This is a genomic window from Nocardioides islandensis, from assembly GCF_015352455.1.
Classification (GTDB): Bacteria; Actinomycetota; Actinomycetes; order Propionibacteriales; family Nocardioidaceae; genus Nocardioides; species Nocardioides islandensis.
Window position 1 is genome coordinate 1 of the sequence record NZ_JADKPN010000002.1, and the last position, 55,089, is coordinate 55,089.

Annotated in this window: 62 protein-coding genes; 40 read left to right on the forward strand and 22 right to left on the reverse strand. The window is 71.8% G+C overall.

Translation table 11 applies throughout. The features are described from left to right. Nucleotides 1–68 precede the first annotated feature (68 nt). The 3 genes from ISU07_RS05430 to ISU07_RS05440 all read right to left on the reverse strand — a co-directional run bounded on the left by ISU07_RS05430 (nt 69) and on the right by ISU07_RS05440 (nt 2,101). Entirely contained in the window at nt 69–410 is a 342-nt protein-coding gene (locus ISU07_RS05430; RefSeq protein WP_194705777.1) for a GIY-YIG nuclease family protein, read from the reverse strand. 177 nt (nt 411–587) lie between these two features. Then, nucleotides 588–1,490 (reverse strand): LCP family protein, encoded by a 903-nt coding sequence (locus tag ISU07_RS05435; RefSeq protein WP_194705778.1) that lies wholly within the window; start codon nt 1,488–1,490, stop codon nt 588–590. Then, on the reverse strand, nt 1,487–2,101 hold the full coding sequence (locus ISU07_RS05440; protein ID WP_194705779.1) for a hypothetical protein: 615 nt from the start codon (nt 2,099–2,101) through the stop codon (nt 1,487–1,489). Before ISU07_RS05440 ends, ISU07_RS05435 begins: the two co-directional genes overlap by 4 nt. A 146-nt stretch (nt 2,102–2,247) precedes the next feature. On the opposite strand from ISU07_RS05440, the gene ISU07_RS05445 reads away from it, so the two are divergent. Both ISU07_RS05445 and ISU07_RS05450 read left to right on the forward strand, forming a co-directional pair. Beyond that, nucleotides 2,248–6,105 carry a multifunctional oxoglutarate decarboxylase/oxoglutarate dehydrogenase thiamine pyrophosphate-binding subunit/dihydrolipoyllysine-residue succinyltransferase subunit gene (locus tag ISU07_RS05445; protein ID WP_194705780.1) on the forward strand — a complete coding sequence of 1,286 codons (3,858 nt, stop codon included), beginning with the start codon at nt 2,248–2,250 and terminating at the stop codon, nt 6,103–6,105. 5 nt (nt 6,106–6,110) lie between these two features. After that, nucleotides 6,111–6,290 carry a DUF6104 family protein gene (locus ISU07_RS05450; protein ID WP_194705781.1) on the forward strand — a complete coding sequence of 60 codons (180 nt, stop codon included), beginning with the start codon at nt 6,111–6,113 and terminating at the stop codon, nt 6,288–6,290. A 110-nt stretch (nt 6,291–6,400) separates the two neighbouring features. Here the strand turns inward: ISU07_RS05450 and ISU07_RS05455 are convergent, their stop codons facing one another. The 4 genes from ISU07_RS05455 to ISU07_RS05470 all read right to left on the reverse strand — a co-directional run bounded on the left by ISU07_RS05455 (nt 6,401) and on the right by ISU07_RS05470 (nt 9,724). Beyond that, nucleotides 6,401–7,087, reverse strand: a complete 687-nt coding sequence (locus tag ISU07_RS05455; protein ID WP_194705782.1) for an SDR family oxidoreductase — start codon at nt 7,085–7,087, stop codon at nt 6,401–6,403. After that, nucleotides 7,084–8,055 (reverse strand): zinc-binding dehydrogenase, encoded by a 972-nt coding sequence (locus ISU07_RS05460; RefSeq protein WP_194705783.1) that lies wholly within the window; start codon nt 8,053–8,055, stop codon nt 7,084–7,086. Before ISU07_RS05460 ends, ISU07_RS05455 begins: the two co-directional genes overlap by 4 nt. 148 nt (nt 8,056–8,203) lie before the next feature. Further along, nucleotides 8,204–9,373: an NAD(P)-dependent malic enzyme gene (locus tag ISU07_RS05465; RefSeq protein WP_194705784.1), complete on the reverse strand. Its 1,170-nt coding sequence runs from the start codon at nt 9,371–9,373 to the stop codon at nt 8,204–8,206. Nucleotides 9,374–9,385: 12 nt separating this feature from the next. Further along, entirely contained in the window at nt 9,386–9,724 is a 339-nt protein-coding gene (locus ISU07_RS05470) for a S24/S26 family peptidase (RefSeq protein WP_194705785.1), read from the reverse strand. Between the two features lie 88 nt (nt 9,725–9,812). Between ISU07_RS05470 and sodN the strand changes: the two genes are divergently transcribed. Further along, on the forward strand, nt 9,813–10,214 hold the full coding sequence (gene sodN / locus ISU07_RS05475; protein ID WP_194705786.1) for a superoxide dismutase, Ni: 402 nt from the start codon (nt 9,813–9,815) through the stop codon (nt 10,212–10,214). 111 nt (nt 10,215–10,325) lie between these two features. Then, nucleotides 10,326–11,228, forward strand: coding sequence for a LysR family transcriptional regulator (locus ISU07_RS05480; RefSeq protein WP_194705787.1), 903 nt, complete (start codon nt 10,326–10,328; stop codon nt 11,226–11,228). Here ISU07_RS05480 and ISU07_RS05485 read toward each other — a convergent pair. Then, nucleotides 11,191–11,811: a LysE family translocator gene (locus ISU07_RS05485; protein ID WP_194705788.1), complete on the reverse strand. Its 621-nt coding sequence runs from the start codon at nt 11,809–11,811 to the stop codon at nt 11,191–11,193. The two genes, ISU07_RS05480 and ISU07_RS05485, sit on opposite strands and share 38 nt — an antisense overlap. Nucleotides 11,812–11,931: 120 nt before the next feature. On the opposite strand from ISU07_RS05485, the gene ISU07_RS05490 reads away from it, so the two are divergent. From ISU07_RS05490 to ISU07_RS05500, 3 genes are read left to right on the forward strand one after another with little or no spacing between them, the layout of a single operon-like run. Next, a complete protein-coding gene (locus ISU07_RS05490; protein ID WP_194705789.1) occupies nt 11,932–12,336 on the forward strand; it encodes an ATP-binding protein in 405 nt (134 codons plus the stop codon). 3 nt (nt 12,337–12,339) lie between these two features. Further along, nucleotides 12,340–13,170: an RNA polymerase sigma factor SigF gene (locus ISU07_RS05495; protein WP_194705790.1), complete on the forward strand. Its 831-nt coding sequence runs from the start codon at nt 12,340–12,342 to the stop codon at nt 13,168–13,170. After that, nucleotides 13,167–13,922 carry an SDR family NAD(P)-dependent oxidoreductase gene (locus ISU07_RS05500; RefSeq protein WP_194705791.1) on the forward strand — a complete coding sequence of 252 codons (756 nt, stop codon included), beginning with the start codon at nt 13,167–13,169 and terminating at the stop codon, nt 13,920–13,922. Before ISU07_RS05495 ends, ISU07_RS05500 begins: the two co-directional genes overlap by 4 nt. A gap of 54 nt (nt 13,923–13,976) precedes the next feature. Here ISU07_RS05500 and ISU07_RS05505 read toward each other — a convergent pair whose 3' ends face one another. Continuing rightward, the gene (locus ISU07_RS05505) at nt 13,977–14,345 is read right to left on the reverse strand and encodes a hypothetical protein (RefSeq protein WP_194705792.1); all 369 of its coding nucleotides are present in this window, start codon (nt 14,343–14,345) and stop codon (nt 13,977–13,979) included. Between the two features lie 233 nt (nt 14,346–14,578). On the opposite strand from ISU07_RS05505, the gene ISU07_RS05510 reads away from it, so the two are divergent. Next, on the forward strand, nt 14,579–14,830 hold the full coding sequence (locus tag ISU07_RS05510; RefSeq protein WP_194705793.1) for a WhiB family transcriptional regulator: 252 nt from the start codon (nt 14,579–14,581) through the stop codon (nt 14,828–14,830). A 10-nt stretch (nt 14,831–14,840) separates the two neighbouring features. On the opposite strand, the gene ISU07_RS05515 is transcribed toward ISU07_RS05510, so the two are convergent. Further along, nucleotides 14,841–16,313, reverse strand: coding sequence for a sensor histidine kinase (locus ISU07_RS05515; RefSeq protein ID WP_194705794.1), 1,473 nt, complete (start codon nt 16,311–16,313; stop codon nt 14,841–14,843). A gap of 79 nt (nt 16,314–16,392) precedes the next feature. Between ISU07_RS05515 and ISU07_RS05520 the strand changes: the two genes are divergently transcribed. The 5 genes from ISU07_RS05520 (at nt 16,393) to ISU07_RS25020 (ending at nt 20,013) form a co-directional block, all read left to right on the forward strand. Beyond that, nucleotides 16,393–17,226 carry a DUF2785 domain-containing protein gene (locus ISU07_RS05520; protein ID WP_194705795.1) on the forward strand — a complete coding sequence of 278 codons (834 nt, stop codon included), beginning with the start codon at nt 16,393–16,395 and terminating at the stop codon, nt 17,224–17,226. A 25-nt stretch (nt 17,227–17,251) separates the two neighbouring features. Then, entirely contained in the window at nt 17,252–18,949 is a 1,698-nt protein-coding gene (locus tag ISU07_RS05525) for an acetolactate synthase (RefSeq protein WP_194705796.1), read from the forward strand. A 3-nt stretch (nt 18,950–18,952) separates the two neighbouring features. Then, the gene (locus ISU07_RS05530; RefSeq protein ID WP_194705797.1) at nt 18,953–19,432 is read left to right on the forward strand and encodes a GNAT family N-acetyltransferase; all 480 of its coding nucleotides are present in this window, start codon (nt 18,953–18,955) and stop codon (nt 19,430–19,432) included. A 2-nt stretch (nt 19,433–19,434) separates the two neighbouring features. Beyond that, a complete protein-coding gene (locus tag ISU07_RS05535; RefSeq protein WP_323742445.1) occupies nt 19,435–19,794 on the forward strand; it encodes a thioesterase family protein in 360 nt (119 codons plus the stop codon). 144 nt (nt 19,795–19,938) lie between these two features. After that, entirely contained in the window at nt 19,939–20,013 is a 75-nt protein-coding gene (locus ISU07_RS25020; protein ID WP_370865623.1) for a 50S ribosomal protein bL37, read from the forward strand. A gap of 72 nt (nt 20,014–20,085) precedes the next feature. Here the strand turns inward: ISU07_RS25020 and rsrA are convergent, their stop codons facing one another. From rsrA to ISU07_RS05555, 4 genes are all read right to left on the reverse strand, one after another. Next, nucleotides 20,086–20,337, reverse strand: a complete 252-nt coding sequence (gene rsrA / locus ISU07_RS05540) for a mycothiol system anti-sigma-R factor (RefSeq protein WP_194705799.1) — start codon at nt 20,335–20,337, stop codon at nt 20,086–20,088. Next, nucleotides 20,334–20,966 carry a sigma-70 family RNA polymerase sigma factor gene (locus ISU07_RS05545; RefSeq protein ID WP_194705800.1) on the reverse strand — a complete coding sequence of 211 codons (633 nt, stop codon included), beginning with the start codon at nt 20,964–20,966 and terminating at the stop codon, nt 20,334–20,336. The genes rsrA and ISU07_RS05545 overlap by 4 nt, the downstream gene beginning before the upstream one ends. A gap of 72 nt (nt 20,967–21,038) precedes the next feature. Next, nucleotides 21,039–21,680, reverse strand: a complete 642-nt coding sequence (locus ISU07_RS05550) for an alpha/beta hydrolase family protein (RefSeq protein WP_194705801.1) — start codon at nt 21,678–21,680, stop codon at nt 21,039–21,041. Further along, complete coding sequence (locus tag ISU07_RS05555; RefSeq protein WP_194705802.1) at nt 21,677–22,462, reverse strand: SOS response-associated peptidase; 786 nt, start codon at nt 22,460–22,462, stop codon at nt 21,677–21,679. Before ISU07_RS05555 ends, ISU07_RS05550 begins: the two co-directional genes overlap by 4 nt. Before the next feature lie 79 nt (nt 22,463–22,541). On the opposite strand from ISU07_RS05555, the gene ISU07_RS05560 reads away from it, so the two are divergent. The 5 genes from ISU07_RS05560 to ISU07_RS05580 all read left to right on the forward strand — a co-directional run bounded on the left by ISU07_RS05560 (nt 22,542) and on the right by ISU07_RS05580 (nt 28,576). Then, the gene (locus ISU07_RS05560; RefSeq protein ID WP_194705803.1) at nt 22,542–23,066 is read left to right on the forward strand and encodes a DoxX family protein; all 525 of its coding nucleotides are present in this window, start codon (nt 22,542–22,544) and stop codon (nt 23,064–23,066) included. 46 nt (nt 23,067–23,112) lie between these two features. Beyond that, complete coding sequence (locus ISU07_RS05565) at nt 23,113–24,219, forward strand: aminomethyltransferase family protein (RefSeq protein ID WP_194705804.1); 1,107 nt, start codon at nt 23,113–23,115, stop codon at nt 24,217–24,219. A 21-nt stretch (nt 24,220–24,240) separates the two neighbouring features. Then, nucleotides 24,241–25,509 (forward strand): 3-phosphoshikimate 1-carboxyvinyltransferase, encoded by a 1,269-nt coding sequence (gene aroA / locus ISU07_RS05570; protein WP_194706114.1) that lies wholly within the window; start codon nt 24,241–24,243, stop codon nt 25,507–25,509. Then, nucleotides 25,491–26,513 carry a ribosome small subunit-dependent GTPase A gene (gene rsgA / locus ISU07_RS05575; protein ID WP_407671370.1) on the forward strand — a complete coding sequence of 341 codons (1,023 nt, stop codon included), beginning with the start codon at nt 25,491–25,493 and terminating at the stop codon, nt 26,511–26,513. Before aroA ends, rsgA begins: the two co-directional genes overlap by 19 nt. Before the next feature lie 173 nt (nt 26,514–26,686). After that, the gene (locus tag ISU07_RS05580; RefSeq protein WP_194705805.1) at nt 26,687–28,576 is read left to right on the forward strand and encodes a GTP-binding protein; all 1,890 of its coding nucleotides are present in this window, start codon (nt 26,687–26,689) and stop codon (nt 28,574–28,576) included. On the opposite strand, the gene ISU07_RS05585 is transcribed toward ISU07_RS05580, so the two are convergent. Further along, nucleotides 28,573–29,061 (reverse strand): DUF2231 domain-containing protein, encoded by a 489-nt coding sequence (locus ISU07_RS05585; protein WP_194705806.1) that lies wholly within the window; start codon nt 29,059–29,061, stop codon nt 28,573–28,575. The genes ISU07_RS05580 and ISU07_RS05585 overlap by 4 nt on opposite strands. A 56-nt stretch (nt 29,062–29,117) precedes the next feature. On the opposite strand from ISU07_RS05585, the gene hisN reads away from it, so the two are divergent. The 4 genes from hisN (at nt 29,118) to ISU07_RS05605 (ending at nt 31,403) form a co-directional block, all read left to right on the forward strand. Then, nucleotides 29,118–30,011 (forward strand): histidinol-phosphatase, encoded by an 894-nt coding sequence (hisN, locus tag ISU07_RS05590; RefSeq protein WP_194705807.1) that lies wholly within the window; start codon nt 29,118–29,120, stop codon nt 30,009–30,011. Nucleotides 30,012–30,239: 228 nt separating this feature from the next. Continuing rightward, a complete protein-coding gene (locus ISU07_RS05595; protein WP_194705808.1) occupies nt 30,240–30,671 on the forward strand; it encodes a CBS domain-containing protein in 432 nt (143 codons plus the stop codon). Between the two features lie 108 nt (nt 30,672–30,779). Further along, the gene (locus ISU07_RS05600; RefSeq protein ID WP_194705809.1) at nt 30,780–31,148 is read left to right on the forward strand and encodes an FKBP-type peptidyl-prolyl cis-trans isomerase; all 369 of its coding nucleotides are present in this window, start codon (nt 30,780–30,782) and stop codon (nt 31,146–31,148) included. A 27-nt stretch (nt 31,149–31,175) separates the two neighbouring features. Beyond that, nucleotides 31,176–31,403: an RNA-binding S4 domain-containing protein gene (locus ISU07_RS05605; protein WP_194705810.1), complete on the forward strand. Its 228-nt coding sequence runs from the start codon at nt 31,176–31,178 to the stop codon at nt 31,401–31,403. Here the strand turns inward: ISU07_RS05605 and ISU07_RS05610 are convergent. Next, the gene (locus tag ISU07_RS05610) at nt 31,400–32,683 is read right to left on the reverse strand and encodes a DUF445 domain-containing protein (RefSeq protein ID WP_323742446.1); all 1,284 of its coding nucleotides are present in this window, start codon (nt 32,681–32,683) and stop codon (nt 31,400–31,402) included. The genes ISU07_RS05605 and ISU07_RS05610 overlap by 4 nt on opposite strands. 33 nt (nt 32,684–32,716) lie before the next feature. On the opposite strand from ISU07_RS05610, the gene ISU07_RS05615 reads away from it, so the two are divergent. The 8 genes from ISU07_RS05615 to ISU07_RS05650 all read left to right on the forward strand — a co-directional run bounded on the left by ISU07_RS05615 (nt 32,717) and on the right by ISU07_RS05650 (nt 39,851). Then, nucleotides 32,717–33,115 (forward strand): adenylyltransferase/cytidyltransferase family protein, encoded by a 399-nt coding sequence (locus ISU07_RS05615; RefSeq protein WP_194705811.1) that lies wholly within the window; start codon nt 32,717–32,719, stop codon nt 33,113–33,115. A 98-nt stretch (nt 33,116–33,213) separates the two neighbouring features. After that, on the forward strand, nt 33,214–34,824 hold the full coding sequence (locus ISU07_RS05620) for an MXAN_6640 family putative metalloprotease (protein WP_194705812.1): 1,611 nt from the start codon (nt 33,214–33,216) through the stop codon (nt 34,822–34,824). Between the two features lie 91 nt (nt 34,825–34,915). After that, nucleotides 34,916–35,629, forward strand: coding sequence for a ceramidase domain-containing protein (locus ISU07_RS05625; RefSeq protein WP_267238901.1), 714 nt, complete (start codon nt 34,916–34,918; stop codon nt 35,627–35,629). Nucleotides 35,630–35,664: 35 nt separating this feature from the next. Further along, nucleotides 35,665–36,078: a hypothetical protein gene (locus ISU07_RS05630; RefSeq protein ID WP_194705813.1), complete on the forward strand. Its 414-nt coding sequence runs from the start codon at nt 35,665–35,667 to the stop codon at nt 36,076–36,078. Between the two features lie 39 nt (nt 36,079–36,117). Beyond that, nucleotides 36,118–36,975 (forward strand): polyphosphate kinase 2, encoded by an 858-nt coding sequence (ppk2, locus tag ISU07_RS05635; RefSeq protein WP_194705814.1) that lies wholly within the window; start codon nt 36,118–36,120, stop codon nt 36,973–36,975. Nucleotides 36,976–37,106: 131 nt separating this feature from the next. Further along, nucleotides 37,107–38,597, forward strand: a complete 1,491-nt coding sequence (locus tag ISU07_RS05640; protein WP_194705815.1) for a cryptochrome/photolyase family protein — start codon at nt 37,107–37,109, stop codon at nt 38,595–38,597. 89 nt (nt 38,598–38,686) lie between these two features. Further along, nucleotides 38,687–39,226, forward strand: coding sequence for a YbhB/YbcL family Raf kinase inhibitor-like protein (locus ISU07_RS05645; RefSeq protein WP_323742447.1), 540 nt, complete (start codon nt 38,687–38,689; stop codon nt 39,224–39,226). A 55-nt stretch (nt 39,227–39,281) separates the two neighbouring features. After that, entirely contained in the window at nt 39,282–39,851 is a 570-nt protein-coding gene (locus ISU07_RS05650; RefSeq protein WP_194705816.1) for a maleylpyruvate isomerase family mycothiol-dependent enzyme, read from the forward strand. Here ISU07_RS05650 and ISU07_RS05655 read toward each other — a convergent pair. After that, entirely contained in the window at nt 39,848–41,371 is a 1,524-nt protein-coding gene (locus tag ISU07_RS05655) for an MFS transporter (RefSeq protein ID WP_194705817.1), read from the reverse strand. The two genes, ISU07_RS05650 and ISU07_RS05655, sit on opposite strands and share 4 nt — an antisense overlap. Before the next feature lie 57 nt (nt 41,372–41,428). On the opposite strand from ISU07_RS05655, the gene ISU07_RS05660 reads away from it, so the two are divergent. Beyond that, nucleotides 41,429–42,046, forward strand: coding sequence for a TetR/AcrR family transcriptional regulator (locus ISU07_RS05660; RefSeq protein ID WP_194705818.1), 618 nt, complete (start codon nt 41,429–41,431; stop codon nt 42,044–42,046). Here ISU07_RS05660 and ISU07_RS05665 read toward each other — a convergent pair. Continuing rightward, nucleotides 42,027–42,365 (reverse strand): hypothetical protein, encoded by a 339-nt coding sequence (locus ISU07_RS05665; protein WP_194705819.1) that lies wholly within the window; start codon nt 42,363–42,365, stop codon nt 42,027–42,029. The two genes, ISU07_RS05660 and ISU07_RS05665, sit on opposite strands and share 20 nt — an antisense overlap. Before the next feature lie 114 nt (nt 42,366–42,479). Here ISU07_RS05665 and ISU07_RS05670 point away from each other — a divergent pair, with 114 nt between their 5' ends. Beyond that, nucleotides 42,480–43,310, forward strand: coding sequence for a hypothetical protein (locus ISU07_RS05670; RefSeq protein ID WP_194705820.1), 831 nt, complete (start codon nt 42,480–42,482; stop codon nt 43,308–43,310). 249 nt (nt 43,311–43,559) lie between these two features. Here ISU07_RS05670 and ISU07_RS05675 read toward each other — a convergent pair whose 3' ends face one another. Together ISU07_RS05675 and ISU07_RS05680 are read right to left on the reverse strand one after the other, a co-directional pair. Further along, a complete protein-coding gene (locus ISU07_RS05675) occupies nt 43,560–45,698 on the reverse strand; it encodes a DEAD/DEAH box helicase (protein WP_228521375.1) in 2,139 nt (712 codons plus the stop codon). A gap of 229 nt (nt 45,699–45,927) precedes the next feature. Beyond that, complete coding sequence (locus ISU07_RS05680) at nt 45,928–47,178, reverse strand: MFS transporter (protein ID WP_323742448.1); 1,251 nt, start codon at nt 47,176–47,178, stop codon at nt 45,928–45,930. A 70-nt stretch (nt 47,179–47,248) separates the two neighbouring features. Here ISU07_RS05680 and ISU07_RS24685 point away from each other — a divergent pair, with 70 nt between their 5' ends. Genes ISU07_RS24685 through ISU07_RS05710 form a run of 6 tightly spaced genes read left to right on the forward strand, consistent with a single transcriptional unit; the run spans nt 47,249 to nt 51,556 of the window. Next, nucleotides 47,249–47,752 (forward strand): MarR family winged helix-turn-helix transcriptional regulator, encoded by a 504-nt coding sequence (locus ISU07_RS24685; RefSeq protein ID WP_194705822.1) that lies wholly within the window; start codon nt 47,249–47,251, stop codon nt 47,750–47,752. Continuing rightward, a complete protein-coding gene (locus ISU07_RS05690; RefSeq protein WP_194705823.1) occupies nt 47,749–48,225 on the forward strand; it encodes an SRPBCC family protein in 477 nt (158 codons plus the stop codon). Before ISU07_RS24685 ends, ISU07_RS05690 begins: the two co-directional genes overlap by 4 nt. After that, a complete protein-coding gene (locus ISU07_RS05695; protein WP_194705824.1) occupies nt 48,225–49,289 on the forward strand; it encodes an NAD(P)H-binding protein in 1,065 nt (354 codons plus the stop codon). Before ISU07_RS05690 ends, ISU07_RS05695 begins: the two co-directional genes overlap by 1 nt. Nucleotides 49,290–49,304: 15 nt before the next feature. Further along, entirely contained in the window at nt 49,305–49,484 is a 180-nt protein-coding gene (locus ISU07_RS05700) for a hypothetical protein (protein ID WP_194705825.1), read from the forward strand. A 2-nt stretch (nt 49,485–49,486) separates the two neighbouring features. Further along, on the forward strand, nt 49,487–49,933 hold the full coding sequence (locus tag ISU07_RS05705) for an MOSC domain-containing protein (RefSeq protein WP_323742449.1): 447 nt from the start codon (nt 49,487–49,489) through the stop codon (nt 49,931–49,933). Nucleotides 49,934–49,957: 24 nt separating this feature from the next. After that, nucleotides 49,958–51,556: a hypothetical protein gene (locus ISU07_RS05710; RefSeq protein WP_194705826.1), complete on the forward strand. Its 1,599-nt coding sequence runs from the start codon at nt 49,958–49,960 to the stop codon at nt 51,554–51,556. Nucleotides 51,557–51,569: 13 nt separating this feature from the next. Here ISU07_RS05710 and ISU07_RS05715 read toward each other — a convergent pair whose 3' ends face one another. Beyond that, nucleotides 51,570–52,571 (reverse strand): TerC/Alx family metal homeostasis membrane protein, encoded by a 1,002-nt coding sequence (locus ISU07_RS05715; protein ID WP_194705827.1) that lies wholly within the window; start codon nt 52,569–52,571, stop codon nt 51,570–51,572. Further along, on the reverse strand, nt 52,568–53,392 hold the full coding sequence (locus ISU07_RS05720; protein ID WP_194705828.1) for an alpha/beta fold hydrolase: 825 nt from the start codon (nt 53,390–53,392) through the stop codon (nt 52,568–52,570). The genes ISU07_RS05715 and ISU07_RS05720 overlap by 4 nt, the downstream gene beginning before the upstream one ends. A 94-nt stretch (nt 53,393–53,486) precedes the next feature. Between ISU07_RS05720 and ISU07_RS05725 the strand changes: the two genes are divergently transcribed. Both ISU07_RS05725 and ISU07_RS05730 read left to right on the forward strand, forming a co-directional pair. Continuing rightward, complete coding sequence (locus ISU07_RS05725) at nt 53,487–53,945, forward strand: HNH endonuclease (RefSeq protein ID WP_194705829.1); 459 nt, start codon at nt 53,487–53,489, stop codon at nt 53,943–53,945. Between the two features lie 7 nt (nt 53,946–53,952). Then, a complete protein-coding gene (locus ISU07_RS05730; RefSeq protein WP_194705830.1) occupies nt 53,953–54,969 on the forward strand; it encodes a serine hydrolase domain-containing protein in 1,017 nt (338 codons plus the stop codon). Nucleotides 54,970–55,089: the final 120 nt, after the last annotated feature.

Genomic DNA, 55,089 nt, shown 5'->3' on the forward strand with positions numbered 1-55,089 from the left:
CACCCACCGCAGGTCGAGGAGGGCCGAAGGCCCGTCACGAGACCCCGCCACCCGACCGCACACCCCTCTCACCAGGTCTCGTGACGGGGGCCAGGGCGCCCTCCTCGACCAGCGGCGCGCGCCTGCGTCGCCGCCCAGCTCCGGGACGCCAGGCCACGCAGCAGTGACTCGTCGCCATCGATCAGGGCCTGGCGCTTCGCCCTCCCCCATTTCTGGAGGCGCTTCTCCATCTCATAGGCCTCGTCCATCCGGTCGTACTGCACAGACCATCGCAGGACGACAGGTCTGCGCCTCCTCGTGTACGCCGCACCGAGGCCCTCGTTGTGCTCACTGACACGGCGTTCGAGGTCGTAGGTGCTGCCGACGTAGAACGAGCCGTCCCGGCACTCGACGATGTAGACCCAGGGCATGGCAACACGGTGACTCAGCCGGGCGTCGCCCGCTGCCTCCACGTCCGACCCTGTGGACGCGAGCGCGGAACAGGCGCTGCCATCGGTTGCGGGGTCTCGTGACGCGACTTCGTCGCTCCTCGACCAGCGGAGCTCACCGGGTCTCGTGACGCGACGTCGTCGCTCCTCGACCAGCGGTCAGGAGCAGGACTCCAGCGTCGCGTCGTCCCTCGCGCGGTCGCCGAGGCGGCGGGCCTGGTCGGTGTAGGGCAGCACCACGCTGGCGCCGCCGATGCTGCCGATGCCGCCTTGGACGACGCAGGTGGTGATCTTCGACGGGTCGACCTGGGCGACCGCCTGGGCGAGCTTGAAGAGCTCGGCGGGCGAGAGGTCGGTGTGCAGGTACTGCATCACGTTGAGCACGCCCTGCTCGAGGAACCCGGCCTCGTGGGCGCGCGCCCGTACCTTGGCCTGGATGCCGCGGATGACGCGCTGCTGGTTGGCCGAGCGGTCGAAGTCGCCGCGGATCAGGTTGTGGCGGATCCGCGAGAACACCATGGCGTCGTACGGGCCGAGGTGGATGCGTCCCTTCCTGAACCCCTCGGGCTTCAGCGCGCTGTCGCTGAACGCGACCGGGTTCTTGACGTCGACGCCGCCGATCGAGCCGATCAGCGCCTGGAAGTACTTGAACCGGGTCACGAACACGTAGTCGGGCTGGATCCCGACCAGGTTGCCGACCGTCTGGCCGAGCAGCTGGGGACCGCCGAAGTACAGCGAGGCGTTGATCTTGTTCGAGCCGTACCCCGGGATCGGCACCCACGAGTCACGGGGTACGCCGATCGCGGACGCCGCGCCCGTCTTCAGGTTCATGCCGATCAGCTGGAGGGCGTCACCGCGGGTGTGGGTCATGTCCTCGCCGGGCCGGGCGTCGGAGCCGACGGCCAGGATCCACACGATGTCCTTGTTGTCGGCGTCCACGCCGCTGGCCCGCTGGAGCTTGACCAGCTCCATCTCGGTCGGCTTCACCGCCGAGTCGGGGATGACGAGCGCCGCGATGCCGAGCACGACGGCGAGGGTCACGATGCGCTTGAAGAGCCTCATGCGAACCGCCCCTTGGTCACGTCGTACCCGAAGATCCGCCAGCCCTCCGCCGAGGGCGTCAGGAAGAGCCGCCCGCTCACCTCCACCTTGCGCTGGACGTCGCCGTCGGTCTTGAACTTGAGCACGAACCGCGCCGTCGCACCCTCGGCCTTGCCGCGCACGGCCAGCACGTCGACGTACACCCGACGCGCCGTCGCCTTCACCGACGAGACCTCGGCGCCGATGTCCTGGTTGCTCATGAGCTCCTTGTCGTCGGAGGCGTCGGCCTTCGCTCCGGTCGTGAAGCCGGGCCACGAGGTCGAGAAGTCGTTGCGGGGGTAGTCGCCACCGACGTACGCCGCGTCGAACCACTCGTCGACCGCGTGCGCGACCTGCTGGCGGACCTTGCTGCGCTTGCCCTTCGGCAGCTGGCCCCGGACCTTGCCCAAGGACGAGTGGGTCTCGATGGGGGCCGGTGCGTCGGTGCCGCCGTCGGCCGGTTGGCCGGCGCCGTCGGCCGACGGACTGCTCGACGAGTCGTCGCCGCCGCTGCAGGCGGCGAGCACGACAGCCAGCACCAGGAGCAGCACGACGCCCAGCTCGGCGGCGACGTGGGTACGGGGGTGTTTCACGTCAGGGAGCTCCTTAGATCAAGGTCACAGCCAACCGTGCCGGACGAGAGGGGCGTGGGTCGGCATTTGCTCGTGTCGGGGACTAACCTTCGTCGAGGAACTTTCCTTTCATTCGCACGCATTCTGAGGAAGAGGCGAACCCAGCCGTGCCGCAGCCTTCCGGCAGCCCGTCCGACCACTCATCCGTCCGGCCCTCGACCGATCTCGGGGCCAACGAGTGGCTCGTCGAGGAGATGTACGACCAGTACCAACGCGACCCTCAGAGCGTGGACCCGATCTGGGTGGAGTACTTCAAGACGTCGCCTCCTGGTGGTTCGCAAAACGGCAACGGTACGTCGTCCGCGCCGGCGGCGGCACCGGCCCCCGCCCCGGCCCCCGCCCCGGCACCGGCGGCGGCACCGGCGGCGGCCCCCGCCCCCACGGCGCCTCCGGCCCCGAAGCCCGAGGTCAAGCAGGCGCCGAGGCCGCAGGCGAAGGAGGAGCCGAAGCCGCCGACACCGGCGCCGGTCGCCACGCCGCGTCCGGAGACCAAGGCCGCCGAGCCGGCCAAGGGCACGAGCAACCCGATGCCCAAGGAGTCCAAGCCGGTGGAGAAGGCCCAGGCCAGCGACCAGGCGACGTACACGATCCTGCGCGGCGCCCCGGCCCGCACCGTGCAGAACATGGACGCCTCGCTGAGCGTGCCGACCGCCACGAGCGTCCGCTCGGTCCCGGTCAAGCTCCTCTGGGACAACCGCACCGTCATCAACAACCACCTGGCCCGGGCGCGCGGCGGCAAGGTGTCGTTCACGCACCTGATCGGCTACGCCCTCGTCAAGGCGCTGCGCACGATGCCGGAGATGAACGTCGGCTTCGACGAGATCGACGGCAAGCCGAACCTCATCACCCCGGCGCACATCAACCTCGGCCTGGCCATCGACGTGCAGAAGGCCGACGGCACCCGCCAGCTGCTGGTGCCGTCGATCAAGGCCGCCGAGAGCATGGACTTCGCGGCGTTCTGGACGGCCTACGAGGACGTCGTACGCCGCACCCGTGACGGCAAGCTGACCGTCGAGGACTTCCAGGGCACCACGATCTCGCTGACCAACCCCGGCACCATCGGCACCAACCACTCGGTGCCGCGCCTGATGAAGGGCCAGGGCGCGATCATCGGCGTGGGCGCGATGGAGTACCCGCCGGAGTACCAGGGCGCCTCCGAGGAGACGATCGCGCGCAACGCGATCTCCAAGGTGATGACGCTGACGTCGACCTACGACCACCGCGTCATCCAGGGCGCGCAGTCGGGCGACTTCCTGCGCCGCATCCACGGGCTGCTGCTCGGCGAGCAGGACTTCTACGACGAGATCTTCGCGGCGCTGCGGATCCCCTACGAGCCGATCCGCTGGGCCGTGGACTTCGCGTTCTCCCACGACGACGAGATCGGCAAGCAGGCACGCACCCTCGAGCTGATCCACGCCTACCGCGTGCGCGGCCACCTGATGGCCGACACCGACCCGCTGGAGTACCGCCAGCGCAGCCACCCCGACCTCGAGGTGACCTCGCACGGCCTGACCCTGTGGGACCTCGACCGCGAGTTCCCGACCGGCTCCTTCGGCGGCGAGGGCCGGCGGTTCATGAAGCTGCGCACGATCCTCGGCATCCTGCGCGACTCGTACTGCCGCACGACCGGCATCGAGTACATGCACATCATGGATCCCGAGCAGCGCCGCTGGATCCAGGAGCGGGTCGAGCAGCCGCACAGCAAGCCGCCCCGCGAGGAGCAGCTGCGGATCCTGCTCAAGCTCAACCAGGCCGAAGCGTTCGAGACGTTCCTGCAGACCAAGTTCGTCGGGCAGAAGCGGTTCAGCCTCGAGGGCGGCGAGACCACGATCCCGGTCGTCGACGAGATCTGTGAGGCGGCCGCGGAGGCCGACCTCGACGAGGTCTGCATCGGCATGGCCCACCGCGGTCGCCTCAACATGTTGGCCAACATCGTCGGCAAGAAGTACAGCCAGATCTTCCGCGAGTTCGAGGGCAACATCGACCCACGGACCGTCCAGGGCTCCGGCGACGTGAAGTACCACCTGGGCGCCGAGGGCGAGTTCATCGCCGGTAGCGGTGACCGGATCAAGGTCTCCATCGCGGCGAACCCCTCCCACCTCGAGGCGGTCGACCCGGTGCTCGAGGGCATCGCGCGGGCCAAGCAGGACGTGCTCGACCGCGGCGCGGAGTACCCCGTCCTCCCGCTGCTCGTCCACGGCGATGCAGCGTTCGCGGGCCAGGGCGTGGTCGCGGAGACACTGAACCTGTCCCAGCTCCGTGGCTACCGCACCGGCGGCACCATCCACGTCGTCGTCAACAACCAGGTCGGGTTCACGACGTCGCCGGGCTCGTCGCGCTCGTCGCTCTACTGCACCGACGTCGCGCGCATGGTCCAGGCGCCGATCTTCCACGTGAACGGCGACGACCCCGAGGCCTGCATCCGCGTGGCCAGGCTGGCGTTCGAGTACCGCCAGGCGTTCAACAAGGACGTCGTCATCGACCTGGTCTGCTACCGCCGCCGCGGTCACAACGAGGGCGACGACCCGTCGTACACCCAGCCCCTCATGTACGACCTCATCGAGCAGAAGCGCTCGGTCCGCAAGCTCTACACCGAGTCCCTCATCGGCCGTGGCGACATCACGATCGAGGAGGCCGAGCAGGTGCTGGCCGACTACCAGCAGCAGCTCGAGCGGGTGTTCACCGAGGTGCGCGAGGCCGACTCGCAGCCGGCGGAATGGACGACGGTTCCGGACTACCCCGACAAGCCCACCGGCGAGGCCACCACGGCCGTCACGGTCGAGACCATGAAGCGGATCGCCGACGCCTACGTCACCCCGCCCGACGGCTTCACCGTCCACCCGAAGGTGATGCCCCAGCTCCAGCGCCGCTCACAGGCGATCACCGAGGGCCCCATCGACTGGGGCACCGGCGAGATCCTGGCCTTCGGCTCGCTGCTGATGGAGGGCCGACCGGTCCGGATGGCCGGCCAGGACTCGCGGCGCGGCACGTTCGTCTCGCGCTTCGCCACGATCATCGACCGGCACAACGCCGACGAGTGGACGCCGCTGTCCTCGCTGACCGAGGACCAGGCGAAGTTCCACGTCTACGACTCGCTGCTCAGCGAGTACGCCGCGCTGGGCTTCGAGTACGGCTACTCCGTGGCCCGGCCCGAGGCGCTGGTGCTGTGGGAGGCGCAGTTCGGCGACTTCGTCAACGGCGCGCAGACGATCATCGACGAGTTCATCTCCTCCGGCGAGACCAAGTGGCGCCAGCAGTCGGGCGTCGTCCTGCTGCTCCCCCACGGCTACGAAGGGCAGGGCCCGGACCACTCGTCGGCCCGCATCGAGCGGTTCATGCAGCTGTGCGCGGACGAGGCGATCACCGTCGCCCAGCCGTCGACGCCGGCGTCGTACTTCCACCTGCTGCGCCGCCACTCCCTCGGCGAGGAGCACCGCCCGCTGATCGTCTTCACGCCGAAGTCGATGCTCAAGCGCAAGGAGGCGGCCTCGCAGCCCGAGGACTTCACGACCGGCCAGTTCCAGCCGTTCGTCGGCGACGCGAAGGCCGACCCGTCCGGCGTCGAGACGCTGCTCCTGTGCTCGGGGCGGATCACGTGGGACCTGATGGTCGAGCGGGCCAAGCGCGAGGACGCCGGGCAGTTCGCGATCGCCCGGATCGAGGAGCTCTACCCCGAGCCCCTCGACGCGATCCGCGCCGAGATCGGGCGCTACCCGAACCTCAAGGCCGTGCGCTGGGTGCAGGACGAACCGAAGAACATGGGCCCGTGGCCGCACTACCAGCTCAACGTGTGGCCGGAGGTGGCCACTCCGAGCGGCCGCGTCGAGCCGATCACCCGGCCCGCCCTGTCCTCGCCGTCGGTGGGCACGGCCAAGCGTCACGCGGAGGAGCTCAAGGCTCTCATCGCCGCGGCGTTCGACGCACCGCGCGAGCCCACGGGTGTCGACGAGCGCCACGGCTACTGACCGCCATGTACTTCACCGACCGCGGCCTCGAGGAGCTCGAGAAACGCCGGGGTGACGAGGAGGTCACCCTGGCGTGGGTCGCCGAGCGTCTGCAGGAGTTCGTCGACACGTTCCCCGAGTTCGAGATCCCGATGGAGCGCTTCGCGACGTGGCTGGCGCGCCTCGACGACCCGGACGACGACTGAGCGCGAAGGGTGGTCGCGAGGGACGAGCGAACGCCCGTCTCGCGCCAGGTCGAGCAAGCCCGCGGCTGAGGAACGAAGCCGCGACGGTCGCGTCGAGACCGACCGCTCCCTCAGTGCGGGCCGGGCCGCACCGTCACGTCCGTGATGGTGACGTCGCGGGGCAGGTCGAGCACGTGCAGGATCGTCGCGGCCACGGCCTCGGGCGTGGCCCAGTCCCCCGCGTCGTACGCCTTGCCCTCCTGCTCGTGCACCTTCTGCTGCATCGGGGTGGCGATCCGGCCGAGGTACACGCTGGTCACCCGGACGCCCGCCCCGGCGCCGGTCTCCTCGCCGCGCAGCGAGTCGGCGATGGCGCGCAGGCCGAACTTCGAAGCGGCGTACGCCGACCACTCGGGGTGGGCGGTCAGCCCGGCGCCGGAGTTGAGGAAGACGACCGTGCCGCCGGCCGCCCGGACCGCGGGCAGCGTGGCGCGGGTGAGCTCGGCCGGCGCGACCAGGTTGACGGTGAGCTGGTCGGTGACGTGGGCGAGCGGCTGGTCGGCCAGCGGGCCGAGCTCGATGACGCCGGCCGCGTGGACCACTGCGTCCAGGCTGTCCAGGCCCGCGACGGCGTTCGCGAGGTCCTGGGGTGCGGCCAGGTCGGCGACGCGGACGTCCGCGCCGGCGTACCGCTCCCCGAGGTCGGCGGCGCGCTCCTCGCTACGGGCGAGCAGCACGAGGGCGTCGCCGCGGGCGTGCAGCGCGTCGGCGACCGCCTGGCCGATCCCGGACCCGGCGCCGGTGAGGAGGACCTTCACCGCGTGAAGACGATCTTGCCGAAGATGTCGCCCTGAGCCATCGCCTCCAGGCCCTGACGGGCGTCCTCCATCGGGAGGACGCGGTCGATCACCGGGCGGACGCCGGTCGCGTCCATCATCGTGACCAGCGAGGCCAGCTCGCCGCGGGTGCCCATCGTCGAGCCGATGACCCGCAGCTGGAGGAAGAAGATCCGCGTCAGCCCCATGTCGGGAGGCATGTTGCCGGACGTCGCGCCGGTGGTGACCAGCGTGCCGCCGACGCGCAGCGAGCGGATCGAGTGCAGCCAGGTGGCCTGGCCGACCGTCTCCATCACCGCGTCCACGGTGACGGGCAGCCGCTCGCCGGTCTCGAACACCGCGTGCGCGCCGAGGTCGAGCGCGCGCTGCCGCTTGGTCTCGTCGCGGCTGGTGGCGAACACCTTCAGGCCACCGGCGCGGGCCAGGGCGATGAGCGCCGTCGACACACCACCGCCGGCCCCCTGCACCAGCACCGTGTCGCCCGGTCGGCAGCCGCCCTGGACGAAGAGCATCCGGTACGCCGTCAGCCAGGCCGTCGGCAGGCAGGCGGCCTCCTCGAAGCTCAGGCTCTCCGGCTTCGGCACCACGTTCTTGCGGGGCACCGTGACCTTGTCGGCGAACGTCCCCTGGTACCTCTCGCTCAGCAGCGACCGCTTCGGGTCCATGGTCTCGTCGGCGCCGCTGAACGACGGGTCGCTGATCACCGAGTGCACGACGACCTCGTGGCCGTCCTCGTCGATCCCGGCCGCGTCGCAGCCGATGATCATCGGCAGCTGCTCCTGCTTGATCCCCACGCCGCGCAGCGTCCACAGGTCGTGGTGGTTGAGGCTGGCTGCCTTGACGGTGACGGTCGTCCACCCGTCAGGTACGTCGGGCTCGGGCCGCTCCCCGATCGTCAGCCCGCTCAGCGGGTCCTCGGGCGAGAACGACTCGGCGTACACCGCAAACATGCGCTCGAGGCTAGCGAGGCTTCTCGCTGGTCGAGCCGCGAGGCCGGCCACAGCCGAGCGAGTCGGGACCCGGTGAGAGGTCAGCGGACCGGTTGCGGGGTCTCGCCCAGGGGCTCGCCCAGGGGCTCGCCCGGCTCGACCAGCGATATCAGCGGGTGGCCACCCCATCGGCCCGGGCCGCCTCGGAGACCGCGGAGGACACCGCCGGCCCGACCCGCGGGTCGAACGGTGAGGGCACGATGAGGTCCTCGGCGAGGTCGTCGCCGACCAGACCGGCCAGGGCCGAAGCGGCCGCGAGCTTCATGCCCTCGGTGATCGCGGTGGCGCCGACGTCGAACGCACCGCGGAAGATGCCGGGGAAGGCCAGCACGTTGTTGATCTGGTTCGGGAAGTCCGAACGCCCCGTGGCCACGACCCGTGCGTGCCGGTGCGCGACGTCCGGGTGCACCTCGGGGTTCGGGTTGGCCAGGCCGAAGATGATCGCCTCGTCGGCCATCGAGGCCACGATCTCCTCGGGCACCGTGCCGCCGGACACGCCGATGTAGACGTCGGCACCGGCCATCGCGTCGGCCAGCGTCCCGGACCGGTCGAAGACGTCGGCCGTCCGCTCCGCGAGAGCCCGCTTGACCGGGGTCAGGTCGTGGCGCGAGGAGTGCAGGACGCCCTGGCGGTCGAGCACGGCGAGGTCGCGGACGCCGGCCTCGAGCAGGATCTTGGCCACCGCGACGCCCGCGGCCCCGGCGCCCTGGATGACGACACGGGTCGAGCCGGCCGAGCGCCCGGTCAGGACCAGCGCGTTCTGGAGCGCGGCGAGCGCGACGACGGCGGTGCCGTGCTGGTCGTCGTGGAAGACCGGGATGTCGAGCAGCTCCTTGAGCCGGGCCTCGATCTCGAAGCAGCGCGGCGCGGAGATGTCCTCGAGGTTGATGCCGCCGAAGCTCGGCGCCAGCCGGACGACGGTCTCGATGATCTCCTCGACGTCGGTGGTGGCCAGGCAGATCGGTACGGCGTCCACGCCGCCGAACGCCTTGAACAGCACCGCCTTGCCCTCCATCACCGGCATCGCGGCGGCCGGACCGATGTCGCCGAGCCCGAGGACGGCGGTGCCGTCGGTGACGACGGCGACGGTGTTCGGGACCCACGTGTAGTACCGGGTCATGCTCGGGTCGGTGGCGATCGCCTCGCAGACCCGCGCGACTCCGGGCGTGTACGCGAGTGACAGGTCGTCGCGGGTGCCGAGGCCCACCGTCGAGCGGATGTCCATCTTCCCGCCGACGTGCAGGTCGAAGACGGGGTCGCCCTCGAACGGGTGGCTCATGGGGTCAGGTTCTCAGGTCCGGTGCTCGTTGTGGGACCCGCCCGCCCGCAGTGGACGTGGCCGAGGCCACACCCGCCCCAGCACGACGCCCACCACGTCGGCCTCCGGCACCGGGCCGCGGTGCCGGGAGTCCACGCCGACGGCCGGGTCGTCGCTCGTCAGCCACCACCCAGGACGTCCGGACGCCGTCGTACGCCGCTCGCCCACGCGCTTCACCGCGAGCGTGCCGTCGGCGAACCTGGCCAGCACCAGACCGCCGGTCCTGACGCGTCCGCCGTACCTCACCAGCAGCCGGTCGCCGGGCTCCAGGGTGGGCCGCATCGAGTCGCCCCGGACCCGAGCCAGCCCCATCCGGGGCCCCACCCTCCTGGGCGTATTGCCGTCCGACACGCCGAGTAGTGTCGCAAGCGCACCATCAACGACTTCGAGAGGACTGTGCATGTTCGCGCGACTGTTCGCCCCCACCGTCGAGGTGTCCGCCCACTGCGACCTCCCCTGTGGCGTCTACGACCCCGCCCAGGCCCGCATCGAGGCCGAGTCGATCAAGGCCATCATCGGCAAGCTCGCCGACAACGACGACCCCGACTTCCGCACCCGCGCGGTGATCATCAAGGAGCAGCGCTCCGAGCTCGTCAAGCACCACCTCTGGGTGCTGTGGACCGACTACTTCAAGCCCCCGCACTTCGAGAAGTACCCCCAGCTGCACACCCTGGTGAACGAGGCCACCAAGCTCGCCGGCGCCACCGGCACCAAGGGCTCCATGGACGCCGACGTCGCCGACCAGCTGCTGGCCAAGATCGACGAGATCGCCGAGATCTTCTGGGCGACGAAGAAGGCGTAGCCCGCTGGTCGAGGAGGGCCGAAGGCCCGTCACGAGACCAAGGTCGCTGGGTCTCGTGACAGGCGCTGGCGCGCCTTCCTCGACCTGCGGAATCATCGATACCATCGATGGGTGCTGGACGTCGTTCGTCTCCGGGTCCTCGAGGCCGTCGCGCGCACCGGGTCGGTGACGAAGGCGGCCGAGGAGCTGCACTACGCCCAGCCGACCGTCAGCCACCACCTCGCCCGGCTCGAGGCCGAGACCGGCGCCCAGCTGCTCCAGCGCGTCGGCCGCGGCGTCCGGCTCACCGAGGCCGGCCGCAAGCTGGCCGACCGGGCGGCCGAGATCGTGGGCCGGATCGACGCGGCGGATGCCGAGCTGGCCGGGTACGTCGGGCTCACGGCCGGACGGGTACGCCTGGCCGGCTTCTCCTCGGCCATCGGCTCGCTCGTCCCCCAGGCGCTCGCACGACTGGGCGAGAGGCACCCGGACCTCGACGTCTCCCTGCTCGACACGCACCCGCCCGAGGCGCTGGACCTGCTGCGGGCCGGGCGGATCGACGTCGCCGTGGTGTTCCGCTACGACGAGACCGAGCCCGAGCCACCCGGCGTCCGCCTGCACCACCTGCTCGACGACGCGGTGTACGTGCTGGCCCGCCGCCGCGTCCGCAAGCTGGCCACGCTGCGCGACGAGACCTGGATCGCCGGCTGCGAGCGGTGCCGGAGCCACCTGCTCACCTTGTGCGAGGCCGAGGGGTTCGAGCCCCGGATCCGGTACACCTCCGACGACATGGTCGTGATGCAGGCGCTCGTCGCGGCCGGCCAGGGCGTGACCACGATCCCCGGGCTGGCCCTGCGCGCCCACCGGGCCGAGGGCGTCACCGCCAGCGAGATCGGCGGTTCGGTGCGCCACGTGTACGCCGCGACGTACGGTGAGCCGCCGGACCCGCCCGCGACGGCGGCCCTGCTCCGCGCGCTGACCGAGGCGGGTGCCGAGGTCAGTGGGTCGCGGTCGCCAGCCGCAGCGCGAAGGTGACGAGCACGATTCCGGTCACCCGCTCGATCCGGGCCCGCACCGACGGCCGGCGCAGCCACCGGCCGAAGCGGTCCACCAGGAGCGCGTAGCACCCGAACCACGCGACGTACAAGCTCGCGAACACCGCCGACAGCAGGAGCGCCTGGCCCCGCGGTGACGTGGTGTCGGCCGGCAGGAACTGCGGCAGGAAGGTGACGAAGAACAGCGCCACTTTCGGGTTGAGGGCGTTGGAGAGGAAGCCCTGCCGCAGGTACGCCGTCCAGGTGACGGCGTGGATCGGCTCGGCGTCCTCCTCGGTCGCGCTCCCGGTGTGCCGGGCGGCGCGCATCGTCTGGACGCCGAGCCACACCAGGTAGGCGACGCCGACGATCTTCAGCGCGGTGAAGGCCGTCGCCGAGGCCAGCAGCAGCGCCGACAGCCCGACCGCCGCCGTGCCGGCGTGCACCGTCAGCCCCAGCGCTCCGCCGACCATGGTCAGCAGACCGCCGCGGCGGCCGCCGGCCAGCGCGTTGCGGGTGACCAGCACCTGGTCGGGGCCGGGCATCATGATCAGCAGGAGCGCCGCGATCGCGAAGGTCGTCATGCGACCAGCGTCGGGGACAGCCAGTCATCAGTCCAATGCCAATCTTCGCAGTGTTCCATCGATGCGATTGATGTGTTGGTCCTTCCGGCGCTCGGGGCGCCCACGCGTTAGCGTGGGGCCATGCCAGACCCGCAGGCGCACCCACGCGCCGACGTCGAGCTGCGCCTGCCTGCCGACGGTGTGTACGTCTCCGTCGTGCGCACCACCACCGCGGGCCTCGCCGCTCGCCTCGACTTCCTCATCGACGACATCGAGGACCTCCGCATTGCGGTGGGCGAGGCGTGCGCGATGGTGCTGCCCGAGGCCGACGCCGACTCCGACCTGGTGTGCAGCTACTACCTCTCCCCCGGCACCCTCACGGTCCGGGTGGCCGTGACGGCGGGCAACCCGTCGGGGCCCGAGTACGACAGCTTCGCCTGGCAGGTGCTCAGCACCATGGCGACCCGCGCCGAGGCAGACGCCTCGGGTGGCCAGTTCTCCGTCTCGTTGACGATGGAGTCGGGAGTACCCGGGGCCGGCAGCTGATCGATGCCTGACGCAGACCCCGTCACCCCCTCGGACTCGGCGGCCGAGGCGCTCCCGGTACCCGTGCGGGCGTTCGAGGCGACCAAGATCCGCAGTGCCGAGCTGTTCGCCGAGATGAACGGCGACGGAACCACGCCGGCGGTGCGCACCCACGCCCGCGACGAGCTCGTCCACCTGCACCTGCCGCTGGTGGAGCACTGCGCCCGGCGCTTCCGCAACCGCGGCGAGCCGTTCGAGGACCTGGTGCAGGTCGGCACCATCGGGCTGCTCAAGTCGATCGACCGCTTCGACTCCGACCGCGGCGTGGAGTTCTCGACGTACGCCACCCCGACCATCATCGGCGAGATCAAGCGGTACTTCCGGGACAAGGGCTGGGCCATCCGCGTGCCCCGCCGGCTCCAGGAGCTGCGCATGCAGATCGGGGCCGCGACCGCGGAGCTGACGCAGAGCCTGGGCCGCTCCCCCACGCCGCGCGAGCTGGCCGAGACGATCGGCTGCTCGGTCGAGGAGATCATCGAGGGCATCGAGTCCAGCAACGCCTACTCCACGCTCTCGCTGGACGCCAGCGACGACAGCGAGGAGGGCGGCAACACGATGCTCGACGCGATCGGCATCGAGGACGAGAACCTCGAGCACGTCGAGATCCGCGAGTCCCTGAAACCGCTGCTTGACGCGCTGGAGCCCCGGGAGAAGAAGATCCTGCTGCTGCGCTTCTTCAAGAACCGGACGCAGACCCAGATCGCCGAGGAGATCGGAGTCTCCCAGATGCACGTCTCCCGCCTGCTGACCCGGACGCTCGGCCAGCTGCGTGACTCGCTGGAGCAGTCGTCGTGACCGGTACGCCGGCCGGCCGGCTCCAGGAGAAGGTCGCCGTCGTCACCGGCGCGGCCCGCGGCATCGGCCGCGCCACCGTCGAGGTGTTCCTCGGCGAAGGCGCCCTGGTCGTGGCCACCGACATCGACGAGGCCGCACTCGGCGACCTCGGCGAGCGCGTGGTGGCCGTCGGCGGGGACGTGTCCCTCGAGGACGACGCCCGCGCCATGATCCAGGCCGCCGTCGACTCCTTCGGCCGCATCGACGTGCTGGTGGCCAACGCCGGCGTGATCCCGCTGAGCACGATCGACCAGACGTCGGTCGCCGACTGGGACCACGTGATGGCGGTCGACGGGCGCGGGATGTTCCTGACCTGCAAGTTCGCCATCGAGCACATGGCCGCGCAGGGGTCCGGCTCGATCGTGCTGCTGTCGTCGATCTCCGGCCAGCGCGGCCAGGTCGGGCAGGCGGCGTACGGCCCGGCCAAGTACGTCGCCACCGGCCTCACCCACCACCTGGCCATCGAGTGGGCGTCGAAGGGCATCCGCGTCAACGCCGTGGCGCCGGGCACGATCCGCACCGACGCCGTCGTGGCCCTCCTGGAGACCGACCAGGGCAAGGCGTACGTGGAGGAGATCCAGGCCCGGCACCCCGTCGGGCGCCTCGGTGAGCCGCGGGAGGTCGCCGAGGCGATCGCGTTCCTGGCCAGCGACGCCGCCTCGTTCGTCACCGGCGCGGTGCTGCCGGTCGACGGGGGCTATCTGGCGCAGTAGGGCCCACCGGGTCTCGTGACGGTCGCTGCGCGACCTCCTCGACCAGCGGCGAGGTCACTCGTGGTCGAGCGCCTTCATGCTCGCCGGGTGGAACAGACCGCCCAGCACGACGACCGCAACCACGGCCAGCGCGATGGCGACCGCCGGCAGGTCCCGGAAGTTCCAGGCGATGCCGAGCTGGATGAGCTGGCTGAGCACGAGCGGGCTCCGGGCCCAGGGGGTGCAGCGGTTGACCTGCCAGGCGCAGAAGACCAGGCCGGCGGCGTACGCCGCGAAGAACACCGCCGTGGTGACACCCATCGTCAGCCGTCCCGAGCTCAGGTGGACCAGCTCGGCGATGCCCAGGATCCCGATGACCAGCCCCTCCACGGCGGCCAGCGAGGCCGCCACGACCAGGGGCGGCGGGGCCTCGGCTCGGGTCACCCGGCCAGCCTAGGGACTGCGCATCCGGTCGCCGGGTACCCCTCCTGTGACGCAACCTACGGGACAGGGGGTTGTTTCACGTTCCAATAGTTGCCACGCTGGGGGTGGCGCTCGTGAATGCGTTCACTCAGGCCTGCCCACAAGGCTGCCGCTCAAGCGCCCACCCACATCATGCTCTACCCACGTGTTGGGCACCCCTGGCACGACGTCGAAGGAAAGAGGACCCCTCAGCCATGGATTGGCGCGACCGTTCCGCGTGTCTGGACGAAGACCCGGAGCTGTTCTTCCCGATCGGCAACACCGGTCCGGCCATCCTCCAGATCGAGGAGGCCAAGCAGGTGTGCCGACGGTGCGAGGTGCGCGAGCAGTGTCTCGCGTGGGCGCTGGAGGCTGGTCAGGACCACGGAGTCTGGGGCGGCCTCAGCGAGGACGAGCGCCGCGCTCTGAAGCGCCGCAACGCCCGCGCCCGCGTGCGCACCGCCTGACGCCACCGGGCTAGTCCTGGGGCAGGTCCACCGACACCCGCGCACCGGTCTGTCCGTGCGCCGGGCCGATCTCCAGCACCCCGCCGAGCTCGGACTCCACGAGCGTGCGCACGATCGACAGCCCCAGGCTGCTGCTCTTGTCGGCGTCGAAGTCGTCGGGCAGCCCCCGGCCGTCGTCCTCGATGGTCACGTGCAGGCGCCCGACGATCCGGCGGGCGCTGACCACGATCGTCCCGCCGACGCTGGAGTCGGGCTCGTAGCCGTGCTCGACGGCGTTCTGGAGCACCTCGGTCAGCACCATCGCCAGTGCGGTGGCGGCCTCCGAGGACAGCACGCCGAAGGATCCGGTACGCCGCACCCGGACTCGCTCTCCCAGCGCGCTCACCTCGGTGACCATCCGGCCCAGGCGGTCGGCGATCTCGTCGAAGGCCACGTGCTCCTCGGGCGACTGGCTCAGCGTCTCGTGCACGATGGCGATCGAGCCGACGCGGCGTACCGCCTCCTCCAGCGCCGCCTTGGCGTCGGGGGTGTCCATCCGGCGCGCCTGGAGCCGGAGCAGGGCCGCGACCGTCTGGAGGTTGTTCTTCACCCGGTGGTGGATCTCCCGGATGGTGGCCTCCTTGGTGATCAGCTCGCGGTCCCGGCGGCGCAGGTCGGTGACGTCGCGCAGGAGGACCAGGGCACCGATCCGCTCCTCGGCGGTGCGCAGCGGGATGGCTCGCACGATCAGCACGACGTCGTCGGTCCCGACCTCGGTGTCGCGGGGTGCGCGGCCGAGGAGCACCGTGCTCAGCGTCTCCTCGTCGGTCCGGTGCATCGGCGGCACCAGGCTGCGGGTCACCCCCGCGAGCTCGAGGCCGGTCAGGTCGCCGGAGTGGCCGAGCTTGCGGTACACCGAGAGGGCGTTGGGGCTGGCGTAGGTGACCCGGCCCTCCGCGTCGATCCGGAGGAACCCGTCGCCCACCCGCGGGGAGTCGGCGTGGTCGCTGCGCTGGCCGGGGTTCGGGAAGTAGCCGGCCGCGATCATCTGGGTCAGGTCCGCGGCGGTCTGGAGGTACGACAGCTCCAGCCGGCTCGGGGTGCGCACGCCCAGCAGGTTGGTGTTCCGGCCGACCAGGGCGATGACCCGGCCCTCGCGGCGGACCGGGATCGTCTCGACCCGCACCGGCACGTCGTCGCGCCACTCGGGGTCGCCCTCGCGGACCAGCCGGCCCTGCTCGTACGCCGCGTCCAGCAGGGGGCGTCTCCCGGCGGGGACGAAGGTGCCCAGGACGTCGTCGACCAGGGCCGTCGGGCCGGTCGTGGGCCGCATCTGCCCGCCCGCCCAGAACCCCTTGCCCTCGCGGTCGGGCAGCCACAGGACCAGGTCGGCGAAGGAGAGGTCGGCGATGATCTGCCAGTCCGCCATCAGCAGCTGCAGCCACTTCACGTCCTCCTCGCCGAGGTCGGTGTGGCTGCGCACCAGGTCGGTCAGGGACGGCACCCGCACAGGCTAGGCCGTGACGCCTACCCATCTAGACGCCCTCAGTACACCCTCACTCCCGCATGGCAAGATGCGCCCCATGACTCGGGCCTACTGGAGCCAGGTGAAGGCTTCCGGGCTGGCCGTCCCCGGGGACCGGCCGCTGGCCGACCTCACCACCGAGCTGACCACCATGCTCGGCTCCCCGGACCCCCAGATGCGCGACGGGCTGGCGTACCCGACGCTGGCCACCTGGGTGGACCGGGGCGTGTACGACGAGCTGCTGGTCGGCCTGGGTGACGGGATGGCCGCGGGCCTGACCGTCGGGCTCGGTGAGCGGGGCACCGACAGCGTGTTCCGGCGTACGTTCTCGGTGCTGGTCCTGGCCGAGTGCATCGACCGGACCAACCAGGAGGACCTGGTCCCCAGCGCCAAGCTGATGGAGTGGGGCGACCGGGTCGCGACCTGGTACCTGCGCGAGAAGGACGTCCGCGGCTTCGTCCCCGACAAGGGCTGGGCGCACGCCATCGCCCACGGCGCGGACGCGATCGGCGTGCTGGCCCGCTCCCCGCACCTGGGCCGCAACGAGCTGACCGTGCTCCTGGACGTGATCGCGGACCGGGTGCTGGCCGAGGTGGACGAGCCGTTCGTGCACGGCGAGCCGGACCGGATGGTGCTGGCGACGATGACCGTGCTGCGCCGCAACGTCGTGCCGTTCTCCGTCGTCGAGCCCTGGGTCGCCCGGATTGCCGGCGGCGCCCACCGGGCCGGGCGCGACGGCAACCCGTACCCCTCGACGTTCAACGCCGAGGCGTTCCTGCGCTCGTTCTACCTCCAGCTCGCGCTCGCCCCGGGCGCGCCCGACATGCGCTCGGACCTGCTGCTGGAGGTCGTCGCCGCCCTGAAGGCGACGAATCCCACATACCTGACCTGACCTACTCCTCGGTAACGTGCCAGCCATGGCCCCCGAAGAACTGCCCGTAGATCTGCCCGAAGAGAAGTCCGGGCATGCCGGCGAGCTCGCCGTCGCGGTCGCGCGGGCGCACGGCGTGGAGACGATGTTCACCCTCTCGGGGGCGCACGTGTTCCCGATGTACGACGGCGCGGTCAAGGCCGAGCCCCCGATGCGGCTGCTGGACGTCCGGCACGAGCAGACGGCGGCGTTCGCGGCCGAGGCGACCGGCAAGCTGACCCGGCGACCCGGCCTCGCCGTGCTGACCGCCGGCCCGGGCGTGACGAACGGGATCAGCGCCATCGCGCAGGCGCAGTTCGCCGGGTCGCCGATGGTCGTCGTGGGTGGCCGCGCGCCGCAGAACCGCTGGGGCAGCGGCTCGCTCCAGGAGCTGGACCAGCCGCCGATCATCGCCCCGATCTCCAAGCTGGCGCGCACCATCCCGACCGCGGCGGAGATCGTCCCCGGGTTCCACGAGGCCTTCACCGTGGCCGGGTCCTCGCACCGCGGGCCGGTGTTCGTCGACGTGCCGATGGACGAGTTCTTCAACCAGACGTCCGGCGTGGTTCCGGACGGGTCCCCGGTCCGGGGCGCCGAGCCGGACGCCGACGCCATCGCTGCGGTCGCCGGCCTGCTGGCCGCCGCACAGCGACCGGTCCTCATCCTGGGCACCGACGTCTGGGCCGACGGCGCCGAGGGCGCCGCGCTCGACCTGGTCGAGGCGGCCGGGCTGCCCGCGATCACCAACGGCATGGGCCGTGGGGTCATCCCCGGCGGGCACCCGCTGCTGGTCACCAAGGCCCGCGGCCAGGCGCTCACCGGCGCCGACCTGGTGGTCGTGGCGGGGACGCCGCTGGACTTCCGGCTCGGGTACGGCGTCTTCGGTGGCGGCGGCAAGGACGACGCTGGAAAAGGGGGGCCCGCCCGGGTCGTGCACCTGGCCGACTCCGCTGGGCAGGTGGCCCAGCACGCGGAGCTCGCGGGGTCGGCCTACGGCGACCTCTCGTCCGTCCTGACGGGGATCCGCGACGCGCTGGAGAAGGGCGACCGGCGTCCGGACTGGTCCTCGTGGGTGAGCGACCTCCAGGGCGGCGTGGCCGCTGCGGTCCAGCGCGACGCCGAGCTGCTCGGCGCGGAGGCCGACCCGATCCACCCGGCGCGCATCTACGGTGAGCTGGTGCCGCGGCTGGCCGACGACGCGGTCGTGATCGGCGACGGCGGCGACTTCGTGTCGTTCGCGGGCAAGTACGTCGAGCCGAAGCGGCCGGGCGGCTGGCTGGACCCGGGGCCGTACGGCTGCCTCGGTGCCGGCCTCGGCGCGTCCATCGCCGCGCGTCTGGCCCGGCCCTCCGCCCAGGTGGTGCTGCTCCTGGGTGACGGCGCCGCCGGCTTCTCGCTGATGGACGTCGACACGCTCGTGCGCCACGACCTGCCCGTCGTGATGGTGATGGGCAACAACTCCGCCTGGGGCCTCGAGAAGGGTCCGATGCAGATGATCTACGGCTACGACGTGGTGGCCGACCTGCAGCAGCAGACGCGCTACGACGAGGTCGTGAAGGCGCTGGGCGGGGCCGGCGAGACCGTGACCGACCCTCGCCACATCGGCCCGGCCCTCGACCGGGCCTTCGCCTCCGACGCGCCGTACCTGGTCAACGTGATCACCGACGTCTCGGCGGCGTACCCGCGCAACACCTTCGGGATCTGACCGGTGCTGGTCCGGCGGGCCGAGCCCGGCGAGTACGAGCAGATCGGCGCGGTGACCGTGGCGGCGTACGAGCCTTTCCTGAACGACGTCGAGAGCGACTACCGCCAGCACCTCGCGGGCGCGGCACGCCGCGACGCCGAGGCCGAGCTGTGGGTGGCCGAGCTGGACGGGCGCATCGTGGGGACGGTGACGTACTGCCAGGTCGGCTCGGTGTGGCACGAGCTGGCGCGTGAGGGCGAGGGCGAGTTCCGGATGCTCGCCGTGCATCCCGACGCGCAGGGCCGCGGCGTCGGCAGTGCGCTCGTGGAGCTGTGCGAGGAGCGGGCGCGCGCGGAGGGGATGACCGCGATGGTGCTGTGCTCGCAGGCGGGCATGTCCGCCGCGCACCGGGTGTACGTGCGACACGGCTACGAGCGGGCACCTGAGCGGGACTGGGCGCCGGTCCCCGGCGTCGACCTCGTGGCCTTCGCCAAGGAGCTGTGACCGTGGAGGCCACGCTGACGTTCGAGGTCGGTCCCGAGGACACCGCCCAGGCGGTGGGGTCGGGATCGCTCCCGGTGCTCGGTACGCCGCGGCTGCTGGCCTGGTGCGAGGCGGCGACCTGCGCCGCCATCGACCCGACCCTCCCCGAGGGCTCGACCAGCGTCGGTACGCGCGTCGAGCTCGAGCACCGCGCCGCCTCCCCCGTCGGCGCGTCGGTGTCGGTGACCGCCACCGCGTCGTACGCCGACGGCCGCCTCCACCGCTTCTCCGTCCTCGCCCGCCACCTCGACGGCAAGGTCGTCGCCACCGCCGAGATCACCCGCGTCGTCGTCGACTCCGAGCGGTTCATGCAGCGCCTCTGACGCGCGTATGTCGGGATAGTCCGGTGTGAATGGGCTCGTCGAGCACCGGTTTCGCGACCCATTCACACCGGACTATCCCGATTTCACGCCGAGACCCCTCCCCTGGGAGGATGGGCGGTCGAGGCAGACTTCCAGGAGGTCATCATGGGCAAGACGGGCAACAAGCGTCGGGCGCGCAAGAAGAAGAAGGCCAACCACGGCAAGCGCCCCAACAGCTGAGCTGACCAGGCAACCGAGCCCCCGTACCGCGCGACGCGGACGGGGGCTCGACGCTTGAACGGAGCCGGTGGCTCAGCTGTCGCTGATCTGCACCGAGATCTGGCGGAGCTGGACGATCACCCGCTGGCGCAGGTCGTCCGGGGCGGCCTCGTGGCAGGACCGCGCCACGATGGTCTTGATGGTGCGCTGGACGTCGTAGCGCTCGAGGCAGGGCGCGCACTCGTCGAGGTGCAGCTTGACCTCGCGGATCTCGCCGGCGTCGAGCTCGTTGTCGAGCAGATAGACGATCCGGTCGAGGAAGTCGGCGCAGGACTCGTCGTTCATGAGTCGCTCCCCTTCCCGACCCTCAAGAGGTCGTTGGCCCGCACGTAGTCCGAGAGCATCTCGCGAAGCTGCCGACGGCCGCGGTGGAGCCGAGACATCACGGTGCCGATCGGCGTCTCCATGATGTCCGCGATCTCCTTGTAGGCAAAGCCCTCCACGTCCGCCAGGTACACCGCGAGGCGGAACTCCTCGGGCAGGCGCTGCAGGGCGTCCTTCACCTGCGAGTCGGGCAGGTGCTCGAGCGCCTCCATCTCCGCGGAGCGCAGGCCGGTCGACGAGTGCGACTCGGCCCGGGCGAGCTGCCAGTCCTCGACGTCCTCGGACATCGACTGCTGGGGCTGGCGCTGCTTCTTGCGGTAGGTGTTGATGAAGGTGTTGGTGAGGATCCGGTAGAGCCAGGCCTTCAGGTTGGTGCCCGGCTTGAACTGGTGGAACGAGCCGTAGGCCTTGGCGAACGTCTCCTGGACGAGGTCCTCGGCGTCGGCGGGGTTGCGGGTCATCCGCATGGCCGCCGAGTAGAGCTGGTCGAGGTACGGCAGCGCGTCCCGCTCGAAGCGGGCGGTGCGGTCGGCCTCGGACTCGGTGTCGAGGTCGACGACCTCGGGGGTCTCTTCGGATACGTCGGTCATTGCCTCCCAATCTACTGGGGAGGTGGGACGTTCGAGCACGGCGAGCACGTGGGGTGGAACACGCCGGTCCGGTCAGGGATTCCCGATGACCTCGCGCACCAGCCACTCCAGCGCGGACTCCACGACGATCGCCATCGCGTCCTCCTCGCTCACCCCGCTCCGCTTGGGGGTGGCGAACCCGTGGTCCGCGGACGGTACGACGGCCAGGTCGACGCCGCTGGGGAACTCCTCGGGCCGCCCGAAGGTGTCGTTCTCGCCCTGCACCACCAGCGTGGGCACGCCCGAGCCGAGCAGCTCGTCGACCCGCGACTTCTCGGGCCGGCCGGGCGGGTGCAGCGGGAACGACAGGGCCAGGCACCCCGCGGCGCCGAGCGCCTTCGCCGTACGCGCGGCCGACCGGGCCCCGGCCGACCGGCCACCGACCACGAGCGGCGTGCGCACGCGCAGCGTCCGGGCCGCGGCGGTGAAGCCGGCATCCAGCGTCGGAGGTGGGCTGGCGACCTTGCCGCCGGCCACCCGCCAGGGCTGCTCGAACAGCAGCACGCTCACCCCCTGGCGCGGCAGGGCGGCCGCGAGCGCCTCGAGGTCGCGGGAGTCGATGCCCTTCCCGGCCCCGTGGCTGAGCAGCAGAGTGGCCACCGGCTTGCGGGCCCGGTAGGTGACCAGGCGGCCCTCGCCGTGGGGCGTGGCGATCCGCTGCTCTGCCGCGGTCACTGGTCCGCCAGCTCGGGGACGTCCTCGAGAGGCAGGGGCTCCATCAGCTCGGGGCCGTTGTTGCGGACGTTGCTGACGGCCTTGGAGACGGGGTACGCCTCGAGCATCCCCGGCACGGCCGGCACGAGCAGCGCCAGGAGGTCGTCCTTCTCCTTCTTGGTCGGGTCGAGCCACGCCGACCAGCGGTCCTTCTCGACCATCAGCGGCATCCGGTCGTGGATGTGGCCCACGTCGTCCTCGGCGTCGGTGGTGATCACCGTGCAGGTCCAGCGGAAGCGGTCGGGGTCGTCCTCGGCCTTCTCCGGGTCGCGCCAGATCTCGTAGAGCCCGGCCATCGCGAGCACACCGTGGTCCTTGGGCCGGATGAAGAACGGCTGCTTGAGCGGCTTGCCGGACTTGCCGAGCTGGGACGTCGGGTACCACTCGTAGTAGCCGTCCGCCGGCAGCAGGCAGCGCCGCGACGAGAACGCCCGCCGGAACGCCGGCTTCTCGGCCACCGTCTCCATCCGGGCGTTGATCATCCGGCTGCCGATCTTGGGGTCCTTCGCCCACGACGGGATCAGGCCCCACGTGAACGCCCGCAATTGTCGTTGTGCCGGCGCACCAGCCTCCCGGTCACCACTGGCCTCCTTCGAAGGCGGGCGCTCGACGACGGCGTACACCTCCTTGGTGGGCGCCACGTTGTAGTCGGCGCGCAGGGGCTCGGGCACCCGGTTGTCGACGACCTCGAACTCCTCGATGAGGTCCTCCGGCCTGCGGCTGGAGGCGTATCGACCGCACATGCTCGTGAGCGTAGCGAGCACCGCGGACCACCCCGGAGGGCGACGACCGGCGTACGACGGGTGGTGTAGGAAGGAAGGTATGACGCTCGTCCGGCTCGCCGCCCGCCCCCTGCTCGCCTCGATGTTCGTGGTCGGCGGCCTCGACTCGCTGCGCACCGCACCCGCCAAGGCCGGTGCCGCCGAGCCCGTGACCGAGCGGCTCGTACCACTGCTCCAGAAGGTCGTGCCGCAGCTCCCCGACGACCCGACCACGCTGGTCCGCCTCAACGGAGCCGCTCAGGTCGTCGCCGGTCTGGCGCTCGCCATCGGGAGGATGCCGCGCATCTCCAGCGCCGTGCTGGCCGCCACGCTCATCCCCACGACGGCCGCCGGCCACCGTTTCTGGGAGGAGAAGGACCCGGGGAAGAAGAAGGCGCAGCGCGTCCAGTTCTTCAAGAACGCCTCGATGATGGGTGGCCTGATGCTGGCCGCGGTCGACACCGAGGGGAAGCCGGGCGTGGCCTGGCGGGCCCGCCGCGCCGCGGCCGACGTACGTCGCGAGGCCCGCGTGCTGGCCAAGGACGCCCGCCACCAGGCGAAGCTCGCGCGCGCTCAGCTGACCTGACGTCCGCTTGCTTGAACGGTCAGTCAAACTCGTGGGAGCATGCCCCATGAGCGACGACGCGACCAGGTCCCCGTTCCACGACATCGCCGCCTCCCAGGGCGGCTCGCACGCCGAGGACGGCGGGTGGATGTGGCTGGAGGGCTTCGGGGACCTCGCCCACGAGTACGCCGCGATCCGCGACGACGTGGCGGTCTGGGACGTCTCCCCGCTCAACAAGTGGGAGTTCCGGGGACCGGACGCGATCAGAGCCGTCCAACGGGCGTTCAGCAACGACGCGCTCGGCCTCGCGGTCGGGCAGGCGAGGTACGGCGCGCTCCTGGACGCCGACGGGCTGGTGGTGGACGACGCGACGGTGTTCAACAGCGGGACGCCGGACCACTGCTGGGTGATGACCAACGGCAGCGACCACGAGGAGTTCTTCGCGGAGCTGGTCGCCGGCCTCGACGCGGGGTTCGAGTGGGTCACGCCGTCCATGCCGCACCTCGGCGTCATCGGCCCACGGTCGCGGGAGGTCGTCCAGAAGCTCACCGACGAGGACCTCGGGTCGCTGAGGTACTTCTGGTTCGTGCCGCACCCGGTGTCAGTCGGCGGCGTGCAGGTGCACCTCTCGCGCACCGGGTACGGCGGTGAGCTCGGTTACGAGCTGTTCCTGGTCGACCCCGCCGACGCCGAGACCCTGTGGAACGCCGTGGTCGGCGCCGGGGCGGTACCCATCGGCACCGACGCCATCGAGGTCGCCCGCATCGAGGCCGGGCTGATCATCTACGGCTACGACTACGAGCCGCACGAGCGCACGCCCTACGACCTGAACCTCGACAAGCTGGTGCACTTGGACCGGGGCCTCGGCTTCGCCGGCGAGGACGCCCTTCGGGCTGTGGCCGCCGATCCTCCGCACCGCTTCGTGACGCTGCGCCTGGAGTCCGACGAGCTCCCCGAGTACGGCGCCGTGGTCACCCAGGACGGCCAGGAAGTCGGCGTCCTCACCAGCCCGACCGACAGCCCGAGGTTCGGGAAGATCGGCCTCGCCGTGGTCGACAGCGCGCAGGCGAGCGTCGGCACCACGCTGGGCGTGGAGGTCGGCGACGAGGTCGTCCCCGCGACGGTGGACGTGCTGCCGGTCTACGACACCGACAAGAAACGCCCGCGCGCCTAGGCAACTAGGCTGCGCCGGGTGGTGAGGTACGCGGACCCGTGGCCGGCGCCGCGCGCCCGCGGCCCGGTGGAGGCGACGGTCTCGCTGCCCGGCAGCAAGTCGCTCACCAACCGCGCTCTCGTCCTGGCGGCGCTGGCCGACGGACCGTCGGTCGTACGCCGCGCCCTCAGGTCGCGGGACACCTCGCTGATGGCGACGGCCCTGACCGCCCTCGGCGCGCACGTCGACGACAGCGGCGACGACTGGCCGGTGACGCCCGGAGCGTTCGACCGCGACGCCACGGTCGACTGCGGGTTGGCCGGGACGGTCCTCCGCTTCGTGCCTCCGGTCGCCTCGCTGTCCACGGGGTCGGTGGCGTTCGACGGCGACCCGCACATGCGCAACCGGCCCGTCGGCGAGGTGCTGAGCGCCCTGCGCGGGCTGGGCGTCACCATCGACGACGAGGGCCGCGGCGCGCTGCCGTTCACGGTCCGCGGGTCGGGCGCCGTACCGGGCGGCCAGGTGGTGATCGACGCCTCGGCGTCGTCGCAGTTCGTGTCGGCGCTGCTGCTGGCGGGCGCCCGCTACGACAAGGGCGTCGACGTGCTGCACGACGGCAAGCCGGTCCCCTCGACGCCGCACATCGAGATGACGGTCGCGATGCTCCGCCGGCACGGCGTCGAGGTCGACGACGGCGAGCCGAACCGCTGGCAGGTGGCGCCCGGGGTCGTGCGGGCCCTGGACACCGCAATCGAGCCGGACCTCTCCAACGCGGCACCGTTCCTGGCGCTGGCGGCGGTCACCGGCGGGTCGGTGACCGTCCGCGACTGGCCGGAGTCCACCACCCAGCCCGGCGACGAGCTCCGCGAGCTACTCGCCCGCATGGGCTGCGCGGTCGAGCGGACGGCCGACGGGCTGCGGGTCGGCGGCCCGGACCGGCTCCAGGGCATCGACGCCGACCTCCACGACGTCGGCGAGCTCACCCCGGTCGTCGCCGCGCTCTGCGCTCTCGCGGAGTCCCCGTCGGTGCTGCGCGGCATCGCGCACATCCGGGGCCACGAGACCGACCGGCTGGCCGCTCTCGCCCGCGAGCTGGGCGGCCTGGGCGCGGACGTGGCGGAGACCGAGGACGGGCTCGCGTTCCGGCCGGCGTCGCTGCACGGGGGGCTGTTCCACACCTACGCCGACCACCGGATGGCGCACGCCGGCGTCGTCGTCGGCGCGGCGGTCGACGACGTGCTGGTCGAGGACGTCGCGACCACGAGCAAGACCTACCCCGGTTTCCCCGACGCGTGGAGCGCGCTCTTGTGACCCCCGGGCAGCGCCGCTACGGGGAAGAGGACCAGGAGCACTACGAGCGCCCCAGGCGGCGTACCCGTCCGCGGACGAAGGACCGCCCGACGTACGACGACGCCCACGAGGGGCTGGTGCTCACCGTGGACCGGGGTCGCTACGGCGTGGTCGTCGACGACCGGGCGGTCACCGCGATGAAGGCGCGGCCGCTGGGCCGCAAGGGCGTCGTGGTCGGCGACCGGGTCCGCGTCGTCGGCGACGTCACCGGCGAGGAGGGGTCACTCGCCCGGATCGTCGAGGTGGACGAGCGGTCGACCACGCTGCGCCGCAGCGCGGACGACGACGACGCCGTGGAGCGGGTCATCGTCGCGAACGCCGACCAGCTCGTCATCGTCAGCGCGCTGGCCGACCCCGAGCCCCGCACCGGGCTGATCGACCGCGCGCTCGTGGCGGCGTACGACGCCGGCATGAAGCCCCTGCTGTGCCTCACCAAGTCCGACCTGGCCGACCCCGAGACCCTGCTGGTCACCTACCGCCCGCTGGGGGTGCCGTGGGTGGTGACCCGCAAGGGCGGTGACATCGGCGAGCTGCGAGAGCGGCTCCGGGAGCGGACCAGCGTGCTCATCGGCCACAGCGGCGTCGGGAAGTCCACGCTCGTCAACGCCCTGGTGCCCGACGCTGACCGGGCGATCGGGCACGTCAACGCCGTCACCGGACGGGGCCGGCACACCTCGACGTCGGCCATCATGCTGCCGCTGCCCGGTGAGGACACGGTCGAGGGCTGGATCATCGACACCCCGGGCATCCGCTCCTTCGGGCTCGCGCACGTGCAGCCCCAGCACCTCATCGAGGCGTTCCCGGACCTCGACGAGATGACCGAGGACTGCCCGCGCGGCTGCACGCACGGCGAGGACGAGCCGGAGTGCGGGCTGGACGAGGCGGTCGAGCGCGGCCATGCCGATCCGCTGCGCGTCGAGTCGTTCCGCCGGCTGCTCGCGGCGCGGTCGGTGTCGCTCTACTGATTCGGCTCGCTCCGCTCGCATGTCCGGCGCGCTGGTCGCCCCGACAATTGGGTCGCTGCCCGGTGGTCCGGTGTGGCACGGTGACCCGCAACGACGACCGCGGTGACCGCAGAGAGGAGGCCTGAGATGGGGAGCACGCGTGCCCACCTGTCCCAGCTCTCCCAGGCGGTTACGTGTCCTCTCCTCACCCTCGGCTGAACCTCGGCATCGTCGCGCACGTCGACGCCGGCAAGACCACGCTGACCGAGCGGCTCCTCTACGAGACCGGAGTCAGCACCCACCTCGGCCGCGTCGACCACGGTGACACCGTCACCGACGCCGACGACATCGAGCGCCGGCGCGGCATCACCATCCGTTCCGCGGTGGTGTCGTTCACGGTCGGCGACCTCAAGGTCAACCTCATCGACACCCCCGGCCACGCCGACTTCGTGGCCGAGGTGGAGCGCGCGCTCGCGGTGCTCGACGGCGCGGTCCTCGTCGTCTCCACGGTCGAGGGCATCCAGGCCCAGACGCGCGCACTGATCCGGACCATGGAACGGCTCGGCATCCCGTTCCTGGTGTTCGCGAACAAGATCGACCGGGTCGGCGCGAGCGGCTCGCTCGACGAGATCCGCGAAGCGCTGGCCGGCGACGCGATCGCCCTCAACCAGCCGGTCGGGCTGGGCTCGCGGTCGGCCACGGTCCGGCCCCGTCGCGGGCCGGACTTCGCCGACGAGCTCGCGGACCGGCTGTCGCTCGTCGACGAGTCCGTGCTGGCGGCGTACGTCGACGGCTCACCGCCCGCTCCCGCCGACCTGCTGGCGTCGCTGGTCCGGGCCACCGCGACCGGCCGCGTGCACCCGGTCGTCTTCGGGGCGGCGCTGACGGGAGTCGGGGTCTGCGACGTGCTGGAGGCCATCGCGACGTACCTCCCACCCGCCGGTGGGTCGCCCACCGACGCGCTGCACGCCAACGTGTTCAAGATCGAGCGCGATGCCGCCGGGCACCCGCTGGCCTACGTGCGGATGCGCGGCGGCACGCTCACGTCGCGCGACGACGTGGTGCGTCACCACCGCGACGGCACCGGCCAGGTCACGGCCGTGCCCGGGCGGGCGAAGCGCGTGACGACGTACCTCGCCGGCTCGACCACCAGCGACCGTCCCGCCGTCGCCGGGGACATCGCGTGCGTGACCGGCCTCCCCGACGCCGAGATCGGCGACCAGCTGGGCCGGTGGGACCCGGCGTACGGACTGCGCCTGTTCCCGCCGCCCGGCCTCGAGTCCGTCGTCGTCGCGCGGGACCCGGCCGACCGGGCGCGGCTCTACGACGCGGTGCGGCTGCTGAGCGCTCAAGACCCGCTGATCGACGCCCGTCTCGACGGGCCGATGGAGGGGGTGGGGCAGGAGCTGACGGTCAGCCTGTACGGCGAGGTGCAGCGCGAGGTGCTGGTGGCGCGGCTGGCCGAGGAGTTCGGTATCGACGCCGAGGTGTCCGCGAGCCGGGTGGTGCACGTCGAGCGGGTCGCCGGGGTCGGCGAGTGGGCAGTGCGGGTGCGCACCGGCAACGCCAGCGTCGCCTACCGCGTCGAGCCCGGCCCGGTCGGCTCCGGCGGGAGGTACGTGATGGGGACCGAGCGCGGGTACCTGCTGCCGGCGCACCACCGCGCCATCGAGGAGACCGTGCCGCGCGTCATGGCCCGCGGCCTGCTCGGCTGGCGGGTCGTGGACTGGCTGGTCACGCTCACCGACGCGCGGTTCAGCGCGCCGACGCCACCGGCGGGGTACTACCGCGACCTCACCGAGCGCGCGCTGCGGCGGGCGCTGCGCGAGGCAGGGACGCGCGAGTGCGAGCCGGTCAGCGCGTTCGAGGTCGAGGTGCCGGAGGAGTCGTTCACGGCGGTGCTGCACGTGCTGACCGCGGCCGGCGCGACCCCCGGCCTGCCGACGTTCGCGGGCGGGCGCTGCACGGTCTCCGGCACGATCCCCACCCGGTCGGTGCACGGCGTCGAGCACGGGCTGCCCGAGCTGACGGGTGGGCGCGGGTTCCTGGTGACCGAGCCGGCGGGGTACTGCCCGGTGTCCTAGCTCCAGACCGCCCGGGCACCGGCGTCGCCGGTGAGCACGGTCCAGACGAGGGTGAGGAGGGCGAGCACCACGACCAGCCCGCTGAGCACGTTCTTGCGGGTGCCGTCGCGGTCGTGGAGGTACGTCGCGGCCACGGTGACGATCCCGAACCCGGTGACGATCCAGCGCAGCGTCCGGGCGTACGACTGGTGCTTGTGGATCCGGTCGAGCAGCTCACCGGAGAAGTTCGCGAACTTGGGGTCGGAGAAGAAGTTGTTGCCGGTGAGGTACGCCGCCCAGATGGCTCCGAAGGCGATCACGGCCAGCACCAGGGTCGGCCAGCGCAGCAGGTCGCGGTACTTCGGGAGGAAGACGTAGGCGAGCGCCGCTCCGGCTCCCAGCGGCGCGAAGACGACGGCCGCGTGCACCACGAGCGGGTGCAGCGGCAGCCCGGTGACCTTCCAGGTCATGGACGTGAGCAGGGGAACAGCCGCGAAGACGGTCACACCTCAGGGTACGGAGGTCCCGGGTCTTCGGTTCGGCGGCGAATAGGGTGGGTTGCATGCCGATCTCCGGCCCGTCGTCGGGTGTCATTGACTTCACCGACGACCTGCGCCTCGCGCACGTGCTCGCCGACGACGCCGACTCGATCACCGTGAACCGCTTCAAGGCCCTCGACCTGCACGTCATGAGCAAGCCGGACCTCACGCCCGTGACCGATGCGGACCAGGCGGTCGAGGAGGCCATCCGGCGTACCCTCTCCCGCGTCCGCTCGCGCGACGCCGTCCTCGGCGAGGAGCAGGGATCGAGCGGCCACAGCCAGCGGCAGTGGGTGATCGACCCGATCGACGGCACCAAGAACTTCGTGCGCGGCGTGCCCGTCTGGGCGACGCTCATCTCGCTGGTCGTCGACGGCGAGGTGGTGCTCGGCGTGGTCTCCGCGCCCGCGCTCCAGCGGCGGTGGTGGGCGTCGTCCGGCGCCGGCGCGTGGACCGGCCGCTCGCTGCTGAAGGCGACCAGGTGCACCGTGTCCGACGTACGCCGCCTCGAGGACGCGTCCTTGTCGTACTCCTCCCTCCACGGCTGGGAGGAGCGCGAGCGGCTCCAGGACTTCCTGTCGCTGATGCGCCGGTGCTGGCGCACGCGGGCCTACAGCGACTTCTGGTCCTACATGCTGCTGGCCGAGGGCGCCGTCGACATCGCCGCGGAGCCGGAGCTCCAGCTCTACGACATGGCCGCCCTCGACGTGATCGTCCGGGAGGCCGGCGGCCGCTTCTCGTCCCTGGACGGCACCGACGGCCCGCACGGCGGGAACGCGCTGGCCACCAACGGCCACCTCCACGAGGCCGTGCTCGCCTTCCTCGGCTCCCTCCCCGACGACCACGACGACCCCGAGTTCCCGCCCCTCGGCCCGGGCTCGGTCAGCGACCTCCGGTCGCGACGCCCGCCCGACTGAGACTCTCTCCTCGGCAGGGTTCGTGCTGGGCATGGCGGCCGGTAATGGCGCGATCGCGGCCGAATTGCAGGTTCCCGCCACCGAAATCTGCAGTTCCGCCGCGATCGCGCCATTCTCGGCACCCACGACCAGCCCTGTGGGCGCACCCTCGACCGCGACACGTGGCGGCGCTACCGTGGTGTGGACCAACCCGCCCCAGAGAAGCACGCGCGAGGAGGTCCCCCGGACATGCGCATCAGCGACGTCATCGGCACCAAGGCGAGCAAGGACGTCATCACCATCGCGCCGGACGCCACCGTTCGAGAGCTGATCCGGTTGCTGGCCGAGCACAACGTCGGCGCGCTGATCGTCAGCGGCGACGGGTCGGCCGTGGACGGGATCGTCAGCGAGCGTGACGTCGTACGCCGGCTGCTGGACTCCGACGACATCCTCGACGGCCAGGTGGCGGCGATCATGACGGCCGAGGTGGCCACGGCCGCTCCGGACACCAGCCTCGACGACATGCGGCTGCTGATGACCGAGCGCCGGATCCGGCACGTGCCCGTGGTCTCGGAGGAGAGGCTGGTCGGCATCATCAGCATCGGTGACGTGGTGAAGGCGGCCATGGACCAGCTCCAGTTCGAGCGCGACCAGCTCGACTCGTACGTCCACGGAGCCTGATCTGGCCCCTCCCCTCTGCTTCGGGGCGCGTCCGCGCGGCTGAGGCATCGCACCATCCAGGTCGTGCGGGCGCTGGGCGCCGGTCCACGCCCTGGTAGACAAGGGCGCATGGAGAAGCCTGAGATCGAGTTCCCCGGGCCGGAGGCGCCCAGCGACCTGGTGGTCACCGAGATCACCGAGGGTGACGGCGCCGAGGCGACGTCCGGGTCGACGGTGTCGGTGCACTACGTCGGCGTCGCGCACTCGACCGGCGAGGAGTTCGACGCGTCGTACAACCGTGGCGCCCCGCTCGAGTTCCGGCTCGGCATCGGCCAGGTCATCCAGGGCTGGGACCAGGGCGTCGCGGGCATGAAGGTGGGCGGCCGGCGGCAGCTGGTGATCCCGCCGCACCTCGGGTACGGCGACCGCGGCGCGGGCGGCGTCATCCAGCCGGGCGAGACGCTGATCTTCGTGGTCGACCTCCTGGATGTGCGCTGACCTGCTCCCTTTTGGGACACTGGGCTCATGACCGAGAGCCCGCTGACGACCGACGTCAGGATCAGCGACGAGTCCATCAAGCTCGGGCAGTTCCTCAAGCTGGCCGACCTGGTCGACTCCGGCAGCGAGGCCAAGCCCCTGCTCGCCGGTGGCATGGTGCGCGTCAACGACGTCGTCGAGACGCGCCGCGGCCGTCAGCTGGTGCCGGGTGACGTCGTCGCCATCGCGGCCAGGTCCGTCCGGGTCGTGAGCTAGAGCACCAGCGACGCGGCGTGGATGACCACGCCGACCAGGCCGCCCACGATCGTGCCGTTGATCCGGATGAACTGCAGGTCCCGGCCGACGTGCAGCTCGATGCGGCGCGCGGCCTCCTTGCCGTCCCACCGCTCGATGGTGCTGGTGATCACCGCGGTGATCTCCGCTCCGTAGCGCTCGACCGCGAACACCGCGGCGTCCGCCGCCACCAGGTCCAGCCGCTTGCGCAGGTTCTCGTCGGCGACCAGGCGCGAGCCGAACGCCGAGAGCTCGGCCAGCACCCGCTGGCGTACGGCGCCCTCGGGGTCGGCCAGCGAGGTCTGCAGCGACCGGCGCAGGGCATTCCAGAGGTCGACGCTCGAGCTGAGGACCTGCGGGTGGTCGAGGAGCCGCTCCTTGAGGTGCTCGGTGCGCGCCTGGGTGTCGGGGTCGTGCAGCAGGTCGTGGGCGAGCTGGCGCAGCATCGAGTCCAACGCCCGCCGCGCGTGGTGGTGGGGGTCGTGGCGGATGTCCAGCAACCACTCCACGATCTCCCGGTAGAGCCGGCGGCTGACCGCGCTGTTGAGCCGGTCCGGCGCCCACCACGGCGCCCGCTCCTCCAGGACCTCGGCGAACTGCTCGGGGTTCTCGACCAGCCACTGGGCGATCTCGTCGACGGCCAGGTCGACCAGCCCGTGGTGCAGGTCGTCGCGGACGACCTCGTCCAGCAGCCCGCCCAGCAGCGGCGAGATCGGCTCCTCGCGGAACCGCGGCACCAGGGCGTCCTGCACGAAGCCGCGCACGTGCTCGTCGGTCACCTTCCCCAGCGCGATCGAGGCGAGCTCGGCCGCCTCGTCGGCGACCCGCCGGGCGTTCGCGGGGTTCGACAGCCATGACCCGACCCGCGCCGAGATCGTCGCCGCAGCGACCCGGTCGCGGATGATCCCCTCCTGGAGGAAGTTCTCCCCGACGAACTCCTCCAGCCCGCGGCCCAGCTCGTCCTTGCGCTTGGGGATCAGCGCGGTGTGCGGCACGGGGATGCCCAGCGGGTGCTTGAACAGGGCCGTCACGGCGAACCAGTCCGCGATCGCGCCGACCATGGACGCCTCGGCGCCGGCGTTCACGAACCCGAGGAAGCCGCCCTGACCGCGCGTGGCGACGTACACGACCGCCGCGAACACCAGCAGGCTCACCGCGATCGTCCGCATCCGGCGCAGGCCGCGGCGTCGCGCCTCGTCGGCAGCGGGGTCCGGCGTGATCATCGAGATCACGCCCCTGGCTGCCTGCCGGTCCTGGGTCACCCTTCGATCATGACGTACGGAAGAATCCCGCCCATGTCACGCACCGTGATCACGTTCGGGACGTTCGACGTCTTCCACGTCGGCCACCTGCGCGTGATCGAGCGGGCCGCCGCCCTCGGCGACCGTCTCGTCGTCGGTGTCTCGGCCGACGCCCTCAACCTGGCCAAGAAGGGCCGCGAGCCGGTGTTCAGCCAGGGTGAGCGGCTGGCCATCGTGGCGGCGCTCAAGCCGGTGGACGAGGTGTTCGTCGAGGAGAGCCTGGAGCTCAAGCGGCACTACATCGAGCAGTACGCCGCGGACGTGCTCGTCATGGGCGACGACTGGAAGGGCCGCTTCGACGAGTTCGAGGACGTCTGCGAGGTCGTGTACCTGCCCCGCACCCCCGCCATCTCGACCACGGCCCTCATCGAGAAGATCTCCGCCGCGGAGTGACGCAGGTCTAGCACAGGCGTGAGCGCCCGGTCGGTCGCGAGGGCGGCGCCGTCTAAGGTGGGCGCGGTACGCCCCCACCCTCGAGGAGATCCCCCCACATGCGCCGCACGACCGCCAGCCTGCTGGCCCTCGGACTGTCGCTGGCCCTGGCGCTGACCGTGGCGCCGGCGACCGTGTCCACCGCGACGGGCGCCCAGGCGCAGTCCTCCTCGGCGGCCCAGCCGGGGCGCACCACCGACCGCGAGCGGGCGACCCGCGCCCTGGAGCGCGCGAAGGATCTCTTCTCGGCGAAGGCCTCCTCGAGCGGCGACGGGAGCGGTGGCGGCCGGGCCCGCAAGCAGGACGCCACGCTCGTCATGCGCGACCTCTTCGAGAGCCGCGGTGCCCTCTCGCCCTCCCAGCGCACGATCGCGAACCACATCCTGGCCCGCCCGACCGACGGCGCCAGCGACCCGTACGGCGACGGCTACCGGGTCCCGTCGAAGAAGAAGTGCGCCGGCAACTTCTGCATCCACTGGGTGACGAGCACCGACGACGCCCCGCCCAGCCGGGCCTGGGTCACCAGGATGCTGAAGCTGATGAACCACGTCTGGAAGAAGGAGGTCAACAAGCTCGGCTACCGCCGCCCGGTCTCCGACGGCGGCCGTGGAGGCAACGACAAGTTCGACGTGTACCTCGCCCAGATCGCCGATCGTGGCCTCTACGGGTACTGCGCTCCCGAGCGCCGCAAGCCCGGCTTCGAGTGGCTGGCGTCCGGCTTCTGCGTGCTCGACAACGACTACGTCGGCTTCCCGCGCTCGCCGATCCAGAGCGCCGAGGTGACAGCCGCGCACGAGTTCTTCCACGCCATCCAGTTCGGGTACGACTTCGGCGAGGACCCCTGGTTGCTCGAGGCCACCGCGACGTGGATGGAGGAGCGGGTCTTCGACGGCATCAACGACAACCGGCAGTTCCTCCCCTCGAGCCAGGTGGCCGTGCCGGAGAAGCCGCTGGACTTCTTCAACTCCTTCCTCGGCGGCGGCGAGCAGTACGGCAACTGGGTGTTCTTCGAGTTCCTCAGCAAGAAGTTCGGGACCAACGTCGTCCAGCAGATCTGGAACAAGGCAGCCGCCTTTCCGGGCGCTCCCGACATGTACTCCACCCGGGCGATCGCCGCGACGCTGAAGTCCCACAAGGGGTTCAAGCGCGTCTACAGCGAGTTCGCGTCCGCGAACACCCTGCCGGCCAAGTTCTACGCCGAGGGCAAGAGCTGGGCGATCCCGGCCCCGTGGGCCGCCCACCCCATCACCCTGACCCGCGCCCAGCGGCGCACCGGCACGTTGGCGACCTCCTTGCTGCACATGACGTCCTGGAGCTACCAGGTGAAGTCGTCCACCTCGCTGCGCAACAAGAAGTGGCACCTGAAGGTGAAGATCGACGGACCGAGCGCGTTCCGCTCGCCGGCGGCCTTCGTCTTGGTGCAGAAGCGCCACGGCTTCGAGAAGCGCTACGTCCACCTCAACGGCAAGGGCAACGGCCAGGTGATCGTCCCCTTCAGCCGCAAGAAGGTGAAGGCGGTCTACGTGACGCTCGTGAACGCCTCGACCCGCTTCAAGTGCAACCGCAAGCCACCGTCGAACTTCTCCTGCAACGGCCAGCCGATCGACGACGGGCGGAACTTCGTGGGCAAGAAGTACAAGTTCTCCGCCAACGTCATCAAGCGGGGCTGAGACGGCCCGCGACCTCCGGCCGTTCGGCGTCGCGGCGGCGACCGCCGTCGCGTCCGTCGGGCTGCTGTGGGTCGCGATCGCCCAGGGCTGGCTGGGGCCCGACGTCGGTCGCGGGTCGGGGTTCTGCGAGCGCCCGCACGACGTCGGCCTCCTCATCCAGCCGGCCAACAGCCTGTCGAACGCCGGGTTCGTGGTCGCCGGGCTGCTCGTCGGCTGGTACGCCGGCCGCCGCGAGCGCCTGGGTGACGTGCTCCCCCGGCTGCGCGGGCTGCCCACGGCGTACGCCGTCGTGACCGTGCTGCTCGGCCCCGCCAGCGCTGCCATGCACGCGACCCAGTCGGCGCTCGGCGGGCGCCTGGACCTGCTGAGCATGTACCTGATCGCGTCCTTCGCCGCGGCGTACGCGTCGATGCGGCTGGTCCGCCAGGGGTCGACGTTCTTCTTCCAGGTGTTCCTGCTGCTGGTCGCGTTCTGCGAGCTCGTCGGCACGCTGGACTTCTCCGTGCCCGTCGTCCACGACAGCGGGAACCTGGTGTTCGGGGTCCTGCTGGTCACCGCGATCGCCATCGAGGTCGTGCTGTGGCGCCGCGCCGGCAGGCGCGGGGACGGGACCCGGACGGAGCTGCGCTGGGGTGGCGGCGCGGCGGGCGCGATGACCGTGGCGTTCGTGATCTGGAACCTCGCGCAGGGACCGTGGTGCGACCCGACGTCCTGGCTCCAGGGACACGGCGCCTGGCACCTGCTGGACGCGGTGGCGGCGTACCTGCTGTTCCGGCTGTATGCCAGCGAGCGCGCGATTCACTGACAGGTCCTGTCAGGTTTGCCGGTCAGGCTGGTGCGATGACGCACGCGCACGACTTCGACTTCTGGCTCGGCGAGTGGGACGTCTTCGGCCCGAAAGGCCGGCAGGTCGGGACGAGCTCGATCACCAGCATGTTCGCCGGTCAGTCCGGAGGGATGCTGCACGAGCACTGGCACGGGGCCGGCGGGGTCGAGGGGCGCAGCATCAACGGGTACGACGAGGAGCGCGGCTGCTGGCACCAGACGTGGATGGACGGCACGGGTGGCGTGCTCCTCCTCGACGGAGGACTCCGCGACGGGGCCATGGTGCTCGAGGCGCCCGGCCAGCGGATCACGTGGACGCAGCTGGACGACGACCCGGACGGCGCCGAGGTCCGGCAGGTCTGGGAGTCGTCCGAGGACGGCGGAGCCACGTGGACGGTGGCGTTCGACGGGCGATACAGGCGGCGGTAGACCTCGACAACCCCGACCAGGCGCGAGCACTGTGACGCCATGACGAGCTCAGTGCTGCCGGAGGGCGCCGACGACGTCGGCCGGAGCGAGGGGACCACGCAACGCGAGGGCTACACCAAGTCCGGCAAGCTCAAGGCCACGGTGTACGACGCGGAGATGGAGCGGCTCCAGGAGCAGCTCGTCCTGCTGCAGTACTGGATCCAGTCCCAGGGCCTCAAGGTGCTGGTGATCTTCGAGGGCCGTGGCTCCGCCGGCAAGGGCGGGGTGATCAAGCGGATCACCGAGCGCACGTCGCCGCGCACGGTCCGGGTGGTGGCGCTGCCGAAGCCGACCGAGCGGCAGAAGACCCAGTGGTACTTCCAGCGGTACGTCGAGCACCTCCCGGCCGCCGGCGAGATGGTGCTGTTCGACCGGTCCTGGTACAACCGCTCGAACGTCGAGTGGGTGATGGACTACTGCACCCAGGAGGAGTACCAGGAGTTCCTGCGCTCCTGTCCCGAGTTCGAGCGGATGCTGGTGCGGTCGGGCATCCAGGTCATCAAGTACTGGTTCTCGGTCAGCTTCGAGGAGCAGCGCAAGCGCTTCGAGGCCCGCAACGCCGAGCCCCTCAAGCGCTGGAAGCTCAGCGACATGGACCTCGCCGAGCACGAGCTGTACGTGAAGTACTCGATGGCGAAGGACGCCACCTTCACCTACACCGACATCAAGCAGGCGCCCTGGTACGTCGTCCCGTCCGACGACAAGAGGGCCGCCCGGCTCAACTGCATCAACCACCTCCTCAGCCAGTTCGAGTACGTCGACGTCGCGCCGGACGTGGTGGAGCTCCCGGTCATGAAGGAGCTGCCGTACGTGCGTCCGCCGATGCACGAGCAGACCTTCGTGCCTCAGCTGTTCTGAGCGCGACCGTTGGTCGAGAAGGGACGAAGTCCCGTCACGAGACCCGGTGACAAGACCGCGGACCTCTCGCCGGGTCTCGTGACGGTTGCTAGCGCAACCTCCTCGACCAACGGGGACCGTAGGGTCGGGAGATGACGACCCGCTGGCTGTTCGGGGACCAGCTCGGCCCGCACTTCAGCGACGACCACGACGGTCGGTTCCTGCTCGTCGAGTCGCGGCGGGTGTTCGCGCGGCGGCGGTTCCACCGGGCCAAGGCGCACCTGGTGCTGTCGGCGATGAGGCACCGGGCGGCCGAGCTCGGCCACCGGGTCTCGTACCGGCGGACGGCGACGTACGCCGAGGCGGTGCAGGCCGAGCGCCCCGTGGGTTTCCAGGTGGTCCAGCCGACGTCGTACGCGGCCGTCGACCTGGTGACCCGCCTCGGCGAGGAGTACGACGTCGAGCGGCTGCCGGCGCGCGGGTTCGTCACCTCGCGGGCGGAGTTCGCCACCTGGGCAGAGCGGCGAGGTGGCAAGCGGCTGCTGATGGAGGACTTCTACCGGGACGCCCGGCGGCGTACGGGTGTGCTCATGGAAGGAGTCGAGCCGGTCGGCGGGCGGTGGAACTTCGACGCCGACAACCGCGAGCCGCCGCCGAAGGGCGCATCGACCCTGGGAGTGCCTGAGCCGCCGTGGCCGGTCGAGGACGAGATCGACGCCGAGGTGCGAGCGGACCTGGATCGGTGGGAGGCCGATGGCGACGTGTCGTTCGTCGGGCGGGACGGGCCGCGCCTTTTCGCCGCGACGCGGGCGGAGGCGCTCGCGGTGCTGGATCACTTCGTCGAGCACCGGCTGCCGGACTTCGGCGCGCACGAGGACGCGATCCTCGAGGGCGACCCGTGGATGGCGCACTCGCTGATCTCCGCGCCGATGAACCTCGGGCTGCTCGACCCGGTCGAGGTCGTGGCGCGCGCGGAGGCGGCGTACGCCTCGGGCTCCGCTCCCCTGGCGAGCGTCGAGGGGTTCGTGCGGCAGGTGATGGGCTGGCGGGACTACATCTGGCACCTGTACTGGCACCTCGGCCCGGAGTACCGGCGGCGCAACGCCCTGACCGCGCGCCGGAAGGTGCCCGACTGGTTCGACTCGCTCGACGGTACGGCGACGCGGGCTCGCTGCCTCTCGCACACGCTCGACGCCGTCGCCGAGCGCGGCTGGGTGCACCACATCCCGCGGCTGATGGTGCTCGGGTCCTACGCGCTGCAACGCGGCTGGGCGCCGGAGCAGGTGACGGACTGGTTCCACCGGTCGTTCGTGGACGGGTACGACTGGGTGATGGTGCCCAATGTCGTCGGGATGTCGCAGCACGCCGACGGCGGGCTGCTGGCGACCAAGCCCTACACGTCCGGCGGCGCGTACATCGCGAAGATGAGCGACCACTGCGGCTCGTGCGAGCTCGATCCGAGGAAGCGGGTCGGCGAGGACGCCTGCCCGTTCACGGCGGGGTACTGGTGGTTCCTCGACCGCCACCGCGAGCGGTTCGCCGGCAACCACCGGATGGCCCGGGCGGTGCGCGGCCTCGACCGGCTCGGCGACCTCGACGCGCTGGTCGCGCAGGAGGACGCCCGCGGGTCGTCGGCGCCGTAGGACCACTCGAACGGCTTCGACCCGATCTCGGAGGTCATCGGCGTCGGGCTCCAGGTCGCGGCCCTCGGCGGCTGCGTACTGTCGGACGGGTGACCGGGCGGTGGCTGTGGGGAGCACTGCTCCTCGCGCTCGCCGGATGCGGAGGCGACTCGACCTCCAGCCCGGCCGACGCGGACGCACCGGCGACGATCACCGTCGCCAGCACGGCGTTCGGCGAGGGCGAGGCGATCCCGCAGCGGTACACCTGCGACGGGGACGAGGTCTCGCCGCCTCTGGCGTGGTCCGGCGTCCCGGACGGCGCCGCGGCGCTCGCGCTGGTGGTGGACGACCCGGACGCACCGTCGGGCACGTTCACGCACTGGGTGGTGCTGGACATCCCGGTCGGTACGACGTCCTCGGACGAGGGTGGCGTGCCGGCGGGTGGTGTGCAGACGACGTCGTCGGCCGGCGACGCGGTGTACGCGGGGCCCTGCCCGCCGGGCGGGACCCACCACTACCGGTTCACCGTCGTCGCGCTCGACGCCGAGACCGGCCTGGGCGACGGCGCCTCGCTCGACGACGCCCTCGAGGCGGTCGACGAGCACGCCGTCGCGCGCGGCACGCTGACCGGGACGTACACGCGCGGATGACGAGTATTCAACCGATTGGTTGACTACTGCGGGACGATCGCCTAGCGTGCCGCCCATGACGATCCCCGCCGACCCACCCGCCCGGCACCGCGCCATCGCCGGCGACTTCGCCGCCCGGACCGAGCGGGTGACGGACTGGGACGCCCCGTCCCCCGTGGCCGACTGGCGGACCCGCGACGTCGTGCGGCACCTGGTCGACTGGTTCCCGTCGTTCCTCGAGCACGGCACGGGGATCAAGCTGCCCGACGTACCCTCCCCCGACGACGACCCGGTCGGCGCCTGGCGCGAGCACGCCGCGAACGTCCAGGCACTGCTGGACGACCCGGCCAGTGCCGACCGGGTCCTCTCGAACCAGCACACCGGCGACGTGCCGCTGCCCGAGGCGATCGACCGGTTCTACACCTCCGACGTCTTCATGCACACCTGGGACCTGGCCCGCGGAGCCGGCCTCGACGACCGGCTCGACCCGGACGAGTGCGCCGGCATGCTCGCCGGCATGGAGCCGCTGGCGGACCTGCTGGCGGGCTCCGGGCAGTACGGGCCGCGCGTCCCCGTCGCCGACGACGCGGACGCGCAGACCCGCCTGCTCGGGCTGATCGGCCGCGACCCGAGCTGGAGCTCCTAGGCCGCGACCGGCACCGGCTCCACCGGCACGCCCTCCGGGGCGTGCGTGCCCCGCCCCGGCAGCGCGACCGCGCCGACGAGGGCGCCGGCCAGGCAGAGCAGCCCGACGACCAGGCTCGAGGTGTGCAGCCCGGACATGAACGCGTCCTGGAGCGCGCGGGCCAGCTCGGGCTGGCCGGCCGAGATGGCGGTGGCCGCACCGACCGAGTCCTTCGCCCGCTCGAGCACGTCGGCGGGCACGGCGCCCCAGGCGCCATCGGCGAGGTTCGCGGCGTACACGCTCGAGAACACCGACCCGACCACCGCGACGCCGAGCGTGCCGCCCAGCTCACGGGTGGCGTCGTTGACCGCGGAGCCGACGCCCGCGCGCGCCGGCGGCAGCACCAGCAGGATCGACTCGGTGGCCGGCGTGGAGATGAAGCCCATCCCCAGACCCATCAGCACCATCTGGGGCACGATGACGGCCGGGTACGACGCATCGACGCTCACCGTCGAGATCCAGACGAACGACGCCCCGAACAGCAGCAGTCCCGAGGTCACCACGACCTTGGTTCCGATCCGCGGCGCGAGCAGCGCGCCGACCACGGATGCGGCGGCGATGGACAGCGCGACGGGGAGGATCCGCGCGCCGGTCGACAGGGCGCCGTACCCGCGCACGAACTGGAAGTACTGCGTGATCAGGAAGATGAACCCGAACAGCGCGAAGAAGGTGACCGTGACCGCGCCGCTGGCCGCGCTGAAGCGACGGTCGCGGAACAGGCTGAGGTCGAGCATGGGGTGCTCGGCGCGGCGCTCGACCGCGATGAACACGAGGAGGACCAGGGCGCTGACCGCGAAGCCGCCGAGGGTACGGGCCGACGCCCACCCGTGCTCCGGCGCCTCGATGATCGTGAACACCAGCGCGCTCAGCATGGCCACGGACAGGCCGAGGCCCGGCAGGTCGAGCCGCGGCACGGCGGGGTCCCGGGACTCGGGCACGAGGACGTACGCCGCCGCGGCGGTCAGCACGGCGAGCGGGACGAGTGCCCAGAAGACGCTCCCCCACACGAAGTGCTCCAGCAGCACGCCGCCGGTGACGGGGCCGGCCGCGACGCCGATGCCGACCACGGCGCCCCAGATGCCGAGGGCCGCGGCGCGCTCGCGGCGGTCACGGAAGGTGTTGCTGATGATCGACAGCGTGGTCGGGAAGATGACCGCGGCCGACATGCCCATTGCCACGCGGGCCGCGATCAGCGCACCGGCGGAGTCGACGACCGCGCCGACCGCGCTGGCGGCCGCGAACGCGAGCAGACCGAGGATGAGCGCCGGGCGCCGGCCGTACCGGTCGGAGAGGCTGCCCGCCGCGAGCACGAGGGCGGCGAACGCGAGGTTGTAGCCGTCGACGATCCACTGCAGGGACCGGGTGCCGGCGTCGAGGTCGGTGGAGATGCTCGGCAGCGCGACGTTGACGATCGTGGTGTCGAGGTTGATGGCGAGCACGGCCGCGCAGACCGTGAGCAGGATCGGGAGCTTGGAGCGCATGTGGACAGTGTCCACATGAATGTAACCACTGTCAACATGTTACGATAGGATGGCTGCGTGCCCCCGAGCTCGAAGCCGTACCACCACGGCAACCTGCGCGCCGCCCTCGTCGAGGCCGGCGCCGAGCTCGCGCGGTCCAGCGGCCCGGACGGCGTGGTGCTGCGCGAGGTGGCCCGGCGCACGGGCGTGTCGCACAACGCGGCGTACCGCCACTTCGCCGACCGCGACGAGCTGCTGTCCGAGATCGCCACCGTCGCCGCCGACCAGCTCGAGCAGGCGATGCAGCGGCGTCTCGACGAGGTCACCGAGTCCGACCCCGCACGGCGGGCGCGGGCCCGCCTGCGGGCGACCGGCCGGGCGTACGTCGAGTTCGCGCTGGCCGAGCCGGGGCTGTTCACGGTGGCGTTCTGCCCGACGGACGTCGAGGCCGCCGGACCGGACGAGGCGGCGCCGTACGTGCTGCTGGGTCAGGTGCTCGACGAGCTCGTCTCGGCCGGCGCGCTGTCCCCCGAGGGCCGGATGGGCGCCGACGTGGTGTGCTGGTCGGCCGTCCACGGCCTCTCGGTGCTGCTGCTCGACGGCCCGCTGCGCGGCCTGACCGCCGAGGAGCGCGGCGGCGTGGTCGAGAAGCTGCTCGCGACCATCGAGCGAGGACTCACCGGGGCAGTCGGCTGATGATGCCCGTCGGGTCGTCGGTCTCGATCAGCAGCTCGTCGTACTTCTCGCCGCGCAGGCTCACGTAGACCGCCGGCCTGTTGCGTCGCAGGGCCACCAGCTGCCGGTGTCCCCGACCCACCCAGGTACCGAGGAGCCAGACGCCCGGCAGCCCCAGGCCGACCCGCAGCCCGCGGAGGTCGTCGCGCCAGCGGCCGACGAGGCGCGCGCCGGTGACCGACGAGAGCGGGAACTCCTGGTCGCGCACCAGTCCGAGCAGCTTCTCCTTGCGCGGGAAGGTGACCCGGAGTGTGTCCCTGTCGACGGCGATGGTGGCCATGGGCTCATTCTTGCGCGCGGAGGACGCGGGCGACCTCGGTCACGAGCGCGGGACGCGGCTCCGCACGGCGAGGTCGCCTGCCGTAGGGTCGCATGCGTGCCGAGGTTTGCCGCAGTGTCCCGCCATCACGTCACCAGTGCGCTGGCCGAGCAGGACGGCACCGGCCCTCGCGAGGACTTCGTCCTGATGCACGGAGGCCAGGCGTACGGCGCCGAGGCCGTCCTCAGCGCGGCCCACCACAAGGCGACCGGGACGCCGGTCCCGGACCACGACTGGACGGCGAAGGACCAGGCGGCGCGGATCCTGCGCGAGCTCGGCTTCCGCGTCCTGGCCGGCGACGACCCCGACGCCGTCGTCCCGGTGAGCGGCTCGTGGCGCGAGACGAGCGACGTCGGCGCCGACGCGACGCGCGAGGAGTGGACCGCCGCCGCGCGCGAGACGCTGCTCGAGGCCGCCCGGAGGTACCGCGCCACGGTGACGCCGAAGGTGCTGGCCATCGAGGTCCAGCGCCGCAGCGGCATCCGGACCAAGCAGCAGATGCACTACTGGCTCGGCGAGGTCCTCGGCCGGGTCGCACTGGAGTCCGCCGCCCGCGACGAGCCGCTGCTCGTCTCGCTGGTCGTGGACGAGGCTGGCCGGGTCGGCGATGGGTACGCCGTGGCGGTGCTGGCGGCGTACGGCGACCGCCCCGAGAACCCCAACGCCCATGCGGCGCGCGAGCAGCTGGAGTGCTACCGGTTCTTCGATGCGGCGGGCCTGCCGGCGGACGGCGGCTCGGTCGCGCCGCCGAAGGTGGTCGCGGCGGCGCCCAAGACGCGGCGTACCGCCGCGCCGAAGGCCCCGGCCGTCAAGCGCCCGACCAAGCCCGCCGACATCCCGCTGGAGATCTGCCCGACCTGCTTCATGGCACTCCCGCGCTCGGGTGTCTGCGATAATTGCGCCTGAGCTCGACATGGTGGTCGAGCCCGCGAGCGCCAGCGAGCGGTGTCGAGACCCCGTGAGCTGACCACGAACCTGTCACCGGGGTCTCGTGACGGGACTTCGTCCCTCCTCGACCAGCGGTAGCCGGGGTCTCGTGACGGGACTTCGTCCCTCCTCGACCAGCGGTAGCCGGGGTCTCGTGACGGGACTTCGTCCCTCCTCGACCAGCGGTAGCCCGGGTCCCGCGGCGGGACTTCGTCCCGGCTCGACCACCTAGTGCTGCCGTCGGGCCTTCAGCGCGTCGACCAGCAGCGCGACGAGGGCCTCGACCTGGACGTCGACCGAGGAGGCCTCGATGTCCAGCCCGTCGAGGGCACGGGCGGCCAGGCCGGCCTTGCTGTCGATCAGCTCGGCGACCTTGGTGTCGATCGTCTGCGCGGCGATGATCCGCCAGGCGGTGACCGGCTCGTCCTGGCCGATGCGGTGGACGCGGTCGATCGCCTGGGTCTGCTCGGCGTCGGTCCACGAGAGCTCGGCCAGCACGAGGTTCGAGGCGACCTGGAGGTTGATGCCCACGCCGGCCGCGGTCAGCGAGCACACGATCACGGCGACGTCGGGGTCCTCGATGAAGTCCTTGATGTTCCGCTCGCGGGCGGTGCGGGTCTGGTCGCCACGGATCGTGGAGTACCTGAGCCCGCGCCGCTCGAACGTGCCCTGCGCCGCGTCCATCACGTCGATGTGCTTGGCGAAGAAGACGACCTTGCCGACGTTGCGCGCGAGCTGCGCGGCGTAGTCGGCCGCCAGCCCGGCCTTGGCCTGGCCGATGCGGCGCATCATGCCGAAGACGTTCTCGCCGGTGGACTCCTCGTCGGAGTCCTCGCGCTCCCACGTCGCGACGCGGCGCACGAGCTCCAGGTCGATGCCGTCCTCGTCGAGCGTGGCTTCCGTACGACGGGTGGCCAGCGCCGACTCGTACCTCGCGACCAGACGTCGGGCGAGCTCCGCCTCGGCCTCGCGGATGGAGCGGCCCAGGTCGTCGTCGAGCTCGACCGGGATGTCGGCGATCCGGCGCGCCGGGATGTCCTTGGCCACGTCGACCTTGCGGCGCCGGACGATGCCCTGGTCGACCACGCACTTGCGGGCGGCCGGGTAGAAGCCCGGGTCGGCCGGGGTCAGGCCGGTCGCCTCGAGGGCGTCCATCAGGGTGCCGAGCGGCTTCTTGTCGTCGACCCAGCCGAGGTACTCCCAGATGGCCTGGAAGTCCTCGATGTCGTTGATCAGCGGCGTGCCGGTGAGCGCGAAGAGGAGCGGCCGACCCGTGCGGGCGCGGATGCGGTCGGCGACGGTGAGGACGTTCTGCGAGCGCTGGGACGTCTTGTTCTTGATGAAGTGCGCCTCGTCGACGACCATCGCGCGGAACCCGAAGTCGCCGAGCCAGCCCACGTGCCGGTCGAGCACCTCGTAGTTGACCACGATGATGTCGGCGAAGCCGTTGATGTCGTGGCCGTCGCCGTGGATGACCGTGGCGGTGCGGTGCGGCACCCAGATGCCGGCCTCGCGGGCCCAGTTCATCTTCACGACGTTCGGGACGACCGCCAGCAGCGGGAACGCGTCGGCGGCCTCGGCCCCGAGCAGCGCCTGCGCGGTCTTGCCCAGGCCCGGCTCGTCGGCGAGCAGGAAGGTGCGGTGTCCGTCGGCCGCGGCCGCGACCACCTCGGCCTGGTGCTTCATCAGCTGGAGCGCGCCGGGGAGCATCACCTCGCGCGCCTCGGGGAGCGGCATCGAGGTGGCGGCGCCGTTGCCGACCTCCTCGAACGACCGGAACAGCGGCCCGAGCAGCTCCCACCCGGCCAGTCGCCGGGCCTGGCCGCGGCCCTGCGAGACGGCGGTGAAGTCGGGTGCCAGGAACGGGTTGGACAGCTGGCGGGAGAGGACGGACTGGGGGACGACGCGGCGCTCGACCACCAGCGGGAACCCGTCGTCCTCCTCGGGCTCCTCCTCCTCGACCTCGAGGCCGGCGCGCTCGAGCATCGCCCGGCGCATCTCGGAGGCCTGGTCGGAGACCTTGGCGGTGTCGGACAGGAGGGTGAACAAGGACGGCTCGCGGGCCGCGGTCTGGGCGAGGATCGTGGCGATGCCGTCGAGCCGCTTGAGCTCGCCGTCGCGCTTGGCCTCGGTCAACGTGGTGTCCGTCCGGACCCGGGCGCGTTCCTCGCGCGCCAGCAGGGCCACGGCCTGGAACCGGGAGCGCACCGAAGTCGCCTGACCCCGCTCGACGGCGGACTCGATCTCGCGCACGGCACGCGCCAGGATCGGGATCAGCCCCTCGTTGTCGAGGGGTCGGGTGCGCTGCCGACCGTTGGTACGGCGCTGGCCGGACCGCTGGGTCTGGCGCTGGCGACTCCGAGCCAAGAGAGCTCCTCCTCGGGGGTCCGGCGGTGTGCCGGACGTGGTTCCGCCACAGGCTCGTCCGGTCCGGGAGGTCGGACCGCCGGTGGAGCCTGCTGGCTCCGGGAGACGACCTCCGGGACGAGAGACGGTCTTGGTCAGGGGCACGTTCAGGGCCGTGTCGCCTGACGAGGACCGCGGGCACGGTCCGGACCTGTGCACTGCCAGCATAGCCAACGGCCGGGCGTGTGTCCTAGACGGGGGAAACCTCGTGGGATGGTCCGGACCGGCGCTCCAGGTGGCGTACCGACGGGAAGAGCAGCGACAGCAGCGCCGAGCCGCCCATCACGGCGCCGACGACCACCAGCCAGCGGTCGAAGCCGACGGCGTCCGCCACCGGCCCGGTGAAGGCCAGGCCGAGCGGCCGGGCGACGAACGAGCCGACCAGGTCGAAGGAGTAGACGCGGGCCAGCTTCTCCTCGGCGACGTTCTGCTGGATCGACAGGTCCCAGTTGACGCTGAAGATCTCCAGCCCGAACCCGTGCACGAACGCACCCAGGAGCAGCAGGCCGAGGTGCCCGCCCCCGGTCCCGCCGAGCGCCATCGCGAACGGGAAGGCCGCCGTCAGCGACAGCATCGCGGTGCCGACGAACAGCCCGTGACGGGGTCGCCAGCGCAGCGACACCAGCCCGCCCGCGATGAAGCCGGCCATCAGCGCCGCCAGCGCCCACCCCCACGCGGCCCGGCCGAGGTCGTCGCCGACCACGATCGGGCCGAGGACGGACTGGGCACCGCCGAAGAACAGGTGGTACAGCAGCGCCTGCCCGATCAGCAGCCACAGCCACGTGTGCCGGAACACCTCGGCCGCGCCGGCGCGGAGGTCGCCGACCAGGCTCGGCCGGGACTCGGCGGCACGGGAAGTCGCGACCACCCGGATGAGGCCGAAGCAGACGGCGGCCACGGCGTACGTCGCCGCATCGACCGCGATGGCCCAGCCGGACCCGAACGAGGCCACCAGCAGACCCGCGACCGAGAAGCCGATGACACTCGCGGCGTTCTGGCACAGGCGCCGGCCGGCGACGGCCGCGGGCAGGTCGCCCTCGGGGACCGTCTGGCGGGTCATCGCCGAGGACGACGGGCCGGCCAGCGCGCCGAGGCTGCCGTTGACGATGCCGACGACCATCAGCAGCGAGATCGAGCCCCAGCCGGCGATCAGGGCCACGGCCACGACGCCCTGGGTGAGGAACGCGGCGGCCGACGAGCCCTGCATCATCACCTGGCGCGGCAGCCGGTCGCCGAGCACGCCGCCGAAGAGCACGGTGACGACCTCGGCCAGGGCGTACGCCGCCACCACCAGACCGAGGTCGGAGGCCGACCCGCCGAGGTCGAGCACCGCGAAGGCCAGCGCCACCGGCGCGATCGACCCACCGAGCGAGCTGACGGTCACCCCGGTCACGAGCAGGCGGTAGTCACGATGGCGGAGCAGCCCGAGGAACCCGTTCACGACACCCAGATTACTTCGCTAGCGAATTATTCGTCAACGAACTAGAAGCCGGCGAAGTACCATCGGGGCCGTGGCGGAGACCGACTGGACCGACCGACATGTCGCGCGCTGGCGGTCGCACTGGGTGGACATCCACTTCGACGACGAGGTCGAAGCCCTGGTGACGCGCATCGGACGCCTGCAGCGGTTCCTCAAGAGCACGGTCCAGACCGCGGTGGCCGAGGTCGGCATCCAGGACTTCGAGTACGAGACGCTGCACTCGCTGATGATCAGGGACACGCCCGGCACCGCGTCCCCGACCGACCTCGCCGAGGACCTCGGCGTCTCCGGGGCGGGGATGACCGGTCGGCTGGACGGCTTGGAGAAGGCTGGTTGGGTACAACGGACTCACTCGCCCGACGACCGTCGCCGCGTGGTCGTCGAGATCACGCGGGAGGGCGCCGACATCTGGAGGAGAGCGATGGCCCTGCGCGGCGCCCAGGAGGAGGAGCTGGCTTCCGTGCTCAACGACCGCGAGCGCGTGCAGCTGAACCGGCTCCTCAAGAAGCTGACCCTCTGGACGGAGACCCGGTGACGCACTTCTCCGTGTCGACGACGTCCAGCGCCACCGTCGAGGCCGACCGCACGCGCGTCTGGGCGGCGCTCACCGACCCCGACCTGCTGCCGCGCCTCACGCCGTACCTGCGGCGCATCGACGCCGATACCGACGGCGATGTCGTGCGCTGGACCTGGCACCTGGTCCGCATCCCCGTGCTCGGCTCGATGGTGTCGCCGTCCTTCACCGAGGTGATGACCTACGACGAACCGAGCCGGATCGACTTCGAGCACGACCCGCGGCGGACCGACGAGAAGGCCGGGGTGGAAGGCCGCTACGACCTGTCCGAGGTCTCCGGGGGCACCTACCTGGAGATCGCCTTGGGGATCCGGGTCGAGCTGCCGTTCCCGAAGATCGCCAAGCCCGCGGTGCACACCGCGATGCGTGCGGTCGTGGCCACCATGGGCGCGCGCTTCTCGCGCAACCTGGTGCGCCACCTCAAGGCGGGCTGATGCGGATCCTGGTGCTCGGCGCCACGGGTTACGTCGGTTCGCGGCTCGTCCCCGCGTTGCTCGGCGCCGGCCACGAGGTCGTCGCCGCGTCCTCCTCCCCCGCCGACCCGACGCGCTTCTCCTGGGGCCGGGGCGTGACCTGGCGGCAGTGCGACGTCTCCGACGAGCGCGCCGTCGGCCGGGCCGTGCGGGACGCGGAGGGTGTCTGCTACCTCGTGCACGCCCTGCGTCGGCGCGGCTTCTCCGAGCTCGACCGCGTCGGCGCGACGCACGTGCGCGACGCCGCGTCCGCGGCCGGCGTCCGCCGGCTGGTCTACCTCTCCGGCCTGGTGCCGAGGCTCGAGCGCGGGCAGGCACTCTCGGAGCACCTCGCGTCGCGGCTGGAGGTCGAGCAGATCCTCGACGGGACCGACTGCCCGGTCCTCACGCTCCGCGCCGGCGTGGTCATCGGCGCCGGCTCCACGTCGTACGAGGTCGTCCGCCAGCTCGCCTCGTTGCTGCTGGTGCAGCCCGTCCCGGCGTGGATGCGCACCCGCGTGCAGCCGGTCGCCGTGAGCGACGTGGTGAGGGCGCTGGTCGACGCCTACGAGGACGCTGCCCCGACCGGCGCGGTCGACCTGGTCGGGCCGGACGTGCTGTCGTACCCCGAGCTGCTCGCGGCGTACGCCCGCGTCGCCGGTCTCCCCCGCCTCCGTCTGCCCGCGCCGGTCGCACCCGTGACGCTGGTCGGGCTGGTCACCGCTGCCCTCGTCGGGGCGCCCTTCTGGACCGTGACCGCGCTGGTCGAGAGCCTGCGCCACGACATGGTCGGCCGCCCGGGTCACCTCTGGGTGCCCGACAGCGGGTCGATGCTCGGCGTGGAGGAGGCGCTCGCCCGGTCTCTCGGGCAGCGCGGTCCCGACGTGCCCGAGGCGCCGCTCGCCGGTGACCCCGCCTGGACGCGGATGCGGGCGCCGGTGCTCGACGAGCTGGGGGCGCCGGCGTTCGTGCGGGCCGGGACCAGCCTGGCGCTCAGGAGGCTGGCCGACGTCCGCGGCGTGTTCCGCAACGGTGTCGGCTCCTGACCGTACGGTGACCTGGTGAGCACGGTTGCCCAGTCCCTCGCGCAAGCAGTCGACCCGGCCTGCTCGGTGCCGCCGAAGGACGGCCTGCCGCCGTGCGACAACTGCGGGGCCGGCATGCGGTGGGAGACCTCGCACCAGCGATGTGACCGCTGCGGCCACATCGTGCCGTGCTGCGAGGGCGCCCCCCTGGGCTGAGCGTGACCGAGCCCGTCACCGTCGTCGCACTGCACGTCGCACCCGGGGCGCGACTGCCGGTGAAGTCTGTCGACCGGGTGACGGTGGAGGCCGGCAAGGGCATCGTCGGCGACCGGTACCACGGCACGAAGCACCGGCACGTCAGCGTGCAGTCGGCGACGGCCCTGGCCGAGGCGGCCGAACTGTTCGGCTCGCCCATCGACGCGGCCGGCACGCGGCGCAACGTGACGGTCTCGCACGGCGACGTCCCTCGTCAGCCGGGCGATCGGATCCGCGTCGGCGACGTGCTCCTCGAGGTGGTGCGGGTCGCGGCCCCCTGCAAGCTCCTCGACGACACGCTCGGCCGCGGGGCGCTGGAGGCGCTGCGGCGCCGCGCCGGGTCGATCTTCCGCGTCCTGGAGGGCGGCACCATCGCGGTCGGCGACCCCGTGGCTGACGAGGAGACGTAACCGGCCTCGTTACCGTGGCAGGTGATGCACCCCGTCCGCCGGACCGTCGTGACGGCGGTCCTGGCTGTCCTCAGCGCGACCGCACCGTTCGCGGGCGCGCTCGTCGCGGTCGCCTACGCACCCCCCGCGCACGTCGAGATCGCGGGCCAGGACGTGTCGGTGAAGCCGGTGCTCGGCCAGGACACCAGCCGGCTGCTCGACGGTGCCCTGGTGCGGTCGGAGCACGCGCACGTCGGGTTCCTCGGCAAGGACATCGGCGTCGACGTGGACGCCGACTGGAACCGGCTGATCCCGAGCGACAAGCAGACGCGCGCGTACCTGACCGCCCTCTGGGACGACCCCACCCCGCAGATCGGCCGGCTGCAGGACGCGGCGCGGCGCCACCTGCTCCTCTGGGGCGCGGTCGGGTTCGGCACCGGGCTGGTCGCGGTCTCAGGCGTCTGGGCCGGACTGTGGTACCGCCGCCGCCGGCTGTCCCGCTTGGAGCCGGAGCAGGCCGACGTCGTACGCCGGCACAACCGGCGGCTGCGCTGGTCAACGGCCGTCGTGGGCACCGCCGCGCTGGTGGCGGTGGACGTCGTGGCCGTCGACGTGTGGCGGCACGACGACCACCACGTCGTGGTCAGCAGCCCGGTGTTCGCCGGGACGACCCTCGAGGGCACCGAGGTCAACGGGCTGGCCTCGGAGGTGCTGCCGTTCCTGTCGATCCTGCGGCCGAGATCCACGTTCTACGACACCGCGGCGGCCAACCTCGAAGCGGCGCTGGCAGAGCGACCGAGCCTGCAACGCACGGGCGACGAGGTGGTGTTCGTGCTCGCCGAGGACTTCGAGGACGTCAACGGGATGGCCCGCCAGGTCGGCCTGGCCGCGGACGAGGTGGACGCGAGCTTCCTGGCGATCACCGGGGACCTCACGTTCGCCGGGCTCGCGGTCGAGACCTACATCGTGGACACCGTCGACTACTACTCGCAGAACCGGCCGGTGTACTTCACCCCCGGCCTGCACGACACCTCCGTCGTCATCGCGGCGGCCCGCGCCCGCGGCTGGCACGTCGCCGAGGGCAGGACCGTCGAGGCCGACGGGCTGCACCTCCTCCTGGCCCCCGACCCACGGCTGTCGACGGTCGGGGCGTTCGGGTCGGGCAACGTGCTGCGCGACCCCGAGGTCGACACCGACCGGCTGGTCAGCGACACCATCGACAAGGCGTGCAAGGAGGAGCCCGACTTCGTGCTGCTGCACGACCACCTGCTCGGCCGGCGGATCGCCGAGGCGGGGTGCCAGGGCGTCGCCGTGCTGGACGGCCGGTCGTTCCAGTTCGTGGGACCGCAGGAGGTGCCGACGACGTCCGGCCCGCCGGCGATCGAGTTCACAGGAGGCAGCACCGGCGGGCACGTCGATACCCGGCCCGACCCGGGCACCATCACGCACCCCGCCCGGTTCGCGATCCTGACGGTGCAGCCCGACACCGGTGAGACGTCGTACGCCGTCGTGACGGTCAACCCCGACGCGTCGGTGACGGTGACGCCGGAGATCAGCCTCGAGATGGCCTACGAACGGTTCGTGTCCACCGGCGACACCGGCCTGCCACTGGCACCGCCGGGCGCGCAGCCGGGGCGGCCCTAGAGCCTTCGGGCTGCTACTGGGACTGCCGCTCGTCCTCGGACTCGACCTCCACCGGGACCGCGCGACGCACCTTGACCAGGCTGGCCACCGCCGTGAGGGCGAGCACGGCGACGATGAACTCCAGCGACGCCGAGATGCCGATGAGCGGCACGTGCAGGTGGCCGACGTGGTCGACGCCGGATCCGTGCAGCGCCTCCAGCACCAGCTTGATGCCGATGAAGCCCAGGATCGCCGAGAGACCGATGTTCAGGAAGACGACCCGGTCCAGCAGGCTGCCGATCAGGAAGTACAGCTGGCGCAGGCCCATCAGGGCGAAGGCGTTGGCGGTGAAGACGATGTAGGCGTCGGTGGTGAGCCCGAAGATCGCCGGGATCGAGTCCAGCGCGAACACGACGTTGGCGATGGCGATCGCGGCGACGACCACCACGAGCGGGGTCAGCATCCGCCGTCCCTCGACCCGCAGGACCAGGGCGTTGCCGTGGTAGTCCCGGGTCAGCGGCAGCATCCGGCGCAGCGCCCGCAGCGCGGCACCCTCCTGGAAGTCATCCGCGTCGTTCTCACCCTCCAGGGCCAGCCGGACGGCGGAGTACACGAGGAACACGCCGAACACGTAGAACACCCACGAGGCCGCGTTCACCGCCGCGGCGCCCGCCACGATGAACACGGTGCGCATCGCCATCGAGAGCACGATCCCGATGTAGAGCACCTTGTCCTGGGCCAGCTGCGGCACCGCGAACCGGGCGATGATGATGAGGAAGACGAAGAGGTTGTCGACGCTGAGGCTGTACTCCATGACGTACCCGGCCACGAACTCGTTGCCGGAGGTCGTCGATCGGAAGGCGTACAGCAGGCCCGCGAACACGGCCGCCAGCCCGATGTAGAAGAGCACCCATCGCGTCGCGTCCGCGCTCGTGACGGCGCGCTGCCGACGGCCGATCACGACCAGGTCCAGGGTCACGATCGCCGCGAAGGCCAGCAGGGTCACCAGCCAGACCCACGGCGGCACGGACGTCACGCGCCCAAGCCTCCCAGCCACTGGGTCAGCGCCACCGCCAGGGGCGCCGGCTGGTCGAGGTGGACGAGATGACCGGCGCCGGGAAGCAGGCGCAGCGTCGCGCCGGGGATCACGTCGGCCAGCCGGTGCGCGCGGTCGACCGGGATCCAGGTGTCGTCCTCGCCCCAGACGACCAGCACGGGGAGGTCCAGGTCGGGCAGCAGCGGCTCGACCTCGTCGGTGTACCTCTCGTCCGCCTGCGCGATCTGCCGGTAGAACGCCGCCTGCCCGACGTCACCCAGCCACGGCGCGACCAGGGCGTCCAGCGCGGCCGGCGCGAGGCCGGCGTGGCTGGCACCGGCGACGTACGCGCGGACCGCCCCCTCGTGGATCCGGGCCGGCAGTGCCGCGAACACGTCCGCGTGGTCGTGGACCAGCCGGAAGAACGGCGAGCCCCAGGGCGCCAGGGCGACGACGTCGACGAGCGCGAGGGCGGCGTACGGCGCGTGGTGCAGCAGGTGCGCCCGCAGCGCGACCGCTCCCCCGATGTCGTGCGCGACCACCACGGGCGACTCGACGTCCCAGTGCGCGAGCAGGTCCGCGAACAGCTCGCCCTGGAGGTCGAGCGAGACGTCGTGGGCCGCGTCCTTCGAGGACGCGCCGTACCCGGGCATGTCCCAGAGGTACGTCGTGTGCGTCGCCGCGAGCGACTCGGCGAACGGCCGCCAGAGGGCGGACGACCACGGGGTGCCGTGGCAGAACACCAGGTCGGGTCCGGCGCCGAGCCGCTGCCAGCGGACCTCGCGCCCGCGCCACGCGAAGGTCTCGGGGAGGGCGCTCATGACCGCCACGCTTGCATATTGCGTTCACCTGCTGGGTCCCGCACAGCACAATGGAGCGGGACCGGTCAGCCAGACCGGTGAGGAGGTGAGCGCGATGACCGCGGTGTCGCTGCTCAACGCCTCGTACGAGCCGATGGGGACGGTCACGTTCCAGCACGCCGTGCGCATGCTCTTCCGCCAGGTCGCCACCGTCGAGGAGGCGCACGAGGACCGGATGATCGGTCCGCACCCGTGGCCGCGGGTGATCCGGCTGGTCCGGTACGTCGCGGCGACGTGGATGTACCGCCCCGCGGCGTACTCCCGTGCCGGCGTCCTCAAGCGCGACCGCCACCGCTGCGCCTACTGCGGCAGCCACGCGACCACCATCGACCACCTCGTCCCGCGCAGCCGGGGAGGTACGTGGAGCTGGCTGAACACCGTCGCGGCCTGCTCGCGCTGCAACCACCGCAAGGGCAACCGCACGCCCCGGGAGGCGGGCATGCGGCTGACGCTGGAGCCGACGGTGCCGACGCGCGCCCAGCTGGCCGCGGCCTGGCTGACCGAGACCCGCTGAGCCCGTCGTGGACGACCCGCGCGCACGCATCGACGCGGTCGCGGCCGAGACCGGCTTCTCCGGCGTCGTCCGGCTCGAGCGCCACGGGGTCGTGGAGGTGGACGCGGCGTACGGCTTCGCCGACCGCGCCCATGCGATCCCGATGACCACCGCCACCCGCCTCGGCATCGCCAGCGGGTCGAAGACGATGACCGCGCTGGCGGTGCTGCGGCTGGTCGAGGACGGAGCCCTCGGGCTCGGGACGACGGCGCGCAGCCTGCTGGGCGACGACCTCCCGCTGGTCGCGGACGACGTGACCGTCGAGCACCTGCTGACCCACCGGTCCGGCATCGGGGACTACCTCGACGAGGACGAGCTGGACTCCGACGACTACCCGATGCCGGTGTCGGTGCACCGTCTCGCGAGCACCGAGGACTTCCTGCCGATCCTCGACGGCTACCCCACGAAGTTCCCGGCGGGCGAGCGGTTCTCCTACTGCAACGGCGGGTACGTCGTACTGGCGCTGATCGCGGAACGCGCCTCGGGCCGGACGTACCACGACCTCGTCCGCGACCTGGTGCTCGGGCCGGCCGGCATGACGTCCAGCGACTTCCTGCGGTCCGACGACCTCCCGGGCGACGCCGCGCTGGGGTACGTCGAGGTCGGCGGTCACGTCCGCACCAACGTCTTCCACCTGCCGGTGGTCGCGACCGGAGACGGCGGCCTCTACACCACCGTCGACGACGTCCACCGCTTCTGGCCGGCCCTGATGGGCGGCGTGGTCGTCGGCGCTGACCTGCTGGCCGCCATGGTGCGTCCCCACAGCCCGCCCGAGGACGGCGGGACCCGGACCTACGCATTCGGGTGCTGGCTGCGGACGGACTCGCCGGAGGTGGCCATGATCGGCGCGGACGCCGGGGTCAGCTTCGCCTCGCAGCACGACCCCGAGCGCGGGTACACCCACACCGTGATCGCCAACACCAGCGACGGCGCGTGGCCGGTCTCGGAGGAGCTGGACCGGATCATCGGGATCGCCGAGGGCTGAGCCCGTGCACCCCCGCGGGTGTTTCAGGCACCCGTCCGGCCTTCCTAGGTTGGATGGGCGAGGGTGATCGACTTTCACTCCTCCGCGCCCGGGCATCGTCCACGGGCCACCGTGGGCGAT

Bases quoted from the DNA above. Each gene is read 5' to 3' on its own strand.
- ISU07_RS05430 (WP_194705777.1), bottom strand. From the start codon at position 410: ATGCCCTGGGTCTACATCGTCGAGTGCCGGGACGGCTCGTTCTACGTC.
- ISU07_RS05435 (WP_194705778.1), bottom strand. From the start codon at position 1,490: ATGAGGCTCTTCAAGCGCATCGTGACCCTCGCCGTCGTGCTCGGCATC.
- ISU07_RS05450 (WP_194705781.1), top strand. From the start codon at position 6,111: ATGTACTTCACCGACCGCGGCCTCGAGGAGCTCGAGAAACGCCGGGGT.
- ISU07_RS05460 (WP_194705783.1), bottom strand. From the start codon at position 8,055: ATGTTTGCGGTGTACGCCGAGTCGTTCTCGCCCGAGGACCCGCTGAGC.
- ISU07_RS05465 (WP_194705784.1), bottom strand. From the start codon at position 9,373: ATGAGCCACCCGTTCGAGGGCGACCCCGTCTTCGACCTGCACGTCGGC.
- ISU07_RS05470 (WP_194705785.1), bottom strand. From the start codon at position 9,724: ATGGGGCTGGCTCGGGTCCGGGGCGACTCGATGCGGCCCACCCTGGAG.
- sodN (WP_194705786.1), top strand. From the start codon at position 9,813: ATGTTCGCGCGACTGTTCGCCCCCACCGTCGAGGTGTCCGCCCACTGC.
- ISU07_RS05485 (WP_194705788.1), bottom strand. From the start codon at position 11,811: ATGACGACCTTCGCGATCGCGGCGCTCCTGCTGATCATGATGCCCGGC.
- ISU07_RS05490 (WP_194705789.1), top strand. From the start codon at position 11,932: ATGCCAGACCCGCAGGCGCACCCACGCGCCGACGTCGAGCTGCGCCTG.
- ISU07_RS05495 (WP_194705790.1), top strand. From the start codon at position 12,340: ATGCCTGACGCAGACCCCGTCACCCCCTCGGACTCGGCGGCCGAGGCG.
- ISU07_RS05510 (WP_194705793.1), top strand. From the start codon at position 14,579: ATGGATTGGCGCGACCGTTCCGCGTGTCTGGACGAAGACCCGGAGCTG.
- ISU07_RS05520 (WP_194705795.1), top strand. From the start codon at position 16,393: ATGACTCGGGCCTACTGGAGCCAGGTGAAGGCTTCCGGGCTGGCCGTC.
- ISU07_RS05525 (WP_194705796.1), top strand. From the start codon at position 17,252: ATGGCCCCCGAAGAACTGCCCGTAGATCTGCCCGAAGAGAAGTCCGGG.
- rsrA (WP_194705799.1), bottom strand. From the start codon at position 20,337: ATGAACGACGAGTCCTGCGCCGACTTCCTCGACCGGATCGTCTATCTG.
- ISU07_RS05545 (WP_194705800.1), bottom strand. From the start codon at position 20,966: ATGACCGACGTATCCGAAGAGACCCCCGAGGTCGTCGACCTCGACACC.
- ISU07_RS05555 (WP_194705802.1), bottom strand. From the start codon at position 22,462: ATGTGCGGTCGATACGCCTCCAGCCGCAGGCCGGAGGACCTCATCGAG.
- ISU07_RS05560 (WP_194705803.1), top strand. From the start codon at position 22,542: ATGACGCTCGTCCGGCTCGCCGCCCGCCCCCTGCTCGCCTCGATGTTC.
- ISU07_RS05565 (WP_194705804.1), top strand. From the start codon at position 23,113: ATGAGCGACGACGCGACCAGGTCCCCGTTCCACGACATCGCCGCCTCC.
- hisN (WP_194705807.1), top strand. From the start codon at position 29,118: ATGCCGATCTCCGGCCCGTCGTCGGGTGTCATTGACTTCACCGACGAC.
- ISU07_RS05595 (WP_194705808.1), top strand. From the start codon at position 30,240: ATGCGCATCAGCGACGTCATCGGCACCAAGGCGAGCAAGGACGTCATC.
- ISU07_RS05600 (WP_194705809.1), top strand. From the start codon at position 30,780: ATGGAGAAGCCTGAGATCGAGTTCCCCGGGCCGGAGGCGCCCAGCGAC.
- ISU07_RS05605 (WP_194705810.1), top strand. From the start codon at position 31,176: ATGACCGAGAGCCCGCTGACGACCGACGTCAGGATCAGCGACGAGTCC.
- ISU07_RS05615 (WP_194705811.1), top strand. From the start codon at position 32,717: ATGTCACGCACCGTGATCACGTTCGGGACGTTCGACGTCTTCCACGTC.
- ISU07_RS05620 (WP_194705812.1), top strand. From the start codon at position 33,214: ATGCGCCGCACGACCGCCAGCCTGCTGGCCCTCGGACTGTCGCTGGCC.
- ISU07_RS05630 (WP_194705813.1), top strand. From the start codon at position 35,665: ATGACGCACGCGCACGACTTCGACTTCTGGCTCGGCGAGTGGGACGTC.
- ppk2 (WP_194705814.1), top strand. From the start codon at position 36,118: ATGACGAGCTCAGTGCTGCCGGAGGGCGCCGACGACGTCGGCCGGAGC.
- ISU07_RS05640 (WP_194705815.1), top strand. From the start codon at position 37,107: ATGACGACCCGCTGGCTGTTCGGGGACCAGCTCGGCCCGCACTTCAGC.
- ISU07_RS05650 (WP_194705816.1), top strand. From the start codon at position 39,282: ATGACGATCCCCGCCGACCCACCCGCCCGGCACCGCGCCATCGCCGGC.
- ISU07_RS05655 (WP_194705817.1), bottom strand. From the start codon at position 41,371: ATGCGCTCCAAGCTCCCGATCCTGCTCACGGTCTGCGCGGCCGTGCTC.
- ISU07_RS05665 (WP_194705819.1), bottom strand. From the start codon at position 42,365: ATGGCCACCATCGCCGTCGACAGGGACACACTCCGGGTCACCTTCCCG.
- ISU07_RS05695 (WP_194705824.1), top strand. From the start codon at position 48,225: ATGCGGATCCTGGTGCTCGGCGCCACGGGTTACGTCGGTTCGCGGCTC.
- ISU07_RS05710 (WP_194705826.1), top strand. From the start codon at position 49,958: ATGCACCCCGTCCGCCGGACCGTCGTGACGGCGGTCCTGGCTGTCCTC.
- ISU07_RS05720 (WP_194705828.1), bottom strand. From the start codon at position 53,392: ATGAGCGCCCTCCCCGAGACCTTCGCGTGGCGCGGGCGCGAGGTCCGC.
- ISU07_RS05725 (WP_194705829.1), top strand. From the start codon at position 53,487: ATGACCGCGGTGTCGCTGCTCAACGCCTCGTACGAGCCGATGGGGACG.